The organism is Desulfoconvexum algidum (genome assembly GCF_055382125.1).
In genome coordinates this window covers 3,976,030-4,033,700 of sequence record NZ_AP042394.1, presented here as the reverse complement: position 1 = coordinate 4,033,700, position 57,671 = coordinate 3,976,030, and the positions used below count along the sequence as shown (strand labels likewise).

Here is a 57,671-nt window from a genome sequence, read left to right as displayed (position 1 = left end):
CGGCCAATCGGCGCTGTTTTTGTTCCAGCCAGGAAGAATAATTTCCCTTCCAGGGAATTCCTTCCCCCCGGTCCAGTTCGAGTATCCAGCCGGCCACATTGTCCAAAAAATACCGGTCATGGGTCACGGCAATGACCGTGCCTTCAAATCGGCTTAAATGCTGTTCCAGCCATCCGACCGATTCTGCATCCAAATGGTTGGTGGGCTCATCTAAAAGCAGGATGTCGGGTTTGGAAAGGAGCAGGCGGCACAGGGCCACCCGTCTTTTTTCACCGCCGGAGATGATGTTTACCCGGGTATCGCTTGGCGGGCAGCGCAGGGCATCCATGGCCATCTGCAGCTGGGCATCCAGATCCCATGCATCCAGATGATCCAGTTTGTCCTGGATTTTGCCCTGACGTTCAATGAGCTTGTCCATCTCTTCGGGGGACATTTCATTGGCAAAGGCTTCGGAAATTTGTTCATATTCTTTCAAGAGGTCCACGGTTTCCTGGACCCCTTCTTCCACCACCTCTTTGACGGTTTTATCATTGTCCACCAGGGGTTCTTGCTCCAGGTAGCCCACGGTAAGTCCCTTGGATAAAATGGTTTCCCCGACAAATTCATTGTCAATGCCGGCCATGATTTTTAAAAGCGTACTTTTACCCGACCCGTTAAGCCCTAAAACCCCTATTTTTGCTCCGTAAAAATAGGACAGGGAAATATCTTTTAATACCTGGCGTTTGCCATGGAATTTGGCCACATTCATCATGGTATAGATGACTTTTTTCGTATCTTCAGACATGTTTTATTCTCCTTGATCCAGGGCTGCAATACATTCAATTTCAACCAGGGCATCCTTGGGCAGCCTGGCCACTTCAAAGGCGGATCTGGCAGGCTTGTGACCATTAAGGGCGGCCTCATAGACCTGGTTCATGCCGGCAAAATCCGCCATGGAAGAAAGAAAAATGGTGGCCTTGATGATTTTGTCAAGGCTTGTGCCGGCAGCTTCCAAAACAAGTTTGACATTTTTCATGACCTGCTGCGTCTGGGTTTCAATGGTATCGCCCACCATTTCCATGGTGGCAGGATCAAGGGGGATCTGGCCCGAACAAAAAACGATGCCATTGTGTACAATGGCGTGGCTATAGGGGCCGATGGCGGCCGGTGCCTTTGCGGCTGTGATAATTTCCATGGGAGTCTCCTTCAACGCTTTGTATATTTTTTTATAATGTTTGAATTTAATTGTACAGGGTCACTAATTATAAAGGGTCACTAATTATACAAGGTGACTAATTATAAAGGGTTACAACGGGTTCCTTTAATATCAATTCAATGGCTTCCTTGGCGGTCTTGGCAATCTCGGGGAAGGTGTCGGAAAGTTTTGTGATTTGTCGCAGGTTTTCCGCTGTTCTCAGGATCAACCGGGCAAAATCCCCCTCGGCAAAAACAGAGCCCACCATTAAATCATCCCAATCCTCGCCATGGGCCCAGGAATAGAGGAGGGCGGCCGGTTGAATATAGAGGTTGGGGGCGGGAAATCCTTTTTTGAGCAATTGAATGGCAAAGGGTTTCAATCCGTATCGCAGGTCCAGAAAAACCCCCTTGAGCAGTTTGGGGAGGGCGGACTGGTGAAGGGGATCATCGGGGAACTCCTTCTCATTGACAAAGGTGCCGATGATGGCTGCCAGAAGCGCAGGATCTGTAATGGGTAACAGGTTCTTGCGAATGCTCTGGGCCACGAGAAGGGGGGAATCAATCCTTAGTTTAGAGGCCCATAACCCGTCCTGGGTAAGCGCCCCTTCAGGGGTCACATATTCTTCGAGGGTCAACAAGGCCATGTGGTCCTGGAAATTCAGCCACAGGTGTTCCATGTCGTTTCCGAATTTTTTCCGGGCAATCTTGCTGCCTTTTTTGTTCCCGGCAATGAGATAGGAAGCAAAGGATTTGTCCAAAAGGGTTTGTATCTCACTGGGCGAATGGGAGAGCAGCAGGTTGAGCACCATTGAAAAATCTATTTTGATTTGGCTGTCCACATCCAGAGGCGGGGCATCCACAAGCCGTGCCACATATTTTAAATTCATGAATCTGCCCGGCAGCATCAGGCCGAACCCCACATTGTCCATGCCGCGTCTTCCGGCTCTACCTGTCATTTGCTGGAATTCACTGGGGGTAAGAGACATGAAGTCCACCCCGTTGAACCGGTCTGAGTTTAAGACCACCACGGACCTTGCCGGAAAATTCACCCCGGCCGCCACTGTGGAGGTGGCAAACATGGCATTTAACAGCCCGCCGGCCATAAGGGTTTCCACCACCACTTTCCAGGCCGGTAAATGGCCGCTGTGATGTCCTGCCGTACCGGTCTGTTCCAGATATTTCCTCTGGGGGTGGCTCTGCAGATGGGTATTGTTCTTTGTCAGTTCGTCTATTTTGTCGATCAGGGCCTGCTTTTTTTCCGGGGTTTTGTCGAGGAGCTCCCCATTGCACAGCCGGACCGCCTGGTCGCATTCAGCTCGTGATTTAAGGAAGAAAATGGCCGGGAGCAGGTCATAATGGTCCATGACCTTTAAAATTTGTGCAAAATTGGGCAGTTTGCCGCCAGCGGCCATGAGGGGTCGCTGCTTGTCATTGACAAACTGGGTGACCTTGTGGTGAAGTTCCGGCCTGGCCTTGGGGCTTTCCGGGGTCTTCATCAACGGGTAAAGGGTGCCGGAAGGGTGAAAGAAAATAGGGTGTAGCGGTACAGGCCGGTTGTGGTTTTCCACCACCTTACAGTCCTTTCCCCGAATGGAAGACAGCCATCCGGCAATCTGATCCGGGTTGCCAATGGTGGCGGACAAGAGCAGCAAAGGAATCCTGACGGGCAGGTAGATCATGATCTCTTCCCAGACCACTCCGCGTTCCACATCTCCTAGGAAATGGGCTTCATCCAGGATAATTAAATCACAGTCTAAATTTTTGCCTGTGTACATGGAATCATAGAGCTGGTTTCTTAAAATTTCCGTGGTGCCGATGACAATTGCGGCATCTGCATTTTCTTTGATGTCTCCTGTTAGAATGCCCACATTTTCCTTACCAAATAATTTGGAAAATTGGGCATGGATGGAGTTGGTCAAGGCTTTTAAGGGAGTGGCATACCAGGTTTTCCCATTGGTTTCCATGACCTTTTGGGCCACCTTTTCAGCAATCCAGGTCTTGCCGGCGCCTGTGGGGGCGGTGACCAGGCAGTCTGAGGTTTTGATGGCTTCAATGGCTTCCAGCTGGAAGGGGTCCGGTAGAAAGGGTTTAAGATCGGGGACGCCAATGTCTTCAAAAATGCGTTGGAGGCCTTCATCGGCACCCGGTATCATCGGCGGTAATTTGGGTTGTGGTTTTCTGTGGGTCTTGGACCGGTAAAATCGTTTTTTCATGCCCTATGATAAATCATATTGGGGAAATTAGCAATATCCCTTGGGCCTCTTTCATGGGAAAACAGGCGGCTGATTTTGGCTAAGAACCTTAAGATAGTGTTGAATGATTTTTTTGGGGGAAGACAATCCAAACAATTGTGTATCCAGTTCTGCCAGGTCCACAAAATAAAAATCATCTATGTCATCCCGGGCTTTAATGGTGGCAAAGGTTTTTACCTTACAAACAAATGCCATGTCTGTCACAGGGTAGACCACGGATTTATAGGGGTAGGTATTGGGCGCTGAACACAGGTATTCAAGGTGGGTAATTTCAAGGTCCAGTTCTTCTTTAATTTCCCGTATCAGGCTTTGTTCAATGGTTTCTCCTGGTTCGGCAAATCCGCCGGGAAGATCAAGGGTTCCCTTGAAGGGGTCCTTTCTTCTTCGGGTGACCAGCAGTTGATTCTTTTCATTTAAAATAAGCGCCACGGTGGCAGCTGCGCAGTTTAAATAAAAGACAAACTGGCAGGCAGTACAGGTGAGTGATTTTTTTGTGGCAGGTTCCAGGGTTGCCTCACCGCAACGGGGGCAGTGGATAAAAATTTTCTGATTGGATGTGTTCAATTGTTGGCTCCTAAATTTTTTAGCAAGAAGGCACCTGTCCGAATCAGATTCATCAATATCATAATATCTGGGATAAAAATAATTTGGTTCTATCGTGTTCAGGCGCGGTGAAAAAGTGTTCGGGCGTGCCGGTTTCAATGATCTTGCCTTTATCCATAAAAATCACTTTATCGGCAACTTCCTTTGCAAACCCCATTTCATGGGTGACACAGACCATGGTCATCCCCTCTTTGGCAAGATTTACCATAACCTCCAATACTTCACCGATCATTTCCGGATCAAGGGCAGAGGTGGGTTCATCAAAGAGCATGATTTTAGGATTCATTGCCAGGGCCCTGGCAATGGCCACCCGCTGCTGCTGCCCGCCGGATAACATTTTGGGATATACATGTGCTTTTTCACTGATACCCACTTTATTCAGCAGGTCCATGGCAATCTCATGGGCTTCATTTTTTGAGAGTTTCTTGAGTTTCATGGGGGCCATAATAAGATTTCCCAGCACTGTTTTATGAGGAAAGAGGTTAAAGCTTTGAAAGACCATTCCCAATTCCTGGCGAATGACATTGATGTCGTTGTGCTTGTCATGTATATCTTGACCATCAATGATAATTTGTCCCTCGTCGATTTCTTCCAGGCGGTTAATAGACCTCAGCATGGTTGATTTTCCGGATCCGGAAGGCCCTATTACAACCACTCGTTCGCCTGGGTTTATTTCAAGGTTGATTTTATTTAAGGCACATAATCTGCCAAAATATTTATAAACATTTTTTACTTGAATAATGGCATTAGATTTGGTCATAATAATTTAATCTCTCTTCCATTTTACTTACGGCTTTGGATAACATAAGCGTGATCACAAGATAGACCAGCGCAACCATGGTATAGGCTTCAAAATAACTGAAGGTCACACTGGCAAATTCTCGTCCGCGCCTTAATATATCGGCAACGGCCAGTATGGAAACCAGGGAACTGTCTTTTAAAAGGGCAATAAATTCATTGCCCACAGGCGGGAGAATGGTTTTCCATGACTGGGGCAAGATAACCATAAACATGGTTTGTGTTTTGTTAAACCCAAGAGAACGGGCTGCTTCGCCCTGACCTTTGTCAATGGACATAATGCCTGCTCTGAAAACTTCTCCCATGTAAGCACCATAACAAACTCCCATGGCAATGATGGCAGATGGCAGTTCTGAAATTTGCAGGTACTTAAATCTTCCCAAAGCGTAATAGATATAAAAAAGTTGCACCAGCAAAGGGATGCCGCGAACAACCTCAACATAGGTGGATGCAATGGTGTTTATTATTTTGTTGTCGGAAATACGTCCCAGTCCTGTGAACAGGCCTATGAATAAGGACAAAAAAATGGAGGCGATGGTGACCTGGAAGGTGACCAGGATGCCATCCGGCAGGAATTTTAAAACTTCCCAATACATGTCCGGGTCGCTCAGGCACAGATAAATAATACAGCCGACAGCGCCGACAAAGGATATAGACCATGCATTTACAAGGCCCTTGTCTTTTTTTACAGGAATGGCGGCACCGTCTCCGACTGCCATATTAATGGGGTGTTTCTTGTCTGCCATCTTGTCTGCTCCAATACCATAAAATCAGGATCAAATTTTCTTGTTCAATAAAATTAAAATTCCCGGCAGGGCTTACCTTGGCCGGGAATTTTAAAAACCTCAATAGATTAGAACCATTTGCTAAAAATTCTATCGTATTCACCCGATGCTTTTACTTTTTTAAGGGCTTCATTAACCAGTTTTAGTTTGTCCGGAGAATTGCCTTTTTTGAAAGCAAAACCCAGATATTCGGGCTTGTCAGACTTGAGAAGGAAGGCCAGGGTCAAGTCCTTTGAATATTGTTTGTTTGTAAGCGCATAATCAGCTGCAACGGCATCATCACATACAACGGCATCAATACGTCCGTTATATAAATCCTCCACAGCAAGGCCGATTTCGTCGTAGGATTTCATGGTTACACCCTCAATCTTTCGTGTCACCAAAAAGCCTGTGGTACCGATTTGAGCACCGGCTTTTTTGCCCTTTAAATCAGCTTTAGATTTGATGCCTGCTGTTTTGTTTGTGATAACCCCTTGTTTAACTTCAAAATAAGGATCACTGAAATCCATGACTTTTTTACGGGGGTCTGTAATGGAAACAGAGGATGCAATCATATCAAATTTGCCGGAAGCAAGACCTGCAAATATGCCATCCCAAGCCGTGTTCTTGAGATTAAATTTAATGTCACCTGTTTTTTCCATGGCAGCCAATAGTTCAGGTGTAAACCCTGAGATGGACTTGTCTCTATCAACATATTCCATTGGGGGCCATGTGGCGTCAGAGGCGACGGTGATAATTGTTTGGGAAAATGCACAGGGTGCGAGCATGATCAGGGTCAGCGTAATCAACAAACTTTTTTTCAACATAATACAACAATCTCCTATAATTTAAAAATATTCTTTAATCTATGTTTTGGTGCCGTCTAAACCTTTTGCCTTTATACGAAACTCCGGCCAAGGTATTGCAACAGGTATTGCAACAGGTATTGCAATTATAGAGTTTCATTTTTCGTTGTGGCCAGGGGCAAATACCATGTGTTCCGGCCATTCCTATTATACAACGAGGTGTGTAATATCATATTTTTCATTAAAATAAAAAGAAATTTCATCTGCCCCGGTCAGGGGGGCGGGAAATGACCCGCCCGTAAATGGCCAGGGATCATGGTGGCGCTGATCCGGTCAATGTGGTATGGTGATTCAATTAATAATCAATGAATTTTAATGGTCATAAAAGGAGAAAGACAGCAAATGTCAGAGATCAGCAAGGAATATGGGTGGGATGCATCAATGGAGATTCCCCTCTATGATAAGATCCGCCAGGATATGAAGAGTGCCATGATAAAAAAGGAAACTGTTGTTCGGGATACCATGAGGCTCATCATGGGGTCTTTTCCCAGCCTCACGATTTCAATTACCCTGGAGAGCGGAAAAAAGACCACCCGGGTCAAGACACCCGAGGAAATAACCGATGAGGACCTTCTTAATATCATTCGCAAATTTGTTAAATCGGAAAAAACCGTGCTGGAGATTAAAAAGGAAACCACCTCGGACTATCTGGAATTATTAAATTTATATCTGCCCCGGATGGCAACCTCCCAGGAGATTGAGCAATGGGTCCGGGATAATGTGGTGCTTTCCAAATTTAAAAGCCCTGTCCAGGCCATGGGCGTTGTCATGAAGCACTTTGGCAAGCTTGCCGACGGCAACCAGGTAAAAGAGGTGCTAAAAAACATGGGGCCTTCCTGATTTCATGGGAGAGCAACAAGCCAATAATCCCCTCCACGGTGTGAGTCTGGAACAGATGGTGAACTCTCTGGTTGAGCACTATGGGTGGGATGAGTTGGGGAACCGCATCAAAATCCGATGTTTTATCAGTGACCCTTCGGTGAAATCCAGTCTTAAGTTTCTGAGAAAGACGTCCTGGGCAAGGAAGAAAGTGGAGAATTTATACCTTGCCATGGAAACGAGTATTTGGAAAATCTCAAAATGATGGGGGCCTGCTTTTTTACCGGGATTTAAAATCGGTCTTGTCGAGTCCCAGTCTTTTCATTTTTCCGTAGAGCCCCCTTGGGTGGATTCCGGCAATGTCTGCCGCCTCGCCGACCCGCCCCCGGGTTTGTTCAAGGACCATCTCAAGGTAGCGTTTTTCCACAAGGTGGAGTACCTGTTTTTTGACCTGTGCAAGGGGTTTGCCCTTCCAGGAATTTATCCCAAGGTCATTTAACAGGGGCAAACCCTTGGAGGCGGACCCCCTTCCCTGGAAGGTGCCGGGAAGATTATCAATGGAGATGGTGTCGGACCGGCATAAAAGGACAGCCCGTTCAATGACGTTCATCAGTTCCCGGATATTGCCGGGCCAGGGGTATTGACAAAGGGCTTCCATGGTCACCGGTGAAAAACGGCTGATTTCCCGGCCGATTTTCATATTGTGCATATTTAAGAACTGATTGGCCAGGGCAGGGATATCCTGTTTGCGTTTTCTCAAAGGGGGAATGGTCAGGGTGATAACCCCCAGCCGATAATATAAATCCTGGCGGAAATTGCCTCGTTGGACCTCTTCTTCCAAATCCTTGTTGGTGGCGGCGATGACCCTCACATCCACCCAGACAGGGGTTTCACCTCCCACCGGCGTAAATTCAAGGTCCTGAAGAACCCGAAGCAGTTTGGACTGCATCTGAAGGGACATCTCACCGATTTCATCCAGAAAAATAGTGCCGCTGTGGGCCAGTTCAAAGGCCCCCCGACGGGAGCGCACTGCACCGGTAAAGGCCCCTTGTTCATGGCCGAAGAGTTCACTCTCCATGAGCTGTTCGGGTATGGCCGCCATATTGATGGGAATAAAAGGGCCCTGGGACCTGTGGCCTTCCGCATGGATGGCCTTTGAGAGATGTTCCTTGCCCACACCGGTTTCACCCAGCAGCAACAGGCTGGAATCACTGGCAACCACCTGTTGAACCTCTTCAAGGAATCGCTGCATTTCTTCAGCGTTTGAAACAAAATCATTCAACCTGGGCTTGATTCTGCCCCGCTGGTCCAGCCGGTCAACATAATAAAACTGCCGCCTGGAATCCAGGGTGCTTTCTATGGCCTCCATCAGGCTGTCCTGGGAAATACCGGTATACAACACCACATCGGCACCCGATGCCAGAAGGTTTGCGTGTTTTTCCGAGGACTCCCGGTCATCCAAGATAATGATGGTCGGTTTTTCGGGCAGGTTATTGAGCAGGGTTACACTGGATTCAATGGGCCGGGGGACCAGGGATTTGCTTACGACAAATACATCTGCGCAGCTTCGGACTAACTCCTGCCATTGGGCTTTGTCCTTTTTTAACATTTTTAATTGAACATCAAAATTGGATAACCTTTGTTCAAGATCCGTGTGAAGCTTTTTTCCTTTGATGGCACAGACAACCCGTATGAGCATAATGGTGATTCCTGTTATCAGTAAATAATTACCATTTTAATTCCCGTCGCCGGCTGATTATACCTGAAAACATCGTAAAGTCCATGGAAAAGAGGAAAAATATTATGCCTTTGAATTTTTATACTTCTGTTTTACACGGGAAAACAGAAGTATATCGGATAAAAATTACCTGTTTTATAGTTATCGGTAATTGAATACTTAAAAATGAGCAATTTTAAAAGGCATCACTTTTGTTAACTATCTAATTTAATGTGTTATTTTATTTTATTTTTAAAAATTTTTTCAATGGCACGGCCTATGCTATGGGAGACCATGAAAGGTGATAGGACCCATTTTTTATTTTAAAATTCAATTTTTATGGGGAAAAAGATGAACACAGAGAAAAATCAGCGAACAAGGCATAAGAACCCGAAATTCAAAGATTCAGATGATGAAAATTTCAGTAACGATGATGTGATTGAAATGCAGCAGCGTCGAAAGAAACTGGGCAAAAGATCCCAGTGGAAAAACACTGACAAAGAAAAATGGTAGCTTTGCTCGGCACAATGGAACATAAAAAAAAAGGCCAAAATTTCATCAAGCCCTTGCCCCGGGTTGTTAAAATTTAATCTCTTTTAAAATAACAAAACTCTTGGAAATTCTGTGATGACATCCATATTAAAATCGTTCATGGCCCTCTATGCAGCTGTGTTGATCCTGGCAATGGGATTGGGGTTGCTGGCAACCTTTTTGAGTGTAAAATTAACCCTTCAAGGCTTTTCAACCCAGGTAACCGGTTTGATTTTAACGGCTTATTTTATGGGGTCTGTTGTGGGGGCTTTTTATTGCCGTCACCTGATACAACGCATCGGGCACATTCGTTCCTTTAGCGCCTTTGCCGTCCTTGCCACGGCCATGGTCATGCTCCATGCGGCAACGGATTCAGCCCTGGCATGGGCTTTGTTAAGATTTTTCACCGGCCTTTCAACCATCGGACTGTTCATGGTCATCGAAAGCTGGCTTAACGAAGGCGCATCCCCCCAGACACGGGGGCGGGTGTTTTCCCTGTACATGGTGATTTATTATCTGGGCAGCAGTGGGGGACAGCAATTGCTTAACTTTGGAAATGTGACCGGACAAACCTTGTTTTTTGTTGTTGGGCTGTTATTGCTTTCTTGTATGATACCGGTTGCATTGACACGGGTTCGGCATGTCAGTTTGCCGGATGTGGCGCCAATGGGATTGAAACACATTATTAAACGGGCGCCCCTGGGGCTGATCGGATGTTTTACCGCTGGCTTAATCTCCAGCGCTTTTTACACCATGGGGCCGGTCTTTTGCCAGAAAATGAATCTAAGTGTCGCCCAATTATCCTCTTTTATGACCATTACCGTATTGGGAGGACTTGTATTCCAATGGCCGGTGGGCAGCATTTCAGATCGTTTTGACAGGTCAATCGTGATTCCCTTGCTGGGAGTGCTTTTTGCCATTGTCAGTTTTGTAATGATCCTGGCCGCTCAAAATTCTTTTGGTTTTTTTATGGCCATTGCCAGTCTTTTTGGCGGCCTTATGTTCAGCATTTATCCGGTGGCTGTGGCAAGGACCCATGATATGTTTGAGCCCAAGGATGTGGTAACGGTTAGTTCCGCGCTGTTGCTGTTCCAGGGTATCGGTTCTGTGATCGGCCCCATGGCCTCAGCTGCCGTCATTGAATCCTTGGACAGCCCCCAGGGGTTTTTTGTTTATTTTTTAATCATTTCTGTCGTTTCGGCAGGCATCTGTTTCTTTTTAAGGCAAAAAGAAATTGCCCAGATCATACCGGTGGAAGATCAGGGGGATTTCATGGTGATGAATCACATCTCGCCTGTCGCCCTGCAAATTGATTTGCGCCGGGAAGATCCAGAGACTGTTGTAGAAAACCTTTCTCATCAACCAGGTCCAGCCCATCATCACCCGGGGCAGGGACATATTTGAAATAAGTGTGTTAGCTTATCACCAGGTTGATGTCATTATTGGTCATGATTTCCATGAGTTGTTTCGGGGGTGCCTTGTCTGTTATCAGTGTGTCAATCTCTGTGATGCTGCCCAGTTTTACCATGGCATTTCTGCCAAACTTTGAGTGATCCGCAACAAGGTACACTTTTCTCGAATTTTCAATAATGGTTCTTGCCACATGGACTTCCCTGAAATCAAAATCAAGCAGGGTGCCGTCAAGGTCAATCCCGCTGATTCCGATGATGCCGACATCAACCTTGAACTGACGGATAAAATTTACGGTGGCTTCTCCAGTAATACCGCAATCCTTGCTGCGAACAATGCCCCCGGTGACAATCACCTCAAAATCTTCTTGTTTGCTCATTATGGCGGCGACATTCAGGTTGTTGGTGATGATTCTCAGTTTTTTATTGTGATTTACCAATTCCTTTGCAACATGCTCTGTGGTGGTACCGATATTGATAAAAAGGGAGGTGTTGTCCTCTATCATTGATGCAGCCGTTCTGGCAATTTTCTTTTTTTCATTGAGAAGAAGTTCTTTTCGATGCCGGTATGCCACGTTTTCTGTGCTGACGGAAAGGCCGGCACCCCCATGGTATCTGGAAATAGATCCCTGGCTGTCAAGGAAGTTGATGTCTCTTCTGATGGTTTGCGGGGTTACCTTGAATGTGTTTGCCATTTCTTCCACCGTAACAAATCCGCTGGTTTTAATTAACGCAATGATTTGTCCATGGCGGCTGTTGATGGCTTTTCTTTTTTTCGTCATAAGTTTATATCCACTCTGTACTGTCTCCAATAAACCGTTTGTGTCAAGGTTACCCTACCAGTTAATAGTTAGATTTTAAATATAAAAAATCAGATGTCTTTTTCGTTTTATTCACAATAGGACATTTTTAGGAGAACTTATTTTCTTTTTCGAAATTAATTTTACAATCCGGTTAAAGGTATTATTATTTATAGACAACAACCCACAACAGAGGAGAAGCGAAGTCGTCATGGATATTAAATATTATTGCCAGAACAGCCAGTGCAAAACAGTTCAGAAAAAAACCTATGTGTTAAAACTAAATCTGGATGATGTGATGGATGAAAAAAATATAGCCCAGATGTATTGTCCCCATTGCAAAACTGAATTAAAAAAGGAACGCCCAACCACTGATTAAAATTAAAGGGTGTTGTTTTTTAGGGGCTGATATTAAAGCCTTGACTGCAATATTTGGGATAATTTTTTTTCTGAAAGTTGAATCGGATTATTTTTTTGTCCTGTGGCGCCGACGATAGAGTCGATATCCTTAAATGCTACGCCATATGCACCTAAGCCCGGCATGTTCAGTTGATCTGTCCATTGGGTCAGAAGTTTAATCAGATGCCGGGAACTTTCCACGGGGCTTTCTAAACCTTTTGAGGGGTGCAATCGTCGGAAAGCCCCGGCATATTTGTCCAGGGCAGGACCATTGGGGTCCATTGAAATTAAGGATTCGATGGTGTGGCGGGTGACTTCAGCAAGAAGGGTCCCGCAGATGACCCCATGGGGGATGTTAAATGTTCCGCCAATAACCGAAGCAAACCCGTGTACCACTCCCAGGCCCGCATTTGCCAGGGTCAAACCGGAAATATAGGATGCGTAGCTTATGTTCGTGCGGGCAACTATGTCATGGGGGTGTCGTGTGGTTGCGGTGATTAAGGCCTCCCCCAGTATTTCCAGGGCACCAAAGGCAAGGGAATCTGTCATGGGGGAGCTTTGGGTTGAAACAAGGGATTCTAAAAGCTGGGTTAAGGCGTCCATTCCGCAGGCAGCTGTTATTTCGGGGGGGCAGTCCAGGGTCAGCTCCGGATCAACAACGGCAATATCCGGAACAAAATTGTCATGGCGAAGGGATTTTTTAAATCCATCCGCCCCCAATTGACTGATTACGGCATTTTTTGTGGCCTCACTGCCGGTGCCGGCAGTTGTGGGCACTGCAATAAAGGGGGTTTTTTCCCCATCATGGGGTCTGTTCCCAACACCTTCCAGGTATTCCATGATGGATTCTTTTTTTGTCATCATGGCTGAAACCGCCTTGCCGGCATCCATAACACTTCCGCCCCCAATGGCAGCAATGACATCTATGTTTTGATCCCTATATTTTAGGACAATCTCATCAATCATGGAAGGCGAGGGCTCGGTTTCTACGACTGCCTGGTAAACCCGGATGGATTTTTTTTCCAATGCCTCTAAAAGTCTTGGCCAGTGATTACTTTTCTGGAGTGATTGGGCACCGGTAATCAGCAGCAGGGTATTCCCATGGGGGGATACCAATTCAGGGAGGCGGTTGATGGTGCCGGGTCCAAAATGAAGATGGGGATTTGCAATAAAATGAAACGCCATGGGAAAACCTCCTTTTAATTTAAACCTAGGCCGTTTTAAATCATTTTAATATAAGCCCAGGGTCTTTTCAATAAAAATGGACACAATGCCGGATAATTGTGTTTCAACCTTATTTTTTTCACTTGCGAAACATTTTTCTCCATGATATTTTCTTTTTCGAATATAAAAAATAAAATTTATAAAAGAAATAAAATTAAGGCCATGAAAAAAACATTAGACATTCAAGCGCTTATTATCGGCGGGGGGGTCACTGGTACGGGGATCGCCCGGGATCTTTCCCTCAGGGGTATTTCAGCTCTTGTCATTGAAATGGGGAATATCAATGACGGGGCCTCTGGGAGAAATCACGGTTTGCTCCACAGTGGTGCCCGTTATGTGGGATCTGATCCTGAATCTGCCGCAGAATGCGCCAGGGAAGCTCAAATTTTGAAAGAAATTGCGCCCCACTGCATTGAAGATACCGGAGGCCTTTATGTGGCGGTTAAAGGCGATGATGAATCCTATGTGGCCGACTTCCCCAATCTTTGCAAAGGGGCAGGTGTTTTTTGCCAAAATCTTTCCGTGGCAGAAGCCCTTGAACTTGAGCCCGAACTTTCCAAAGATGCCATTGCCGCCTTTAAAGTCAAAGATGCCTCTGTGGATCCCTTTCATCTTTCCCTTGAGAATATGAACCAGGCCATTGAACACGGTGCCAAATATTATAGCAATTGCCAGGCCATTGGCTTTTCCCTTGATAGAACAACTTCTGGAAAAAAGAGCATTCAACGAGTAAAGGTCCGGAATAATCTGACAGGGGATTGTTTTTATATTACCCCACAGGTGGTTATTAATGCCGCCGGTGCCTGGGCTGGCATGGTAACAGAGTTTGCTGGGATCCATCTTGATATGATTTATTCAAAGGGTTCTTTACTGGTTACCCATAACCGGCTGAGCACCCATGTGATCAACCGGTTAAGACCGGCAGCCGATGGAGATATCTTGGTGCCGGGCCGTACGGTTTCCATTTTTGGTACCACCTCGGTTCGCCTTGACAACCTGGACGTTATCCAACCGGACTTTAATGAAATCGATTTTCTTGTGGGCCAGGGAGCCCAGATGATTCCCGGACTTGAAACCACAAGATATATAAGGGCCTATGCCGGTGTCAGACCCCTTGTGAACAGCCAAAATGAGCCCACAGGAGATGACAGGGCGGTTTCAAGGGGGTTTTATTTATTTGACCATTCAAGGGATGATGTGGAGAATCTTTTAACCATCACCGGCGGTAAGGTGACCACTTATCGTCTCATGGCAGAAAAAACAGCAGATCTGGCCGCCAAAAAATTAAAGGTGACATCTGTTTGCACCACTGCTCAAACCCCCTTGATGTCCAAGGCTCCCAGCAAGCTTATAGAAGCTGGCATGTCGGTCAAGCTCTGGGCCAAGGAGCCTGTCCCCGGGGACAGTATGATGTGTGAGTGTGAAATGATACCCAAAAGCCACTTTAAGGAGCTGATTCTCTGGTTGAAGCAGAATCGGGAAACAGCCGATTTAAATTCTCTTCGTATTCATTCCCGCCTGGGAAAGGGGGCCTGCCAGGGCACTTTTTGCAGCATGAGGGTAACCGGTTTCATGTATGACGAAGACTATATTAAAGGAAGCCAGGGCCTGGACAATATTAGATTTTTACTCACGGAACGGTTTAAGGGCCAGAAGCCGGTTCTCTGGGGCAGCCAGCTGGCCCAGGCAGAGTTGAACGAAGCCATGTTCTGTTCCTTTTACGGCTTGGATATGGAATCGGATATGGAATCAGATATGGCAGAGGACAAGAAAGGACAAAAAAATGGAAGATAAACAAGATATCCACACAGATATTGTGATCATCGGCGCTGGTATGGCAGGCATGGCGGCGGCTGTGTTTGCGGCAAACCGCGGTCTATCCGGGGTGGTGGTGGGGGGAGCGGGTGCCTTTGAATATTCCAGCGGCCTGCTGGATCTTTGGGGATTGACCTCTCCTGAAACAGGGCTTTGCAAAGATCCCTGGCAGGGCCTTGCCCGGATTCCAAAATATTTTCCTTCCCATCCTTTTCTGAAGATCTTAGAATCGGATATTCAAGCGGCCTTTGACGAGCTGACACAGGGGCTGACTCAGAGTGGATTGGGCTATGGGGGGCAGCCCCGGGTGAACAGTTCGATTATGACGGCATTCGGGACAGCAAAGCCCACCTACAGATTTCCTTTGACCATGGCCAATAATGTCACAGCCCTTGCTGAAAAAAAACCGCTGCTGCTCCTGGATTTCAAGGGGTTGCGTGAATTTCGGGCCAAATTTGTTCAGCAGGTTTTAAAATCCTCCTGGGGGAAGATCAACATCGGGACCGTTGATTTTCCGCAAATGTCCCAGCGGTCCGAGCTCTTTACCCCCCTCATGGCCCAAGCCATGGAAACTGAACAGGTTCAAGACAAACTTGTGGCGGCAATCAAACCCTTGATCAAGGATGAATATTTTTTGGGCATACCCGCCATCCTGGGAATCAACCGTTCTGAAAATATTTTGAATCGTCTTGAAGAGAGTTTGGGAATAAAAATATTTGAAATTCCCACATCCCCTATATCGGTTCCGGGAATTCGCCTCAAGGAAACCTTTCAAAAAATGCTTGCCAATACCAGTGTTACCAGGCTGCCGGACCAGCGTGTTCTTTTGGCCGCCCATTCCCCTGACCAGGGGTTTGTTCTGGAGACGGGAACCCCATCGAACCCCCGTACAACAAGGATTCAGGCCAAAACCTGTCTCCTTGCCACGGGCCGTTTTTTAGCAAAGGGATTGGTTGCGGATCGGAAAGGGGTGACAGAACCTGTATTTAACCTGCCGGTTGATCAACCATCGGACCGGAAAAACTGGCATGGCAAAACCTATTTTGATCCCAGGGGCCATGCCATAAACCTTGCAGGGCTTGTCACGGATGAAAATTTTCGTCCCCTTGGCCGAGACAACACCCCTGTCCATGGGAATCTTTATGCAGCAGGATCCATTCTGGCAGGCCAGGACTGGATGAAAACCCGTTCTGGAGCCGGCATCTCCATTGCAACCGCTTTTAAGGCCATGGGGCATATCGTTTCCAATCACGTCAAAACATCTTCTTGATCCTGTTTTATCGTTTCTACCCCTTTCTTTTTGTGTTCAAATTTTCCATAATAAATTAAACCTACAAAAGGAGAGGGTATGACCGGAAAATCCCACCCGCATTCCATTGCAACTGGATATTTGTTCGCCCTGGGCGCCACTGCCATCTGGTCAGGAAATTTTATAGTGGCAAGGGGGTTAAGTGATAGCATCCCGCCCGTGAGTCTGGCCTTTTTCCGCTGGATGACCGCAGTGCTCGTCTTTGCACCCTTTGCCATCAGGGGTCTGATCATAGAATGGCCGGTAATCCGGCAGCACCTGGTTTATTTTTGTATCACCTCTTTTATCGGGATCACCTGTTTTAATACCTTTATTTACATTGCCGGCCATACCACCACGGCCATGAACCTGTCCCTGATTGCCATCACCTTTCCCATTTTTATTATGATTTTCTCAAGAATTTTGTACCAGGAAGTCCTTTCCATCAAAAAAGGGATCGGTGTTTTTCTGGTTTTCACAGGGGTAGTGTTTCTTGTCACCAAGGGGGCCTTGTCCACCATCATGAATATTTCTTTTGCCATTGGGGATCTGTGGATGCTGGCCGCCTCTATCCTTTTTGCTGTTTACAGCCTTTTGCTGAAACGTAAACCCTTAGGAATCTCTGTGTATACCCTTCAATTTACCTGTTTTCTAATGGGGCTTTTTTTCTTATTACCTTTCTTTGTATGGGAACAGGGTCAGCTATCGGCCCAGGGGAATTATCTGAACCATACCACCATCCCTGCCATCCTCTATGTGGGGATTTTTGCTTCCCTGTGTGCCTTTGTCCTCTGGAATCAGGCCATTGTTACCCTGGGGCCGTCCAGGGCCGGGATGGTCTATTATACCTTGCCGCTGTTCAGCGGGTTTCTCGGATATTTGTTTTTGAATGAAACCATTGGATTTGTTCATTTTTTCAGCATGGGGTTGATTTTTTCCGGCATTGTGATCACCAACCAAACGGGCAGACCCGCCCAGAGAGAAGAGGGGCGGGTGTTAAAATGAGTTTTTCTGGATTTTTAATTTTTTTTGGGTTTTAAATAGGAGGGAAGAAGGTCGTAAACCTCCCGTGGGGTCTTGATACTTCTTCTGTTGTCAATTTGTAAAACATTATCTGATCCAACCTCACTTAGATCCAGGGGATTCGCGTTGTCTGACAGGGTTTTTTCCTGGGTATCTGTAAAGGGTATGATCAGAGGGCCGGCACTTTCAAGCACATACCCCATCTGTCCATTTCTCAGATAAACAATACTTCCCGCAGGGTAAATCCCAATACTTTTTACAAAGGAGTGGAGGATATATTGCATGATATTATCTTTTTTGGCATAGTTTCTGAAAATGTCAGTGACCACATTAATCTGGTTAAACGCTTCTTTATAGCAGCGCTTTGAGGTCATGGCATCGTATATGTCGGAAAGCTGGCATATTTTGACATAGGCGGGAAGCTCATTGGGTGCCCTGTCCAGGGGATACCCTCTTTCCTGGCCTCTAAAGAGGGGAGCATGATGGTATTGAACCGTATTTGTTAAAAACGGATTGTTTAATTTATTCTTTTCTAAAATTTTTATACCATAATCATAGGAGTGCCGTTTTATTTCATCAAATTCAGCGGGCGTTATTTTTCCGGGTTTGTTGAGTATTTCATCCTTGACCATTACTTTTCCAATGTCATGGAGGAAAAACCCAGTGCAGATATGCTCAATTTCATCTTTCTGAAAACATTTGTATGCTTCTTCCGGTTTTTTATCTGTAGTGCTGACGGCAGAATAATTCAGTTCTTGTTTTGTGTTAAGATGGCTGTTTATAAACGAACTGAAAGTGGTGTTAAAGCTGTTGACTATTGCTGTTCCAATGGCGCATACGTTTATGGAATGGTTGTAAAGATAATCATCATAGGAAAAAATTTCTTTTGTGAGATAGGAAAAAGGATTGTCCTCAATTGTCAGAAACGCGACAAGATCACGGACATCTGAATACACTTCATTATAATCAAAATCTCCCCCGGTTTCTTTGATTTCCCCTAGGACCTTTTTAATGCTGTCCTTGGCATTGCTGTATTTTTCCGTGGAGATTTTTTTAAGTTCCTGTATTTCAGAAACCCGTTTTTCGATTCCGCTCAAGGCAGGGTGCTTTTTTTGTTCTATGGTTTTAAAGGAACCGTCTTTATCAAAAATAATAGAATTTCCGTTTACATCCCAAACACCGCTGTTAGTATTTGAGCTGAAAGGGATGGAGACGATCCCGTTTTCTTTTATGACCTCCAAGGGTTTTATTATATTGACAACCACATTTTTATCAAGCAGCAGTATTCCCTGCTCGTTATAGACATCTATTCCTGTGGTGACTTTTCCGCCATCTTCGATAATTTTTATGAGGACATCAATTGCAATTGTATTTTTTACCATGTCATCTCCGTCATACCGCTACTAAAAAAAAATAATCACAATTTTTTATGATTTCATCACAAGTTTGTTTGAGCAAAATTAACTATACATCTAAAAATAATAAAACTTCAATGGAAAAATGATAAGTTGCTGTTTGACCGTTATTACCAGATTTCATAAATTATAATTGTATTTACCATGTCGGCAATTATCGGTTTTCTTGGGGCGTTAACAGATTTATCTTATAAATTAAGAGGTTCGATTTATGTAGAAGTGACCTGGGATTCTTTTATTGCCAGTCAAAACGATTGAATATCTGTTTTGGTTTTGTTAATTATAGGTTTTAAATGATTTTTTAAAGGAAGAAACCATGGTTATTAAATTTTTGAAAAGAAGTTTTTTCCAACGATTGCTGGGGTTATCAGCGACCACCAAACCCGGAATAGATGGCTGTTGGAATTATGCAGATGGGAAGCTGACCATATCGTTAGATAAGGTTTTGGAACTGAATACTCCCGGTGGTGCAATACGGTTCGAAGGTAAAAACCTTCCCAAACGGGTGCTCGTTGTTTGCACAGAGGACGGAGAGTATCGGGCGTTTCACAATCGGTGTACTCATCTGGGTCATCGCCGATTGGATCCGGTTCCAGGGACCGACACGGTTCAGTGCTGCAGTCTTAATAAATCCACCTACGATTCAGGTGGGAATAAAATATTCGGTCCTGCACCCCATCCGATCACCCTTTATCCTGTAAAAAAAGAGCAGGGAAATCTGATCATATCCGTGAACTGAAATTTTTTTAAATATAGTAAAAATATGAAAAATGTTGCGTTTTATCAGAGAACAAACCATACCGTCACCCGGCATCAGCTCGTCCGTCAATGTCAGGGGTTGGTATCAATGTCACCCTATTGATATGGCAAAATTTAACACCACCATGCGCTGTAAAGTACCACGACAAATAAGCCGTTCCGGGGTGGATGCCCATTGGGATACGTCTCCATGGAAAGAGATCCCCTCCCAGCGGCTCCAAAATTATATGGGGGAAAAACCCGGCCATTTTCCAAGGACGCAGGTGAAAATAGCCTATGATCAGATCTCGATACATCTGATGTTTCAGGTTGCAGACAGATACGTACGGGCCGTTGCCGCTGCGCATCAGGACAATGTCTGGGAGGACAGTTGTGTTGAGTTTTTCTTTACACCCAATTTTGATGTGTCCACGGGCTACTTCAACCTTGAAATGAATTGCGGCGGCATTCTGCTGTTTCATTTCCAGCCCGGTTCAGGGCAAGACAGGATCGTCATCCCCAAAAAAGACTGCAACAAGATAAAGGTTGTTCATTCCCTGCCCCGGATAGTGGATCCTGAAATTAAAGAACCTGTTACCTGGCGGGTGGCGTATTCAATTCCCATGGCCTTGCTGAAAAGATATTGTCCGGTGAGGTTGCCCGGGCCGGGAAGGCAGTGGCGGGCAAATTTTTACAAGTGCGGTGATAAAACATCCCATCCCCATTGGCTGACATGGTCGAAGGTTGATTCTCCCAGGCCCAATTTTCATCTACCCCAATCATTTGGCATATTGGAATTCCAATGAGGGTCAGGTTTTGTCCTTGACTATCAATCACCTGTAATCAGGGGATTTAGAAAAATAAAAAAAGGGTGCGGATTTTTCCGCACCCTTTTTTATGCAAGCAATTCTTTACTGAAGTTCCTGGCCGTTTTTATCCATAACTTTAATGTCAATCATCTTACCGCCATCCAGACGGTACGGGCGTTTTTTATCATCCAGCACTTTAATCCCTTTTGTTTTGATCGTGACCAAAGATTTCAAATATAAATCAGTGGTGGTCAAATTCCTGTGTCGCAAAATCTTACTGATTTCCCCCAGGCTTAAATGGTATGATAGCAAGTCGGCTATATGGTGCCGGATACAATGCAGGGTAAAATGCTTTATTGGCTTATCATTTACCTTTGCAACAGATGTCAACCTGGGCATAATATCATTTACCCATGACTTTTTGAGTTTGGCACCACCCATACTTAAAACATATTCCTTGTGAGTCTTTTTTTTAGACAGGTCAGACAATATCATTAAAAGATTAGCCAAATTTTTTTATTGATAAAAAGGGAAAAATATTGATTACCTGTTAATATTTTTATATATTACATTATACCGTTTTTTAAAAATCAGTGATTGAGAGGCAAAATGACACAAATTTTTTCAGACTCGGGAAATACTCTGCATGAACTCATCAAAGAAAAAATAGAAGATCCTGAACTTAATTTTCAACAGGCAAAGGATGCAGCAAAAAAAATTGCACTGACAAAATGCAAAAGTTTTATGATACTTTCCTGGAAAAATGGCAAAACAGGTGAGTTTTATCCAAACCGGGAGTGCGGAACACAAAACAAGCCAGCCTGGATTTATTATGCCGAAGCAAGGGGTGCTAACCTGACTATTGATATTAATGATAGTGACTATATTTTTATGATCCTGAAAATTGAAGATTTCTGACAACTAAGTTTATTTAGACCCGTAGCAGTTAAAATATCCAATAGTATCTTTAATAATTTTGGCTTTTGAATACTCCAGACAGGGATAATTATCATTGACCTCAAAAAATACTTCCATATGATATAAAAAAGTTGTTTAACGGTATCCAAAATATCGAAGAGGATCAAATAGGAACATGGCATATCCGATCGATATAGTGCGCTGGGGGGCAAAATGAACAATTGGAACAACCTGACTACCAATATGATTCTATATTGCGGAAAATGGGAGAAGACTGTCCGTTTTTACAAAGAGGGTCTATCTCTTCCCGTGATTTTTAATACCAATTGGTTCGTTGAATTTAGCTTGAATGAGACGTCAAGGATTAGCATTGCAGATGAACATAAATCGTCTATAAAAAGTTCAGAAAAAAAGGGAATTACGATATCCTTGCAGGTTAAAGATATCGATACTGTTCGGGAAAATATTATTGAAAAAGAACTCGAACCAACAAAAATTAAATGTCATCCATGGAATGCGAAAGTTTTTTATCTTTATGATCCTGAAGGGCACCGAATCGAAATATGGCAATCTGTTGCACCTTTGAGAAAATAAGCAAATTTAAATCATATCGAGTGACTACAGATAGAGCACCAGGGAAAAGACAAGCAATGTTTTTTGTTTTCTTTTTGGCCATCCTATTCCTGTTCGATTCAATCAGTTTTTTAAAAAAAATGTATAAAGCAAATTTAAATCTCGAAGTCATAAATTCTTAAAATTTAGCGTTACCAATGGAAGGCCATGCCCTTTGTGTCCAAAATTTGGCATACTGGCATAACTCATAAATAGCCGGGCTGGGTCGTACAGGGTTCAAGCCGGCTTAAATCAGTTAACAATTGATTTGATATCTTTGAGAATTCAAGTCCCTGAATACTCCACCTTCGGATACTTATCCTTGAGTCTGATAAACCTGCCCACTAACGTCTATATATTAACCGTAATATGGAAGAGTAGTTTATTACACTGGCCTTGGTCCATATAATTTAATATAAAGTAACAAAAGAATATTCAATCCAACCGCAAAATATGGGATTATTCCTGTTCCAAAAGTTCCAAAAAACAGTGTGTTGTTTATCTAAAATGTTTCGTATAGCCGCTGGAATAATTATTTCCTGCCCTATGGTACATTCGGGCTTAAAATATCTGCCGGAGAGAAAATATTCGGGTTTTCAGGGGGACACTAAAGTTGATGAAACAATCAATAGAATTTTTAACCGGGATGAACTTTTCCAGAAATGGTTTTCATCATGCGACCTTGTTTTCCACGGAATCATTTTTGACAATCCCGGCAGTGTCCACACCCACAGAAAACAGGTTCAAAAACTTCAGCAAGCCATACTTGGCCAAGTTTTTTTAGGATATCGCAGCTCTTATTCTACAAATGCACCCTTCCCCCTTTTTCAGGAGGGGAAATCCTACTATTTGTAAAGAAGCTTTCCTCTATTTGGGCAGCCGCATAACAAAGGGAATCGATCCTAATGAGACAACAGCAGATATCATATAGGTAGTTTCAAGGCCCTTAAGATCACCAAGAATTCCTATCAGCATCATGGTTGCAGCGCTTATGGAAAAATTAAGGGTCATATAGATACCGTTGATAAACGCAGGCCTGTCTGTTTTCATGTCATTGAGCTGGGCAAGCATGACAGGTCCTGTTGCAAAAAGAAAAAATCCCAGCATAAAAAGCAGGGGAAAAATAAGTATCGAATTGCTGCTGATAAAGGCCCACATCAAAACAGGTGAGGCCGTGCAGATAATAAGCATCATATTCTTTCTTCCGATTTTATCCGAGAGGGTTCCGGAAAACATGGCTCCAAAGGCCCCCGCCCCCTCAAGAATGGAAAGGGAGATGCCTGCCATCCAGAGGGACTCACCCTTCATATGGAGATATGTAGGCAAAAACGTCGTTAGAGCACCTTTCATAAATGCACTGAAAAACGTTATCCCCCCCATGGTAGTAAAAAGGGGTCGGAATTGTATAAACATCTCCTTTGCACCGGTATTTTTTCTGTCTTTTTTAAACTTATCCGATATTTTAATGTTTTTCACACGGGTATATAAAATTAAAGACGCTACAAGCCCAAAGGGTATGAGTTTCCAGGTACCCTCAAGTCCCCACAGGGAAACAGCTCCGAGAATAATCAAAGGCCCAATGGTTCGGGCAAGTTCACCCCCAAGCATATAAAAACTCATTCCCCGTCCGATCTTATCTCCTGAAGTTTCTTTTATCATAACAGGGGCTGGCACATGAAAAAGGGTGGAGGCGATTCCCATGACAAACAGTAAAATGGCAAGAACTGTATAGGATGGTGCAACACCCATTAGACTCATGCTCACAGCGGTTATGGAAGGTGCAAAAATGATGAAATATCTAACGCTAAGCTTATCTGCCATAAGCCCGATAAAGGGATTGAGAAGCGACGGGGCCCGCTGGATGACAGAAAGCAGCCCAACCTGTGAATAGGAAAGTCCAAGTTTTTCAATCAAAAGCGGTAAAATGGGTGCCAAAAATGCTGAATAGGTATCATGCACCATGTGTGCAAAAGAAACGGTTAAAACATTACCTGTCTGAAAATTTTTTTTCATTATATTTTTAGCCTGCTATATCTGTTTATATATTTTATAAAAACCACTTCGGTCCGGCATCTGATTCAAGAGTTCTGTAACAATATTTCAGAAACCAGAAAAGATATATAATAAATCAACTTTTGTGAAAATATAATTTATTCAAAAAGAATCTATCAGAATGTTCTTTAATTGGGGATAAACCTTAATATGAAAAATCAACAATTCTTGCATCAGGATTAATCCAATGCTCGACCATACAGGTTTTTGCATTGTTTTGGTATCAGTAGTCTTTCGGCCTCTGAAGACTTATGCAAAGGATAATCAATTGTGTCATTCAAACAACCAACTGTATTCCAATCCTGGCCCAACACATTTCCAACCATCATCAAGCAATGAGAGGCCTGTCGATTTGAAACTAATGTCAGTTTGACGACCAACGATATTAACATTTTCATTCTGATCTAATTGAAAGGCGACAGCTTTTCCATTTTTGTGCAATAGCAAAAAATTATTGACACCTTTTTGAAAGAGCCTTTGCAAGCCCGCTTTTGAATAATTATCCTTCATGATATCCTTACTTTCGTGGTAAAATACAGATGGAATTTCCTTATGCCACAGCCATGCCTTTTTGAACCTTCAAAAGATACCCGGACTATCCCTTTCAGTCCACACTTTATTTGTAATCATTCAAAATACAACATAGAGGTTCTTTTCGAATCTCAAGAGTCAAGTATCCTTGCATCAGCATTCACCAGAATCTCGATCAAATAAAGTTTTGAATTGTATCGGTATCCTTAAGAATTCGGGGTTTAAAATACTCCACCTTAGGATATTAATTGTTGATTTTGAATATTGAGAAAATGGATTAGGAATATGACAGACTATCCTGAAAAGCGCGGAACAAGAAGGATTGGATCCAAAAGATCCCAGTCAATTATTTCCAAAAAAATCATTAAATTTGCAAGACTTTCACGGTAACAATTTGAAAGTAATTAATATATGCTTAAGCATTTGAGTACCATGATGGTATTTTTTATACTGATTTCAACATTTATCGGCACTACGAATTTGATAAATTTAAACAATCAATATAAACACTGAATGATTGTAGCAGCAATGTTACTGACGGCCGTATGGGCTTGGAAAAGTATTTCGTATACAACCGCTTACAGGGAATCTGTAAGCCCGGCCGATAAAACGGACGTTGTTATCATTCAATCAATATTTTTTCTCCCAGCCCGTCAAATACTTCCCCGATCTGAGCTGCGTCACTGATTCCGGCATTCTTTAGTGCTGAAAGCAATTGAGATGCCTGGGACGCCTTCACACTGATCAACAGTCCGCCCGAGGTTTGGGGATCCACCAGAACAGCCTGGAGAGATTGGTCCACATTTTCGGAAAACTGGATCATTTTTTCCCGGAATTCTCTGTTTTTATAAGCACCGGCCGGGATCAGCCCCATGGAAGCAAATGCCAGGGCATCCTGGATTACAGGTACATTTTTTGAAAACAGGCGGACAGTCATGCCCGATCCCAGAATCATTTCAGCCAGGTGTCCGATCAGTCCGAATCCGGTCACATCCGTGCAGGCGGTGACATCAAAATCGGACATGATATCGGCAGCCTGTCGATTGAGTGTGGCCATCAGCTGGGTGACCGTATCCGTGACTGCCTGAGAAGCCATTCCCGCTTTTATGGCGGTGTTGATAATTCCTGTTCCCAGCGGTTTGGTAAGAATTAGCTGGTTTCCCGGATTCAGGTTTCCTTTAATCAGCACCTTTTGGGGGTGTACAAAACCGGTAATGGACAGCCCGTATTTCAATTCCTTGTCCTCGACGCTGTGACCGCCGAGTAGCACCACATCGGCCTCGACCAGTTTATCGGTTCCCCCCTGGATGATCTGGCGCAGCACCGATATATCCATTTCTTTGATTGGAAATGCTACCAGGTTCATGGCGGTTTTCGGAGTGCCGCCCATGGCATAGACATCGCTGAGCGCATTAGCGGCTGCAATCTGTCCGAACCAGTATGGGTCATCCACAATGGGTGTAAAAAAGTCAACGGTCTGGATCAGGGCCAGATCATCGGATACTTTATAGACACCGGCATCATCGGCTTTTTCAAGCCCGACCATGACATGTTCATTTGTCGGGAATACCATCCCGCACAATGCTTTATCCAGGTCCCCCGGAGAAAGTTTGGACGCTCAACCAGCACCAGCAACAGACTCGGTGAGCCGTATTTTTTTAGAGTTTTTCATTAAAAATATTCCTTTCAATTTTCATTGACTTACTCTGTTCTGATTGATTTTGCAACCGGGTGATCACTTTTTTTTCAAGGTAGCGGATGATAAAAACATAATTACGCCTTTATGTTCTCAATGTTGCAATCAACCGTTCCGGAGTCTGGAAAAATCCGAAAACCTCAAGGATATCCCTGATAACCAAGTCTACCGCCATCAGGGAAGATGTCGCAAGTCCTTCCTCCTGCAACATGGCAATGCCGATGCACGCCTGCTCAAGCATCATTCGGTCATTGGCTCCATTTTCCACACACAGGGTCTGTTCCGGCCCAATCTGCCGTATATAATCACGCTTGCTGACAGCCTGGTCCTTTTCAGGGCTGATGGTTAAAGTGCAATTCCTAAAACATTGAGGAGGGCATCATGGGCTTCAAGATTCAAACCCAAGTCTTCCCGCATGGTTATACATAGTCATTAGAGCCTCTTGCAGAAACTAAGAGAATTCACAGCAAATAGTTTATGAGGGGCCCATCTTTATGTTATTTTAATTTTTTTTGCCAAAAGAATGCTAAAATACAGCTATTAAGACATAGTTATCCCTCCGCAGTTATTTCCGCCAGCATTATTATCATATTATTTCAATAAATTTCAAATCTAAGTGACAAATCGCATAAGCTGATCCGCTGTTAATACTATTATGCCAAACATAAGATGAGTCATGACTTTCGCATGACCGCGAACTCTAACCATCTTTCCTCCAAATTCATCTTTTAGCCGACCATTGACCCTTTCTACATTGGATCTTTCATTGTAGCGGATATCAGTCGGGTTTATAAAATTTAAAAATTTACAACGTTTCTTTTCGGCTTTGAGTTCTTGTTTCCTTTTTTTATTGCCACGAGGATTCATGTCGATGATTGGAACATGCCCCAGAGATCGGCTATGTTGTTTTATAATTGGTGAATCATATGCCGAATCCATCAAATCATATAAATTGCTTACCTTATGACTGGTAAGTTCAGCCAGGGGAAGTGCTACCTGACTGTCGTGTACCGAAGCTGATGTCAAAATACAGCTTATGGGGATATGGCCATCCGCTGCATCAATATGCAACTTGTATCCGGCCCAGGATTTTTTATAGCCCTTGCTGTTCATCTTGGTTCCCACATCGCACGCCTTGGGCAAGTCTTCGAGCATTTCGTTGGCTACCATGGATTGTTGACGTTCCAATCGAGTTGGTTTCTTTATTCGTAATTCACCTTTTTTGGGACGACCTCTTTTTTTCTTTTGTTTCACAGCTTTGATCTTTTTCATCGGTTTTTCTCGGGCATCAACAGAAGTGGAATCCCTTGATATATGGCCGGTAATTTTTTTCCCCATATGGCCTTTGATGATACTATCATGAACGATTTGAGCCAAACCTGATTTTGAAAATTCTTGAAATGCACGGGAAAATGATGACTCATGAGGTACTTCGCAGGCTTTTTCCCAACCACAAATTCTACGCAAAGGCGGGCTGGTCTTCAACCTGTCAATTAGTGCCCTGGTCGTATCTATATTATAACTCGCCTTTGCTATAAAGGCTCTTGCTATCTGTTTCCTGTTTTTGGGGGATTGACCTTTCCAGTATTTTGGAACTCGAACCATTTCTTCTATTCGTATAAGCTCCAAGGTGGTTACCAACTTTTTTAGTTTTTCTGTAAGTGGTTCTTCTATCTCTTTTTCAATCAATGGAAAAAGAACCTCTTGTACCTCAAACCATATCTGTGATAATTTTCTCATAAAGTCGTTTCTCTGGTTCAGTTGTTTTTTGTGATGATTGAACTACTGAAATATACCAGAGAAGCGGCTTTTCAACAATTAAAAGTGATATTTTGATTTAAAAAATTATATTCTTTTCTATCTCTGCAAGAGGCTCATTATTCATTTTATTTTTCCTATGGGAAATAATCTGCAACAATAATTAGCTTAAGCATGGAAAGTGATACTTACTGGTTCACTCGAAGTATTTGGTAATTGATTATATTACCTATTTTTAAAAAGGTTTGACAGAATTTTTTAGGGAGATTATTTGAAGAAGATATAGTTGGTACCAATGTGGAGACCGTTGTCCTTTTTAATACCGGTGCTCACGAGGAAAGCTTGTATTGATCTTATCTATGGAAGTCGATCCCTATATCTTAATTATCAATTGGATCTTTCAAAAACCATATGAAAATCATTAGCAGCAGAATAATCATATTTTTAAAGGGATGAGATAAAATGGTTAAAAACTTTTTTGCTGGCCGATGGGGTATTATCTTTGTTGGCGCGGCTGATCGCAGATGCCGGGTATATGTACGCAGCCACGATGAGCTGTCAGGTGCAATCTTATGACCTTTTTACACCGGATGTGGGAGAGCTTTCGTTTCTTACTGATAAAATCGCACCCCATCCCTTTTATACCCGGGGATTTATTCTCCACCAGGACAACCAGGTTCTGGATCTCATTGCCAGGGCCTGTAAGCATCAAAACAGCGCCAGGCACCTTTTGGTCAAGGGAAGTTGCAACTATGTGGTCTGTGATGGCAAAATCACAGACCGGGTGGATCAGCCGTCTTTTGAGGCCATGGAAGCTGTGGGCGGGATCGGTGATACCCTTACCGGCCTTGTCTCCGCTTTGGTGGAAATCGGCAGATCCATCCAGGATTCCATACGGATCGCTGCCCTGGCCAACCGCCTGGCAGGCGCCTTGGTTAGCCCCTCCTCGGCCTCTCAGGTGGCTGACATCATCTGATATATCCCCCCAGACCTTGTCCCGGGCCATTGAAAATGAAAAGGATACCTGAAAATGACTGATTCTGACCCTTGTGGTCCAGGCCTGATCCGGCCGGATATGACGGTGCTGGATATTGTTTCAACATTCAAAGCCACCCAAGCCGTGTTCAAAAAGTGGGATGAAAAAGCCGGGGAATGCATCTGCTGCAATGCCCTGTTTGAGCCCCTTGAAACGGCTGCTGCAAAATACAGCCTTGATCTTGACGCCCTTGTAAGGGATCTGGAAAACGCTGCAATTCATGTCAGCAGTCCCAAAACGACCACCAAGGCTCAGGGATGACACCCTCTGCTGTCAAAATTCTGGAGGAACAGATCTATGATACATCCGGTTTATCTTGATTATAACGGCACCACCCCCAATGATCCCAGGGTCATTGAGGCCATGCGCCCGTTTATTGACACCCTATTCGGCAATCCCTCCAGTTCACACTGGTACGGGATCCAACCCAAGCGGGCTGTGGAAGCCGCCCGCAGACAGGTGGCTGATTTTCTGAATTGCAAGCCCCATGAAATTTTTTTCACCTCAGGCGGCACTGAATCCAACAACCATGCCATCAAAGGCATGGCCCGGGCATTAAAAGAAAAAGGCCGGCATATCATCACCACCACCATAGAGCACCCGGCCGTATTGGAAGTCTGCCGCTATCTTGAAACCGAGGGGTTTGAAACAACCTATGTCGGGGTGGACCCAACCGGCCGAGTTCAAGTCGATGACATTTGCGCTGCCATCCGGCCGGACACCATCATGATCTCAGTGATGCATGCCAATAACGAGGTGGGTACGATCCAGCCGGTCCGGGAGATTGCAGGCCTGGCCCATGAAAAAGGCATTCTGATGCACACGGATGCCGCACAGAGCACAGGAAAGATCTCCACAAATGTTCAGGACCTGGGAGTTGACCTGCTCAGCATGGCAGGACACAAACTGTATGCCCCCAAAGGCATTGGGGCTTTGTTTATCAAAGAGGGCTTTTTGCCGGAAAAATTCTGCCACGGGGCAGGCCAGGAAATGGGATGGCGGGCAGGCACAGAAAACGTCCCCTGGATTGTGGGATTGGGCCAGGCCTGTGAACTTGCCGGTCAAAGCCTGCCCCAGGCCCAGACGCACTTAAAACAGATGCGGGATCGGCTGCATCAGGGGGTAGTCGACCAATTGGATAACGTCCAGCTGAACGGCGATCCCAAAGACCGGCTTCCCAACACCCTGAGCCTGTCATTCAAATATCTTGAAGCCAACCGGATTTTAGAAGAGATCGGCCTTGAGGTGGCTGCCTCAGCCGGTGCGGCCTGTCATGCCAATACGGTCTCCTTGTCCCATGTGCTTGAGGCCATGCAGATTCCTGAGCAGTGGGCCAAGGGCACACTTAGGTTTTCCACCGGGCGCATGACCACCAGTGACCACATTGATCAGGCCGTAACTGTTGTGGTCCAGGCGGTGAAGCGCCTGCAAACGGATTAGGGGCTGCCGGAAACAAAAAGGCCTGTCCCCCTCAGAATCAGAATAAAAGGTCCAGGCGGTTATGGGGGTGTCAGTGAATCTCATCCACGAATAACGTGAATTTAGACAATGCTTCACACCGGTCCTTGTAGAGAACAATGGGGTTTTCATACCGGACCCCGATTTTTTCTTCAGGACAGGCATACTGCATGGCGCAGATCAGCACCTCATTATTTACTGGACAGTCTTATCAACTTGGTGTCTATTATTATGGGGTAGTGGAATTTGATTTTGCCCCTATGAATTAATTTTCCAGTGCTCACTATTAGGATCACCTAACAGTTAACATAACTTGCATGAATATTGAGTCTTCCAAGGTTCAACAATTCAAACAGTATCATTGACTTTATGAACAAATCAAAACACCATTAATTAAAAGGGAAATTTAAATTCAACTGAGTGATCTTTGAACTATAATCCAGGGAACATTCATTAAACGTGCAGATTTCTTTTTATAAACACTTTTCCGCAATACCAGATATTGCGGTAGAAGGGTGGGGCCAACTCTCGTATCTGAGAAAAGGGTCAATCATTGACCCATAAGAATATAAAAAGGGTGCAGATTTCTCCGTACCCCTTAAGAGTTGTAAACGCTTTGTTATTAAATCTCTTGGCCGTTTTTATCCATAACTTTAATGTCAATCATTTTACCGCCATCCAGGCGGTACGGGCGTTTTTTAGCATCCAGCAACCACGCGCCAAACCGCTTTGTTTAAGGGAATCTTGAAAATCGTTTTTGCACTGGTTTATAAATTTTTGCATTGTTTTACAATAAAGTTCCCCTCGGAGGGGAGCCTATTTTTCCCTTTTGTTGATCGCATCCTGGAAACTGATGACCTCTGCCTTCTCAATTTTCTGAATATCATCCAGCACTTTAATCCCTTTTGTTTTGATCGTGACCAAAGATTTCAAATATAAATCAGTGGTGGTCAAATTCCTGTGTCGCAAAATCTTACTGATTTCCCCCAGGCTTAAATGGTATGATAGCAAGGCGGCTATATGGTGCCGGATACAATGCAGGGTAAAATGCTTTATTGGCTTATCACTTACCTTTGCAACAGATGTCAACCTGGGCATAATATCATTTACCCATGACTTTTTGAGTTTGGCACCACCCATACTTAAAACATATTCCTTGTGAGTCTTTTTTTTAGACAGGTCAGACAATATCATTAAAAGATTAGCCAAATTTCTTTTGGTATCTATGACAATTTAGGCGGCTGAATACTCCACCTTCGGATAATTAGTCATGACTGCTATACCACTGCCCTCCTAACGATTGCATCTGCCAATTGGACTTGGCATCCTGGGCGTCTTTCAATCGAGCCTTGAGAGTATCACAGAGGGCCATGAGCTTATCGACCTTGACGACTATGCGGTGTTGTTCGGCGAGGGGGCGGATCTTCATTTTCAGTGTTTACCCACATAATTATCACAAAATTTCCCCTCATTGTTTTGCTATTATGAAATTGGTGTAGGAAACAGAAAGAACCGGTTACATTATTTTTAATCATTATTAAATAAGAGATCATTATGCTTAAAATACACACATCTTTAATTTTGGAAATGCAGAAGGTCTTTGATATTGGCATTACCGGGTTTTCTTTTATCACCACCTATTGTATCAAACAAAATCTGTTGCCAAAAGGACTGAACAATTTATCCACAGGCCAGAATTGTCACAAAGATTATGGCGAATAATGATGTAAAATTAATTAGTTATACAAAAAAATGCAGATGAAATAAGTTGAACAAGAATAGCGTCGAATTTTGGTTTGTCTACAAGGCGCATTAAAGATTCAATAGCAGGTCTATTGAACCTTTAATGCAATGCGGTAGATGGGGCAGAAGCCTCTCTATTTCGTTTACGTTATAAAATTTGCGGTCCTAAAGCACAACAAATTTTCCCCCATTGAAATGGATCTATGTTTTCAGGATGGGGGAGTCAACTTCGAGAGTATTGTATCATGGGCCTAAAAATAGATAAATTTGATCAAACCGAGCAGAGAAGCCATACCGGACTGCAAGACCGCCGAAGAAATCATGACCGGCGTAACATTGATGACCGCCGAGCCAAAATGGAAAGACGTCGTGATTTTCGGGAAAATCCAAATGGCCAACCCAAATCTTTCCGCATCTGGCTGCGTTCCTTGATAAACCCACGACTGGGCCTTGACAGACGAAAAAGATATAGAAGACAGGACGACAGGAGACGGTCACAATACAACGATGTTCTTACCCCGGAAGAAATTTCAGAACTTCTTTCTCTGTAACGTTTTTTGATTGCCAAGGCGGTTCGTATTCCGGTGATCGGAATATCCTGATCACGGGTCCAAGGTGCTGGAATCATATTTTGACCAACCCCAGATACAAACCATTGGCTTTTGGATTTAATTAAATTTGCCCATGCTCGGGTCCGATTTTGCCGACGGCAATAAATCCTGATACCCGACCACGTTCAAGACCTTTTTAGCCGCCTTGCCTTAAATGAGGGCTTCAGCCCCATTTAGCCGCTCCAGACATTGCATAGAATTATTTTATCAAGGGTGTTGCCTGTACTATTCGCCATAGGGGACCAAATATATAAATAGGTGCCTTGTTTATTATATATAGATGTGGGTACAGAAGAATTGCCGGGGATGATATCCACCCTGAAATGTTTTTTTGCTTTGTGACTTCAAATCACGGCTTACAAATCCTACATGGAGAATACCCGGCCTTAAGTGCTTCGTGCCGATTCAGAAAAACTTTTGTGCAATTCTTGCAATTGAAATACCGGCACCCGGGTCCATGGAATTTCAGATTTTTAACGTTCCCCCCGACCAACTTGCATGATAGATCCTCACTGCCGATATCAACTACCTTCCCGGCCCATATATTCAACCCCTGTAAACTTGTCAGAGCACATCAGTATAATGGGCATGAAAGTTATTCAAGTCTATCAACTTTTAGTTCCTGATAAATTTTGGGGTCATAATTCAGAAGATTATACGTCAAAAATAAAAGGAGAAACTCCAAAACATGCAAGTTGCAGGGATATACGCAAGAGTCTCTTCGGATATGCGTTTGAGAGCAGTTGCTTCAGCCAGTGCCATCAAATCTTCCTCTTGGAGGAAATCATCAAAACTACTTCCAATATATTTATCTTTCATCCTTAATCCTCCTGATATTGTTTCAACCTTGAAAGAGCTGTTTTAAGCTCATTCTTGGGAATTTTCTGCGATTTTTTAATAAAACCGGCAATAGAATCATGATATTTCCGTCAACAGTGAATAAAATTCTTGCAATTCCAACCCGTCCCAAATCGCTTTTACTGCCTCTTTTTCAAGATAATGGTAAAACATATTTAGCCTTGACATCTTTTCCTTGAACTATTAGAAAAGCCATCTTGTTGCTTTTCTAATATAAGGAAAAATCATGAAGGAAGTTGATCAATCGGTTTCATTGAGTCTTTGTGCCGACATTGCCTGGGTCCCCCTGGTGCAGTCCCTGGTGGAGCAGGGAGCCCCCGTTTTCGGGCTGGATCAGAACAAAACCCTGCGCCTGGTGATGGCGGTTGAAGAGATTGTGGCCCATCTGGCCAATACCGCACCGGGCACCCGGATACAGTTAAATCTGAAACCTGGCGGCTGGCATGTGCTGGCCGATTTTGCTTTTACGGCAGATCCTTCGGAACTCTGGGCTATGACTATTGCAGCCAGATCCGATACCTTCGTCCCCGAAGGGATGGATCATCTGGGCCTGCTCCTGGCCTCGTGCATGGTGGATGGTTTTACCGTGCACCTGGAAGGAGAAGTCGTACACCTGGCCCTGCGCCAGGATCTCACTTATCTCCCGGCATCACCTGGAAAGGCAAAACCTGTCCGGCAGAGAGGAGAACTTGCCATTGACAGTTCCCCGGAACCCGCCCTGATCAAGCTTGCCTGCCTCCGTTCCCTGGAATTTTATCCTTCCTTTAAATTACACCAGGCCTTTTCCATGCCCGGCAAAGCGGCGGACATGGTGGCAAAAGGCGATCTTTCAATGGCTGTGGCCCTGGATGGGGTAGGTGCTCTGATGGGTATGATCTGCTGGCATGTCTCCTCCGACCAGAGCATTGGTTTTTTTGGCCCCTACGTGTTTGCAGGGGGAGAAAAGACCGCTTCTGGACTCACCGACCACCTTATTCATTGCATTGCACGTACCCGGGCCATGGGGCTGTTTAGTGAGCTTGCCACCGACGATTTGCCCATGGGTGCGTTTGAGTCCTTGGGGCATTTTGATCTCATCCAGCCAAAGGGCAAAAAATTATGCCGGGAGGTTTGGTACCGCCATCTGGGTGAAGACATGGGCGCATCGGTATGGGCCCATCCCTCAATGGTGAATTTTCTTGAAAAATGCTACGATCAACAGGTGCTCATGCGGGATATTCGACAGACCGACGGCCTGGGTGAGCGCCTGCCCCGACGTTCGGTGTTTTCTGCCATTCTCAGGCCGGAAGCAGGAGAGGTGACCCTTTTGCCCATGGTTACGGGAGAGGATGCAAAAGAGTGCGTGGCACTCCATGTGGAGACCCTGAACCGGAAAAATTTTTCCAACATTTTTTTCAAGCTTGACCTTGCCCATGGCTGGCAGGCGTCCCTGGGTGGGGTACTTATGGAGACCGGGTTTAAGCCAAGACTGGTGCTGCCCTATGGCGGTAAATCAGATGTGGTGGTGTTCCAGCATGTTTGACTTTGATCTCAAACACCTTGTGCCGTCCCATATCCAGGCCTTTGAGACCTATTATCCAAGCAAACCAGATCGGGAACTCATGCGCCTCTATGGCGTGGACCACCTCCACCGTCTGAACAACAACGAAAATGCCCTGGGGCCCCCCCCCGAGGTGTTTGACGTTGTGCAAAGATTCTCTGCCGGGAACGTGCCCGTATATCCCAACGGCGATTGCTTTGACCTGCGCCAGAAACTTGCCGAAAAGTTTGGAAAGGATGCGGATCAATTTTTGGTGGGCAACGGCTCCTGCGAGGTGATTTCCTCTGTCATCAAAGCGTTCTGTGCAGAGGGGGACAACATCATCACGGCGGACAAAACCTTTGCCGTGTATGAATGGGTGGCCGAATTTTCAGGATTTGAGGCCCGTCTGATTCCCCTGAAAGATGACGCCTTTGATCCAGAGGCCATGCTTGACGTCATGGACAGGCATACCAAGATTCTCTTTGTGTGCAATCCCAATAATCCCACGGGCACCTACTGGGACAGTTCCACCATGACAGATTTTCTGGACCGGGTGGACAATCGCGCCATGGTGGTCATTGACGAAGCCTATTGCGAATATGTGGAAAAAGAGGACTTCCCCGACGGCATGGCACTGCTTGAACGTTATCCCAATCTAATTGTTTTTCGCACCTTTTCCAAAATGTACGCCCTTGCTTCACTTCGCATCGGGTATCTGTGCGGTACCAGGGAAGCTGTGGACATGGTGCGCCGCACCCACATTGTTTATTCGGTGAACACACTGGCCCAGCGTTCGGCAGTTGCTGCCTTGTCCAATGACGGTTCTTTTATTAAACAGACCCGCCAAATGGTGGGGAACGCAAAGAGACTGCTCTGTGAGATGCTTGACAAGCTTGGCATGACCTACATCAGCAATGAAGGTAATTATATGATGGTGCTGCTGCCCATATCCGATACCCTCATGTATCGAAAACTAATGAAAGAAGGCGTCATGGTCCGCACCATGACAGGGTTTCGTTTTCCCAACTGGATACGAATCAGCCTTGTCCAATTGCCGGTGATGGAAGCCTTTTGCAAGGCTTTTTTAAATGTCTTAAAGAAAACCACATGAAACCTGAAAGGTGATTTTTTGAATCAGATAATTGTAACGCAGGAGGTGCCCCTTGATTAGGGAAAGAGGATATTCTTGGCCATGAACACTAAACCATTAAACATGGGAGAAGGTAAAGTGTTGACGGTGCTGTTGGGGCTTGCTGCTCCTGCCATGGTCTCCATGTTTTTCCAGAATCTTTACGCCCTGGTGGACACGGTTTTTGTTTCCTGGCTTGGTACCGTTGAACTTGCTGCCCTGTCCCTGTCGGTGCCCATGCTTTATCTTGCCATGGCCGTTGCAAAGGGGGTGGCTGTGGGCTCAACCTCTCTCATGAGTCACGCAAGGGGGGCCAATGACAACGACAGAGCTGACACCATCACCAGATCCTCCCTGCCCCTGGCCCTGATTTTTTTGCTTCCCTTTTGCCTGCTGGCTTTCCCCGGGGTAAACGAATCCATTTTCGGGTGGTTCAATGTGGACAATGGGGTGCTTGAAGAGGTTAAAAAATTCATGTTCTGGCTGGGATGGACCTTTCCGGCCATGGGCTTTGCCATGGTGTGCGAAAGTGTTTTTTTGAGCCATGGAGATGCCAAAACCCCCATGAAGGCGATGATTCTTGGAAATATTGTCAACATGGCCTTGGACCCCTTGCTCATATTTTCTTTTAAAATGGGCATTGCCGGTGCCTCGCTGTCATCCCTTATCGGGTGGACCGTTTCCGGGTGGTTTATGTGGCGTACCCTCAAAGGCCAGGGAAGACAGATGCCCCGATTGTTTTGCAGCCGCGCGGAGGCCAGGACCTGGAAGGAGATAGGGATTTTGGGAATTCCTGTGGCCATTGCCATGCTGGTCATGCCCATATCCATGATCGGTTTAAACTATGTGCTGGCACCCTTTGGTCCTGCCTATGTGGGGGCCTGGACACTTTCCGCACGCATGGAGATGATGCTTATCCTGCCTCTTTATGGTTTGTCCTGTTCGCTGATCCCCTTTGCCGGGTTCAACCTGGGAGCCGGGAATTCACATCGTATTCGCGAAGCGGTGAAGGTTTCGCTCATGGTCTGCTATGGCCTGCTTTTGCCCCTGGGGGTGCTGCTCTGGTTCAATGCCCCTCTAGTGATTGGTCTGTTCCGGCCCGGCAGGGAAGTTCTTGAATTGTCTTCCTATGCATTCAGGGTCTCCCTGCTGGGATATTGGCTGGTGCCGGTGGAGCTGATTGTCACCGGCCTTGCCCAGGGGATGAAACGTCCCCGGTATACCCTGATTATCAATGTGGCCCGGGTGCTGCTTTTGAGGCTGCCCCTGGCCTTTATGCTCGGGGCTGTCTGGGGTGGCAAGGGGGCCTATATCAGCCACACCATTGCCATGATGATCACCGGTACGGTGAGCATTTTTATCCTGCGCCATCTGCTCTTCCTCGCGGACAGCTCATGCACCCGTGACCCGGTGGCGGGTGGGGTGTTAAAAAATATGAATTTTTAAAGGATTGAAATATGATTTATTTTGTTATTTTTATTATCATACTGGTTCTGGGCGAGGTTAAGGCCCGCAAGCACTACTACGAGACCCATGGTTTGCCCTACGTACATAAAAAAATTGAAGAGTACCTCTATAATGAATTCATTGAGGAGTGCGGCCCGCCGCTGCACTGGAAGTTAAAACCCGGCTATGGCAAGGGGCAGATGCACATCAACAGTCTGGGGCTGCGTTCCCCGGAGCCCGAACCCGGGAAAAAACGCATCTGGGTGGTGGGGGAATCTGATTTTTTCGGACCCAAACTGGTTCGGGAAGAGGCCTGCTGGTTCAAGGTACTCCAACAGCATCTGGACAGCTCCGGCTATGAGTATCAGGTGATGAACGCATCCATAATCGGCTACAACATGGCCCAGAGCGCTGAACTTGTGACATCTCTTCCCATTCAAAGGGGCGATATTGTGCTGCTCCGGCCCAATACCAATGATGTTTCCATTGCCTATATAAAGGGCAGTGCCTGGAAAGAAGACGATGCCTGGTCCCTTGATTTTATTCACAAGCTGCAAAGGCACAAGGTTTGGTATCTTAAGCAACTGGACAGAACCTGCCTTGGCATGTTTTTAAGACGAAAAATTTCAAAAACCGAGGACAGGGGCAGTGCTTTTAAACCTGCACCCGGGTTTCAATGGGAGCGATTGCTGGATTACGAAGAGAAAAAACTTTTATCCATGGTTGAGTATGCAAAGGGCCATGGTGCAGATGTGGCCTTGTTTGATATTGCAACAAGCTATGGGCCGGAGGTTAAACCTGAGGATGAGCCCAAACTTTCAGCCATCCAGGCCAATTGGGAGGGTCTGGTGAAGGGCTGGAGTCAATATCAGTTTGGCATTATAGATGAAGGGGTTAAAAGGGTGGCAGAACCCATGGGATTGCCTGTATTGAAAATTTCCCCTTACATCTGGAATCATCCCAAACGGTATCTGCTTTTTCTTGATCTGGTTCATTTTAATGAAACGGGCCATGGGGTTATTGCCCAGGGCCTGTATGAAACGCTTGTGGAAAGTAAACTACTCACTCATGGAGAAAAATGATGGCATTGGTTCAATTGATCAAACGCCTTGGGGCGGCAAAAAGGATGATTGATCCGGATCAGGATACGGTGGTGGGACTTTTCTGTGATGAAGATGCCCTGGGGATATCCCTTCTCTATTATGAGATTTACGGTGATTCCTTTCCGGTTGAACATGTCTATGACCCGGAGGAGGTGAAGCAACGTAATCACACCGATGACCAGCATACCCTGGTGGCCCGCACCTCCGGAGGAGACATCGTGGGTATGGCTGGCCTGTTCTGCCATGCCCCCAACCGGAATGTGTATGAGGCAGGACAGCTCATGCTGCTCAAATCCTATCGTCACACCCGGGTATCCACAGATATTAACCGGTCGATCCTTGGAGAGTTGCCAGAAACCTTGGACCTGTCTGCGATTTTTGTGGAAGCGGTGTGTAACCATCCAGTGTCCCAGGCAATGGCCCATAAGCAGGGATTGCGTGCCACAGGGCTTGAACTTGAATGCATGCCCGCCGGTGTTTACTCAAAAGAAGGTGGGGTTGTCAGAAATGTCTCTTTGCTCTTGATGTTCAAGGTTCGAAAGCACAATGCCATGCCGGTGTATATGCCTGAACCCTATGCTGAGTTTATGGGCAGGCTTTACGGGCAACTGGGGTTGGAACGAAGGAATGTGCCCGGGGATGTTCTTACCGGAATCACAGAATTCGAGGAGTTCCTGCTGCCCGATGCCGGGATTGCCCGGATCACGGTGAACAAAGCCGGAACCGACTTTGGCCGGGTTCTCCATGATCTGGAAATAAGGGTCGGCAAAGAAACCCTTGTCCAGATATATCTCAACCTCGGGGACAGGGCATGTCCAAAGGCCGTGGGCCTGCTGCGGGAACAGGGATATTTTTTTGGCGGACTGCTCCCCCTCTGGTTTGAAAGTGATGGCCTGATCATGCAAAAGCTTCCAAGGGAACCTGACTGGGAGGAGGTGCACCTCCATGACGCAGATGCAAAAGCCATGATGGCCTACCTGCGCCAGGATTATGGGAGTGTCACCTGCCTATAGGGCGGCCAGGCGAAGCAGAAGATTGCCTGTCACCTTACGGCGATAATCGGCGCTTGCCCTGACATCACTGATGGGGCTCACGACTGACCGGGCCAGGGTGGCGGCATGCTCCAGGCTGGCCAGGGTGAGCTCTTTGCCCTCCAGGGCCGCTTCCGCTTTTCGGCTTCTGACAATGGTGGGTCCCACACTGCCCCAGGCAAGCCTTGCCTCTTTTACAATGCCCTTGTGAATATTTAAAAGGGCTGCAAGGCTGACCACGGATATGGCCAGGGCCTTTCGCTGACCCACTTTTTCGAAATGGTGAATATTGAACGGGGCAGGACGGGGGATGATGATTGAACTGAGAATTTCATTGTCTGCCAGGACTGTCTTACCTGGGCCTTTAATAAAGTTTTGAAGGGGCAGGACGCGGTTGCCTCTGGCTGATTGAAGCGCCATCCGGGCATCCAGGAGATAAAGGGCTGGCAGGGTATCTCCGGCCGGAGATGCCGTGCAGATGTTGCCGCCCAGTGTTCCCATGTTACGAATAAGGGGGGAGCCCAGGGTGGATATGGATTTGTGCAGTATGGGCAAATGTTCTTGGATGAGATGATTGTGGAGAAGTTCCGTAAGGGTGACTCCGGGTCCAATGCGGATCTCATCTTTTGTTTTTTCAAGGGTGTTCAGAGCACCAATCTTTTCCAGGCAGACCACGGCGGGTGGTTGTTTGCCCCCGGCCCCCAGGCGGACCAGGAGATCCGTGCCCCCGGACATGATTTTGTACTCCGGCTGATGGTGGAGGATTTTCCACAGGTCTTCAAGGGATTCCGGCAAAAAGGGAATCATGATTTTATCTCCTTCATGATTGCGGCAGCGTCTTCCACCGCGTCCACGATTTTATGGTAGCCTGTACAGCGGCAGATGTTGCCGGATATGGCTTTGCGGATCATTTCACGGTCCGGCATTTTTTCATTTTTCAGCAGCTCCGCCGCCGTCATGATCATACCCGGTGTGCAATAACCGCACTGGACAGCACCCTTTTCGGCAAAGGATTGCTGCAAGGGATGGGGAACGTTATCCGTGGCAAGGCCTTCGATGGTGGTGACCTTCCGGCCATGGAGTTGGGCTGCCAGCATGAGGCAGGAGAGCTTGGTCACACCGTCTATCCAAACGGCACAGGCCCCGCATTCTCCCGATCCGCACCCTTCTTTGGGGCCGGTTATGCCACAGTTTTCCCGTAGCAGATCCAAAGCGCACATGGAGCCGTCCGCAGAGAGCTTGACCGGTTGGCCGTTGAGTTCAAATTCTATATTCATGATGTATCCTTTTGGTGTCTATCCAGTGCTGCAAGTACCCGTTCCGGAGTGAACGGGGCATGATTCATGGGTAACCCGGCATGGGCCATGGCCGATGCCACCGCTGGCAGGGGAGCGTTCATACCCACTTCCCCGATTCCTTTCATGCCAAATGGGCCGGAGTGTTCAATGGTTTCCACGGCATGGGATTCAATGTCGGGAAGATCCAGTGATGTGGGCAGTATATAGGTGGAGAAATCCTTGGTGACAAGCATGGCTTCATGGGTTTTGACCTCTTCAAAAAGGGCATAGCCCAGTCCCTGGGCAACTGCGCCCTGGACCTGTTGCTCAAAAACCTGGGGATTGAGCACCCGGCCGCCGTCGGTGAAGGCCAGGTAGTCATGGACAATGATCTCTCCTGTGAGTTCATCCACCTCCACCCGGGCACAATGGGCTGCAAAGGGATAGATGAGGTGGGGAAAACCGAGTTTGAACGTTTCGCCCCCTTTGGGCATTTCAGGTGTGGTGGGCATGAGGTATTCGGCCATGGAAATTCGGTCATCTGGCATCATCATGCCTGCAAGATCAGCCAGGGAGAGATCCCGACCCGAGGGCAGGTGGCGAACGCCCCCGGGAATCATGGCAAAACCGGAACCATCGTCAACAAGAAGCATGAGGGCTGCCCGGTTAAACAGCTTGTCCCGCATGGCTTCACATGCTTTAATCAGGGCCTTGCCATAGGTGTAGGTGGTGCGCCCGGCCGTTGCCGATCCCGAGGGGTGGGTGCGATCCGTGTCCGGCTGGATCAGCTCCATTGTCTCCCGGCGCTGGCACAGGATTTCGCCTGCAATCTGCACAAAGGTAGATGCATTGCCCTGGCCCATGTCGCTCACCCCATTGTAAACCCGGATAAGGCCCGATGGGGTTAGTTTTACCTTGGCAATGGCATAATCGGCCAATCCCCGGCCATAGCCCATGCCATTGAAAACAGCGGATATGCCCACGCAGCGGCGTTTGAATGGCGGGGCAGCGGCAATCCATTTCTTCCGGGTTTTCCATAGGGAATGATCGGAAAGTCGTAACAGGCATTCCTCCATGCCCGTTGAATGGGTCATGGTTACGCCTGCACAGTTTCTGTCACCGCGAACCAGAGCGTTTTTTAGCCTTAACATAAGGGGGTCCATGGCAAGTTTGGCGGCCAGTCGATCCATCATGCCCTCAAAGGCAAAGCAGACCTGGGCCACGCCAAAGCCCCGGAAGGCACCGGCGATGGGATTGTTGGTGTATATACAACGCCCTTTGGATTCCATGTTGGCAATCCGGTAGGGCCCCCCGGCATGTTCCAGGCCTAAGGCCATGATCTCCACTCCCAGGTGGGCATAGGCACCGGTATCGTAATCGAGCTGACATTGAAGGGCCACAAGGGTGCCGTCTTTCTGGGCTCCCAGTTTGTAGTGCATGCGGGCACCATGGCGTTTATAACCGGCAAGCATGCTCTCTTTTCTGTCCCACCACATTTTTATGGAACGTCCCTTTACATGCATGGCGGCCAGGGCCAGGAGGCATTGAACTGTGGCACCGTCCTTGCCGCCGAAAGCGCCCCCCAGATAGGGATTTATGATATGAATTTTGTTGTGATCAAGGCCCAGGGCCCGGGCGATCTCAAAACGATCCCGGAAGGGTGCCTGGGTGGAAACCGTGAGGTGGAGTATCCCCTCCTTGTCAAGCCGGGCCACCCCGTTTTCGGTCTCAATATAGGCGTGTTCCTGGACAGGGGAGAAAAAGGTCTCTTCAAGGATGATATCACAATGGGGCATGGCCTCACCCGGATCACCCTTGGTGATGGTAGCAGATTTGAGTACGTTGCCTGTTTCAAGGCCGTGGACCTGGGGGGCCTTCTCTTCAAGAGCTGCATCCATGGAGTCAACAATGGGGAGCGGGGTGATATCCACCTCAATGAGTTCCAGAGCACTGGCAAGGATCTGCCGGTTTTCGGCAACCACCAAGGCAATGGCATCTCCGGCATGGCGCACCTTGGTGCCGCAGAGTACAGGCATGTCCCAATATACAAAGCCCTGGCGGTTTGAGCCGGGCACATCCTTGCGGGTGAGCACGCAATGGACGCCTTTCAGGGCCTCGGCCCGGGCCGTGTTCACGGATCTGATTTTGCCGTGGGGAATTCCTGATCGAAGGGCACCGGCCCACAGCATCTCCTCTGTGTAAAGATCCGAAGCAAATTTTTCTTTTCCCAGAGCCTTGTCAAGGGCATCAAAGCGGGGGGAACGGCGGCCTATCTCCTGTATGGATGATGAAGTATTCATGCAAGGGTTTATGAACCGGGCATTGACCTTTGTCAAGATTAAATCTCGTATGATTCTGCCTTTTATAAATTAACATTTTTTTAGGAGAACGGTTGAGTTCAGGAGCTGCTGACCGAAAGGGAGGAAAGGAAGCGGATCCCTTTCGGGCTGCTGCAACGACTTGTTCAGTGTGATTCTAATTGACTAATTAAGCTGGTATTGCTATTGGTTTTATTTCTGAAATGGCCTGCCATAGGTCATAGATATATTCTAAGTCTTTTATTGTATCCGGCATCAAATAGACTTTATATGTTCTCATCAGACTTCTTTCTTTGCCCGTTGTTGGTGTAGCTCCTCGATGGTTTTAAAAGCTATATTAAGCGGAACGAGTTCACCACTCTGCTTTGAATGTGCCAGACGTTCACGGATTAAAGAAATCCTTGCCTTGTGTTCTTCTTCTCTTTTCTGCCACATTCTCATGGCTTCCCTTATTAGTTCACTCGTTGTGTGCCGTGTACGGCACACGTTCTTAAGGGTGAGCCTATGATTTTCAGAAATGGAAGTCAAGGCAAGTCCCAAGCCCAGCGATATGGAGGCGAAGGGCATAGTGTTATCACAACGGGGTACCGGTGACGGTACTTCGGAAGACAGTGGCTCTGCTGAGGCAGAGTAACACAAAAGCACGGGGCGACGAACAGAAATCGAGTTAGGCGTGCATTTGCGGGACCAGCCTGCAACACAAGGTTAAGTCCTCTATCCATTATAGGCAATGCCCGTACACTCGGCGCTTACGTGCTGAAAGACGTGTGTTTACCCCGGGAGGTCTCTCATGTGCCACCAGATGCCGCTGGCAGAAAATGGCTGAGGGCAGGGTGACCTGCTTTGACCGCATGAGAGAAGTCAGCAGAGGGCATAGTAGCCGAAGGAAAACGAGCCGTGGTAATAAGGGGGCACCTGGTATTGATAACATGACTGTTGATCAGTTGCCGGGATACCTCAAACGACACTGGCTGAAAATCAGGGAAGCCCTTTTAAACGGCAGCTATAAACCATTCCCGGTTAAACGCAAAGAGATCCCAAAACCGGAGGGCGGTGTAAGGTTGCTTGGAATTCCCACAGTTCTGGATGAACTGGATAAGGAGTTGGAGAAAAGAGGGCTGCATTTTGTCAGGTAAGCAGATGACTTTGTCATATATCTCAAAAGTCAGAAAGCTGCTGAAAGGATTATGGAAAGTATTACACGTTTCATAGTCATAAAACTAAAACTCAAGGTTAATGAAGAGGGTCGAAGACGCGGAGCCAAAGTCCCATCGGGAATCCCAGGCGGAGCAAGTTCTTAGGGTTCTCCTTTTACAGCAGAGATGGCCAACCCAAGGTCCGGATTCATAAGAAGACGATTAAGCGCTTCAAACAACGAGTCCGGGAATTGACTGGTCGAGGCTGCGGTAAAAGTCTGGCACAGGTCATTTATAAATTGAATCAGTACCTGAGAGGCTGGTGGAATTATTACCGGCTCTCTGAAGCCCGAAGTATCTTTAAATCCTTGAACGGTTGGATAATCAGACGGTTAAGATGTCTCCTTTGGACACAATGGAAGAATCCCAGAACTAAAGTCCGTAATCTACTCAAACTCGGGATATCCCGTAAACATGCCTTCTTGTCCGGAAATGCGCACAAGAAAATGTGGCGTATGAGCAAGATTAAATGGGTGATTATCGCTTTGCCAAATAGATATTTTCTTGAACGGTTTAATTCTTTTGGCACAACAAGTTCATAATCAATTTGATCAGAGTGTCTTTTAATTTTTTCTTAAGCTCAATAAGGGATGCCAAGGCCTCTTCCGGTGTTGCCAGTCTGCCGCCGGATTGCCCTTCCGGTTCGATAAGCAAACCCTCGTCATACTGCTGCAACCAGAGAAAGGTCTGCGTATAGCGACTGAGAATATCCACCAGACCCCGTCCCATATCTGTTTCCATGGAGGGAGATTGTGCCGCTTTTTGAATCAAGGCGATTGCCTGCTGAAGCTCGACAGCATTCTGCTCAAAGCGGTGTTGATTTATGCTGTATCCTTGGACAAGGTATTCTTTCAGCCGCTGGGTGGCCCACATCCGGAATCGGGTTCCTTTTTTTGAATTCACCCTGTACCCAACTGAAATGATGGCATCCAGATTGTAGAATTTAATTTTCCTGTTGACTTGACGCTTGCCTTCCTGGCGAACTACCGAGGATTCCTCGGTAGTTGCGGATTTTTCCAGTTCACCGGATTTATAAATATTTCTTAAATGCAAACCAATAGTGTCTGAGTCCTTGTCAAAAAGTTCGGCCATCTGAGCCTGAGATAGCCAGATGGTATCTTTTTCAAGGTAAACCTGAATCTGTATTTGTCCGTCTTCAGATTGATAAATTTCAATTTGTTTGTTTTCAATCATGGTTTCTTTACCCATTTATATTCTACTGTCATGGATATTATAATCAAATAGCATAAAAAGACAAAAATTTATTATTAGAAATGTTTCGTTCATTTTTATCTCTATTGAGAATTCCCCGGCGGAATGCAACGCATTCGCTGAAAACGTTGAGTTAAGTTGCCGCATATCCGCCGTGAAGATCAGCAATTGTATTTAGTGTGTTACACGCTTATTGGTAAAGTTTTCCACCATGATTCAACCAGCCATTCTCATTCTGATTATTGGGATCATGGTGTGTCCAGTGAATAACTCCCCCCTGAGGGTTCCATTCATATTCACCATAAAAATTGATGTGATCACCGTTTTTTAGATTACTGATTCTTGGGGTAAGGTTAACACCCCAAATAAGCGGTTTATCGCCGGGTAGCCGGGGGCTGTTGCCAGCCCCAAGCCCCCTAAGAACCGGACATGAGACTTTCACCTCATCCGGCTCAAGCATTGATAAGGCGTGTGGCCACACCCGACAATTGTTTTCGTTTCCAACGAGCTTTGAGATAGTCCTCCCATACAGGATCATATGGATTGACCTGCGCCTTAACCTTTATATGCCTGATGAGCCAGGTCGGGCCTAATAAAATCAGGGGTTCAGGATTACCTTTTTCCATGAATCGCCAGTCTCGACCTTTGATCCTTCGGTAATATTTACCTTTAACCCATCCTTTGTACTTATTTGGATGCCTTCTCCTGGACCATTTCCATGTCATTTGCCAAAATGCATGGTCAAGATCCCCGAATACTTTTCGGCTGACAACGTGTTTGTGATAATTTGCCCAACCGCGTATGATGGTATTCAGTTTGGCAATTACAACGTCGGTTCGCCTGGTTTTATTGACATTCAGATAGTCTCTGACTTTTGCTTTGATACTTTTAATGCTGGATTTTGACGGCTTTATCAGCAGTTTACCTTTGTATTTCCTGACATTAAAGCCAAGAAAATCAAAGCCATCATCAATATGTGTGATCATGGTTTTCTCTTCTGACAATTCAAGGCCCCTTATTTTAAGGAACCCTTCAATCAAAGGTTTGACACAATGTTCAAGCAGTTCCGGGGAACGGCCCGTTATAATAAAATCATCCGCGTACCTGACAAAATGAATCTTGTCAGTTTTTCTGAAGTTATCTGCAAGGAGGTTCTGAATACCGTCAAGTGCCATATTGGCAAGCGTCGGTGAAATTATCCCGCCCTGGGGAGTTCCTTCATTGGTTGGATTAAATGTACGCTTCTCAAGGTAACCACACTTGAGCCATTGTTGCAATTTCTTCTTGTTCATGGGGATGTTCTCATCCAGCCATCTATGATCAATATGATCAAAACAGCCTTTGATGTCCGCTTCCAAAATCCAGTCAGCACTACCTTTCCGTCTCAACGCATTATAAATAGCTCCCATTGCATCCTGAGCCGAGCGTACTTTCCGGTCATGCATGGCTGGTATGCCTAATGGTCGCTTCTTCCCATTCTTTTTCGGGATATAAATGCGTTTCAGCGGTTTTGCCTTATATTTGGGAAGATTAAGATTCTTGAGCGTTTCCCATCGCTTTTGGGGGGTATCAATTAATATATTGTCCACACCCGGGGTTCGTTTTCCACTATTGGATATTACCCGCTTGATGGCGATAAGCTTTGCTGCAAGCGAGTTGGACAGCAACCGTTGAAGGCCGCGTACCGTTTGTTTTAATCCATTCTTAACTGCCTTCACGATACGCGCTTGTATACGGGATACTCTCTGTATGTGTTTGCCCCCATCAAGGAGATCCCACACATTCTTCAAGCCCATACGGCCGTCAACATCATAAAATGATATCATCTATCCACACCAATACGGTTATTCCGTTCAAATCGTTTCACGTGATCCAACACCATGCCGGAAGTCTGCACATTTTCATGACCGGGCAAATTTGGAACCCGTATCTGATCCATTACAGATCAGCCTTCGCTTTTTCCAGCTTTCCTCTACCCGCATCCCCATAGGCCAGCCTTGCAGCCAGCTTTCCTTCCGAAGAAGGAAAGATACGGGCTTACCAAGTTCCACTTTCAATACACAATGGGTTAGCGTCTGTCTGTCCGCCGGAGGGATCATAGATTACGTGAAGTGAAAAACGAGCACTCCAACCATACCTCTTGCCGTTTTGGCCCAGGCCTGTCAGCATCTTTGGCCTGTCTCAAATAACGACGTTTATTAACAGTTCACATATGTTACGCATACCATCGTTCATTATGGGGTGGTGACATTTGGTTTTGCCGTTATGATTTAATCTTCCAGTACTCAGCATTAGGACAACCCAACAGTCAATGATACTTGCATCAGCATTCACCAGAATCTCGATCAAATAAAGTTTTGATTTGTATCGGTATCCTTAATTATTCCAGCTATTGAATACTCCAGTTTTGGATACTAATTGTTGAGTCGAAAAAATCGGAAAAACTCAATTTTTTAATTTAATTACCTTCTTTTGCAGGAACCCTTTCCAGGGCGTTTATTAATTTATAAAATTGACTTTTCAATAGAAACGGCCAACCACAAGATATCGTGCTTGAGGTTAAATTTACAATCTGAGCCCTCATACCATTACACCTTGGAATTACTCATTTGTCTCATAGATATCGTTCGAAAACATTAACACTTTGAACATCCAGATTAATGCAAAAAGTCTTGAGTTTCATGGTTTTCATATGCCGAGTGACACTCAGGGTCATTGTTGCTCGTAATACCCTCCAAAGGATAACGCAATATACCGGTCGTACCGCCCGTTCTGGCGTAATTTTTCTAATCCCCGGTTAAACAGGGACAAATACCGTTGGTTCTCCTCCATTTTTTTAGAAAATATTAATCTGTAATAATCCATCTTGGTTGGTTTGGGGTGATGGGTTATCATATCTATCTGTTCATTTGTAAACTCTTTGTTCAGGAGTACGTAGCCCGCACTCAAGGTCATGGGAAATGCATCAATGCGCTTTAGCAGCAGCATCGAAAAAAGTTGTTTGTCCTCAACAACCCGATGGATTTTTATGTCTCCATTACGAACCGCCGTATCAATTTCAACGCCATATCGATATCCGATAACTCCTCCGAGCCTGTATTGTTTAAGGTCTTCAACACTGTTCCAGGCAAGGGGGAGGGAGTTTAGATGAAACAATACAGACTTTCCCTGAATAAACGTATCGCTGAAAAGAAAATCTCTCTCCCTTTTCTCACTCTTTGTCCACAAAAATGCTCCGTGACAATTCCCTTTTTTAACTTCTTCAAGTCCCCTTTTCCACGGAAGAAAATTATATACGACGTTGATGCCGGAATAGGCAAACGCCTCTGTAACAATGTGTGATGCAACTCCACCATGTTTCAATGCCTTGGACTGATATGGCGGCCATTCTCCGTTTGCTATGCAAATTGTTTCTCCGGCTGCAGCATTGCCTGGAATGAAAAAATTCAACAGAACTATCATTGTGAATAATCTTATAAATTTTATGTCCATTTTTCCTTCTTTAAGGCGATGGATTAACAATTCAAAATCAGGGTAGAACCCATTTTTTTATACTGATTTTATTTCTATTATGGTCATGTGTCAATAATATAGCGCCAGTAAAGCATTGCTGTCAGGAAGTGATCCTCCCCCAATAAATTGGAGACAGGGTTAAGCAAATTTTGGCAAAGCTTTATGAAATTAAAAAGCGAGCTTTGTGTTTATTATCTTTCGCTTTCTCCCAAATTCATCGACCACAACATATTGTATTGGACCTTTTTTTTCAAATTTTGAACTGACTGTCAAGATTATTTGAGAAAAATACTCCCAGTCGGGATTTGTCCATAGGAAGTTTAGTTCAATAAATTTAATCTATCATCACTAAAACCGAGGTTCCAGAAGGTTTTCTCATGGATCTCAAGGCGAGGTTTCTATAACATCTTTCGTAATTGATGAAAGATAAAATTCTATACACAAAATGTAATTTGAAGAATGTTTTCTGATGCTGGTTCTGGCTCATATAATTGAATAAAAGATACTATGCACCACCAACAAAAAATCCCGGCAAAATATGCTCGGGTTTTCTGCTCTTTACATTACATAGAATAGTTTTTAACTATAATCAAAGTTTCTGCTGTAAATGAGTACTTTTATTTTGAAAATTAAGGTTTTCCCTGATTTACAAAAGATATTTGCAGGAGTATTTTTATATTATGAAATAAAAGGATATTTTTTGGAGAAACCCCATTGCTACTGCATCATCTCTCACACAATAGTCAATTTAATCGGTCGGGTTTGCTGTTTTACACTCTTTCTGGTAACAAGCCAGGGAGGGGGTTGCTTTAGGTTTAGTAATTTATAAAATCTACCGCCAACAAAAAAATATCCAAAATACGACCGGACTTTTTACTAATGATATTGCATAGAATCTTCTGAATTTGAAACAAATGGTTCAAGGGGATAAGCATGAAACAAAACCAATTTAGTGTATTATTATCATTTTTGGTTTTTGTAGTTATTTTATGGATACCAAGCGTTGGAATCACTGGTAAGGAACAAACCGAATGCCATTCCTTCAAGAATTTTTTTTCCATGACCCTAAAGGCGAATGAAGTGGGGTTTATGTTCTTTGGTCCTTGTTCAAATGTTATTGTTCGAATAGCTGATAAGACAATTCTTTTCGATCCATCGTGCTTGTGTAAAAGTGTGCTGGAAATTCTTAATAAAGAGGGCATAGATCTTATTATTTGTACGCATTCGCACTGGGAACATTTTTCTAAGCAAACTGTTTTGGAGTTGTTTAAGGGATCACAACCCCATATCGCAATTGATCCGAACATGGTTTTAGAACTTAAAAAAGATATTCCTCGTGAAAAACTTATCACCCCAGCACCGGGAAGAATTTATAATGCCGAAAATATTGTAATAGACGCCCTTGAAGGAATGCATATCGGTTCGGAAATGCTCTTCAGGATCACTATTAACGGAATTAAAATATTTCATGGAGGGGATTCCGCCTATGTGCCGCTTCAAACAATGGTGTCAAATCTTGCATTTGTTCCAACAGGTAACCCTTCTCCCACCTGCAATCCAGAATATGCGTATCAGATGATTCACGATATGAAACCGCAAATTGCTGTTCCCATGAATGGGAATGACATTCAGCATGTCACTTTTATGAAATTAATAGAAAAAAACCTTCCGGGTGTAAAAGTTATTATTCCAGAACGATATACTTCGCAAAAAGTATTAATTCAGAAGTAACTCATACAGATACTAAATTCCATTATATGAATTGAAACTGTATGAAAATTGATTAGCATTGTTTACGATAACTGTAAAGGAATTTGAAATCCATCACAGCTAATCTTATAAAGTTGAGGGATTGATATTTATTCTCTCCCTTATCGGTCCCAAGCACATTGCAGTACTGTCTGAAAAACTGGCTTCTTCCACTGGTCACTATGGTTAGTTTGAATTTTTTTGACAAAAAGAGGGACGGTAGAGCAAAGTCATGCAAGCCGTAATTAAAATATTTTTCCCAGATTCCATTACATTCCCAAAATAGTCAGAGTCAAGAATTATTCCATGATTGGCATCAACATTAATACAGATTTTCGGTGATGTATTGTTTTGGTATCCATGATAATTTCGGCGGTTGAATAGTCCACCTTAGGATACTAATCCTTGAGCTTGAATATTCAAAAAAAAAAGAGATCAATTGATCTGCCAGTCATTCCTGAAAACAATTAAGAAATTCTGAGCTTATAATACCATTAAAGCTCATCCCCTCATTCATTCTCATAGATACTGCTGTTTGATAAATTAATTTCTTATCATATGTTTCATAACATGATATAAATTTAGAAAAAAATAATATTTGAAAGGCTACATTTTTATTGATTACTATGGGGAAAGTTTAAGGTGTATCATCGAATATTAAATATTTTGATTGCAACACAGAATTATCAGCTTGAAACGTTTCTTCGAGGTGTCCCACCGGTTGAAAGATTCTCATATGATTTTTTTTGTCATCCGGATGTCGATGAAGTCGACCTGAAAGGGTATGGGGTCATCGTTCTCGATTTCGAAAACGTCAAACCGATATCCCTGGAAAAAATTTTTGCAGCTAAAGATGAGCAGGCCTTTGTTGTCGGTTGTTTTTCAGCCGATAGCTTTCCAGCTCTGGCAGAAAATTATCAGCTTTTCGACCAGATTTGGATCAAACCATTTGTTGAAGATAAGGTTCGGTCCTCTTTCACCGGGATACTGAAGCGTCTAAAAGAGCAGGAGGATTCGGTTCTAACCCAAAAATGTCTGGATACGATGATAGACAGCCTGCCTGACTTGATTTGGTTCAAGGATGCAAAGGGGGCTCATTTAAAAGTCAATAACAGCTTCTGCCGGGTTGTAAATAAATCAAAGGACCAGATTGAAGGCCGTGGACATAACTATATCTGGGACTTTGAACCGGATGAATATGCCCAAGGGGAATATGTTTGCCTGGAATCAGAAGAGATTGTTCTCAACAAAAAGGAGACCTGCCTTTTCGACGAAACCGTGAAATGCGGTGATGAACTCCGCAAGTTCAAAACCTACAAGTCACCCATTTTCGACACCGATGGCAGCGTTATTGGCACTGTCGGATTTGCCCGTGATGTGACCGACCTGCAGAATCTGCTTATTGAATTGAACATCCTTATTGAGAGCCTGCCGTTTGCCGTTATGATCACGGACAAGGACAGAACGATTACCAGCGTTAATCAGAGATTTCTGGATATTTTTATTCTGGACCAGGCAGAGGTAATCGGTAAACCGATTGATACTCTCTTGGATGAAACCAAGACCTTCACCCGAAACAAAAGATGGCTTTTTGAGCGGGAAAAGGAACGCATCCTGCTCCTTTCTGAAAACCGGGTCCTGAAAATTCACGAAGAAAAGCTTCTGGATATATTCGGCATACTGGCTGGCTATATCCAACTTTTTATGGACAACACCCTCGAGTATCGGCTGCTTGAAGAAAAAAAGAAGCTCGAAAAGGCGATTGGAGAAATAACGAAGTTGAGCGGGTTGCTCCCCATTTGCGCTTCCTGTAAAAAAATTCGGGATGATAAGGGATACTGGAAACAGATCGAATCCTACATCAGCGATCACTCGGAAGCGAAATTCAGCCATGGGATGTGCCCTGAATGTTCGGAAAAATTATACGGAGACGAAAACTGGTATAAAAAAATGAAAAACAAAAAAAGAAGTAACCCAGATTAATTAATGCGTCTATGTGTGCAAATCACACAAATAACTTTTATGTCATGGTTTTATCTGTTTGTAAATATGCCATGTGAACATGAAAATATAATCTATTTGAACTATGATTTTTCGTCCTAAAGTTATTATTTTCCAAAAAAAATATTAGGTTTTCCAGGCCCCAGACTTTGTCTATAAATTATGGGGTTTCAACATTCGATTAAAATCCCATTATTTCATCTTCCAGTACTCAGTGTTTGCCCCACTAACAGTCAAGGATTCTTGCATCAGCATTCACCAGAATCTCAATCAAATAAAGTTTTGATTTGTATCTGTATCCTTGAGAATTTTGGTTTCTGAATACTCCATATTGGGATACTAATACGTGAGTACCCCTCAAAGATATTGGAAGTCAGCCCCGCCAGTTTTTTTCGCCTTGATTTGTACCACGTTGTGATATACATTGAAGTTCATTGTTCAGAGCCGATCTGATTAAAAAGCCAGACTAAGAGAGATGTATATCATATCGTTTGGGTTTCCAAATACAGGTATCTGTCTTTTCTTTGCGACTAAGAAAGGGAAATAACAAAAAAGATAACAGACAAGATATTTTCCCATAACAAAAGGAAAAATCATGGGAACAAACGCCAACACATTCTTTACCAAAGCAATTCCCATTGCCTGGGCCATGGGCATAATGCTCTCTCCTGATACCCTGGCTCTGCTGGGAAATCTTGTGGGTAAAACTGGCTGGACAGGGATGGGCCTGATACTGGGGTCCATGGTTGTTTTCTTCATCCATGCTGCAAATTACCAAATCCTGAACCAAAAAGTTGGAGAAACCGATTTTCTTATGTCACGTTTAGGGCAGCTTGCGGTCTATCTGCCATGGACAATAAGGGGGTTTGCCGCCATTTTTCTGTCCACTGGAATTCTGGTCTCATCCGGGTTTGCCTTTAATGAAGTCTTTTTACATTGGTTACCCAATTTTGGATTCGCATTTTTACTCCTTAGTATACTCCTGGGGATACATTTGACGGGCCTATCAATCGGCTTTAAGGCCCAGGTAATTTTTGTTTCCCTGACCGTGGCAGGGCTTTTGATATTGATTTTGACAGGCATCTTCACCCAGGGAACACAGGTCGTTTCTCCTGGGCTTCTGATTCCAGATAGGTCCATTCTTTTTCTTGCACTGGTCTTGTGGGTAGGATTTGACCTGGGTGCCTTTGCCCTGGATCAAAACGGAGGCCGGGCAGATAAAATAAAAATGACGGGTCCCCTGGTATGGACCATTTGTGGTACAGGGGTTTTATTCCTGCTCTGGGCAATGGTTTCCATCCAACATGTTCCCTTGGTAAAATTGGCCTCAACCAGTCTTCCCCATTTAAAAACTGCCCGGTATCTGCTTGGGCATATAGGCCGTTGGATAATGGGGGGGATTATTATCTTTGGGACCCTGGGGGCTGTCAACGGATTATTTCTGGCCTGCCGGGTCAATACCGGTGAGATGGCTGGCCATGGGCTGCTTCCCCAATGGATCAAGAAACAAGGGGTGGTACCCATATTCCTGGCCCTGGTCATTGGGCTGATGATGACCAAAGGAATGGCAGGCAGTGACAAACTGGAAATCTGGATACGGGCAATCTTTCTTGCCTGGCTGTTTTCCTACGGGTTGATTTCTCTGGGGTTTTTAACCCGGCAAGTTTCCTTGCCAAACCTCACGACATCCGTAATTACCCTGACCGGTGTTTGTTTTCTTCTCCTGTTCGGAGAAGATCGGTCTTTACAACTCATATATTTTAGTTTGCCCCTGGGAGCAGGTCTTCTCCCAGGATTAATACTCACATGGAAATCATCAAGACAAGAAGGTGAATCCAATCATGACAATTAAACCAAGGAGTTCATTATGAAAAAATTTATATTTTTGCTTATTCCATTTGCTGCCATTCTGGTTTTCTCTTCGTATTCAGGGGGGGCTTCTGTATCTGTCATCACCAAGGAGACCCTGAAGAACTGGATGGATAAGGGGGAGCTCACCATTCTGGATGCCCGCACGGGAAGGGACTGGGGATCTTCTGAATTTAAAATCAAGGATGCCCATCGAGCAGATCCTGGGCAGTTCTTGGCTTGGAAAGATAAATACCCCAAAAACCAAAAACTGGTCTTATACTGCGCCTGACCGAATGAAGCCACCAGTGCCAGTCTGGCACAAAAACTCATGACTGAGGGGTACACGGATGTTCATGCCCTAAAGGGCGGATGGCGGGAATGGTTCCGGGCCAAATACCCAGTGGATGAAAAATAAGTATTCCAGGTAAAGACAACACACCCTGATTTCCTTTTTGTAATTAGGGTGTGTTGTCTTTTTATCTACTATAACTTGCATAAATTTTGATTTTTCGAATGTTCAATAATTCAAACGGTATCATTAAGATTTTCAAGGAGTAATTTTTCGAGTGCCACTCAGGAGAGAACTATAACGTGAACTGAATTATACCCTTCTCATGGCCATTCGAACTTAAATACACGCCAAATATTCTTCTAAACTTAATAAGATTTTTGTTAAGAGTCCCCGAATAAGATCAGGCCTTTATCTTTCCCACACGACCGATTTTTTCTCATTATACCACCTGTCGGCGAGGGGGCCATAAGCTTTTTCGATAGTGGCCCGCTTAATTTTCATGGTCGGTGTCAAAAAACCGTTTTCCGGCAGCCATTCGTCCTTAACTATGGCCATGAACGCCAAACGCTCATAGGCCGCAAGATGGCTGTTAATAAAATTAAAGTGCTCTGTGAGTTCTCTTTCGATGGCTGATTTTTCTCCCTGTTTAAACGCCCCCCGTGCCTCATCTGATAACATCACTACCCCGTAAGGTTGTGGATAGCCCGACCCGGATACATTACAGGCTTCGACCAACGGGTGGGTCGAGATCAGATTTTCTATTGGAGCAGGTGCAACGTATTTACCTTTTGAGGTTTTAAAAAGCTCTTTTGCACGGCCGGTGATCTTGCAGCGTCCTCTCTCATCAATCTTTCCAAGATCTCCTGTTCTGAGAAAACCGTCCTCTGTGAAAGCTTCTTTAGTCTTCTCCGGCATCTTAAAGTAACCCATCATATTGCAGGGACTTTTAACGAGAACCTCCCCGTCTTTAGAGAGTCTTTGCTCCACGTCAGGATATGGGGAACCCACGTAGCCTGGACGGACCTCACCTGGTTTGGTGCAGTGCGAATAGCCTGAGTTCTCGGTCATACCGTAAGCTTCAAGCAGTTCCAACCCTATGTTTCGATACCACTCGATGATCTCTTTTGGAATCGGTGCCGACCCAGTAGCGGCAAATCGAACTTGATTCAGCCCCATCTCTTTGAGAATCTTCATTTTTATGATGTTTTTCAGAATCGGGATCTTGAGCAGTTGATTAAGTTTCTTTTGCGGTATTTTTTGAAAAACACCGAGCTGAAATTTGAGCCACAGCCGGGGTACTGAAATAAAAAGGGTGGGCTTTGCCCGACGCAGATCTTGGAGAAAGGTGTCGATGTTCTCGGTAAAAAATAGTGGAAAACTCACGTAAATAGAGTGGGACTCGACTGCCCAACGCTCTATGACATGTGGCAGCGGAAGGTACGACAACATCCGGTCGTCTGCATGAGTTTTCAGGTAATTCGTAATGCCTTTAGCGCCTTGAAGCATCGCACCAAAGCTGATCATGGCTCCTTTGGGGATGCCAGTGCTTCCGGACGTGTAAATGATGGTTGCCATCTCATCTGGTGAACGCTCTGCCGGGTCAGTGATCGGCTCGTACTTTGTGATGATATCATCCCACTGTTCATGATCGTTTGGGGGAGCAAGAGGGAAAGTTACCATGGGCAGATCTGTGGGAACTCCCTTCTTCATCTCATCCCAGACAGGATCAAGTTTTCCTACAAAAAGAAGCTTTGATTCTGAATGCTCAAGCAAGTATCGGACTATATCAGCCGTCAGAACCGGATAAATCGGGATACTGACATGTCCTGCCATCCATATGGCTAAATCCGCCATGATCCAATGGGCGCAATTCTTTGAACACAGAGCAATGTGACTGCGATCAGGCAAATCAAGACTCTTGAGGTAGGTCGCCATCCGCCGGGCCTCACCAATCGCCTCTTTCCAGGTCCACGTTTTGACATTGGCATCACCTCCACCCATCGGCTGTGTAAAGTACACCCGATCTGGAGTTTTCTTTTCCCAGTAGTAGACACATTCAAGTAAGTTTTTACTGTCAGTCATTGGTTCCATAGCTATACTCCCTGTGCCCTTAGCACATCGTTTGGTGTGAAGAATCCTATCCCAAATGACCTGATCTTCTATGCTTGAATTTAATTAAAAACCATAGCGACCCTATGGCAACCCGGCATAAAAAACATATATATATAATCCCGTAATACCTATTTAACTTGAGGTTTTTCTCTATTGGGAGAGATCCTGAATAAAAATTTAATGACAAACAGGACAAGATT

Annotated in this window: 56 protein-coding genes (1 of these 56 running past the window's edge); 28 read left to right on the top strand and 28 right to left on the bottom strand. The window is 45.1% G+C overall.

Going from position 1 to position 57,671, the window contains the following annotated elements:
- The 7 genes from ettA to ACZ45G_RS18330 form a co-directional block, all read right to left on the bottom strand.
- On the bottom strand, nt 1-784 hold the 5' portion of the coding sequence (gene ettA / locus ACZ45G_RS18360; protein WP_464171943.1) for an energy-dependent translational throttle protein EttA. It extends 899 nt beyond the left edge of the window; only the first 784 of its 1,683 coding nucleotides appear in the window; it begins with the start codon at nt 782-784; its stop codon lies off the left edge, out of view.
- Between the two features lie 3 nt (nt 785-787).
- Nucleotides 788-1,174 carry a RidA family protein gene (locus ACZ45G_RS18355; protein WP_464171942.1) on the bottom strand — a complete coding sequence of 129 codons (387 nt, stop codon included), beginning with the start codon at nt 1,172-1,174 and terminating at the stop codon, nt 788-790.
- Between the two features lie 97 nt (nt 1,175-1,271).
- Entirely contained in the window at nt 1,272-3,389 is a 2,118-nt protein-coding gene (locus ACZ45G_RS18350; RefSeq protein WP_464171941.1) for a DEAD/DEAH box helicase, read from the bottom strand.
- A 51-nt stretch (nt 3,390-3,440) separates the two neighbouring features.
- Entirely contained in the window at nt 3,441-3,992 is a 552-nt protein-coding gene (locus ACZ45G_RS18345) for an NUDIX hydrolase (protein ID WP_464171940.1), read from the bottom strand.
- Nucleotides 3,993-4,050: 58 nt separating this feature from the next.
- On the bottom strand, nt 4,051-4,791 hold the full coding sequence (locus ACZ45G_RS18340) for an amino acid ABC transporter ATP-binding protein (protein WP_464171939.1): 741 nt from the start codon (nt 4,789-4,791) through the stop codon (nt 4,051-4,053).
- Complete coding sequence (locus ACZ45G_RS18335) at nt 4,778-5,575, bottom strand: amino acid ABC transporter permease (RefSeq protein ID WP_464171938.1); 798 nt, start codon at nt 5,573-5,575, stop codon at nt 4,778-4,780. The genes ACZ45G_RS18340 and ACZ45G_RS18335 overlap by 14 nt, the downstream gene beginning before the upstream one ends.
- A 107-nt stretch (nt 5,576-5,682) precedes the next feature.
- Nucleotides 5,683-6,420 (bottom strand): basic amino acid ABC transporter substrate-binding protein, encoded by a 738-nt coding sequence (locus ACZ45G_RS18330; protein ID WP_464171937.1) that lies wholly within the window; start codon nt 6,418-6,420, stop codon nt 5,683-5,685.
- 381 nt (nt 6,421-6,801) lie between these two features.
- Between ACZ45G_RS18330 and ACZ45G_RS18325 the strand changes: the two genes are divergently transcribed.
- Together ACZ45G_RS18325 and ACZ45G_RS18320 are read left to right on the top strand one after the other, a co-directional pair.
- On the top strand, nt 6,802-7,299 hold the full coding sequence (locus ACZ45G_RS18325; protein WP_464171936.1) for a GatB/YqeY domain-containing protein: 498 nt from the start codon (nt 6,802-6,804) through the stop codon (nt 7,297-7,299).
- 4 nt (nt 7,300-7,303) lie between these two features.
- Complete coding sequence (locus ACZ45G_RS18320; protein WP_464171935.1) at nt 7,304-7,543, top strand: VF530 family protein; 240 nt, start codon at nt 7,304-7,306, stop codon at nt 7,541-7,543.
- A 15-nt stretch (nt 7,544-7,558) separates the two neighbouring features.
- Here the strand turns inward: ACZ45G_RS18320 and ACZ45G_RS18315 are convergent, their stop codons facing one another.
- Nucleotides 7,559-8,977, bottom strand: coding sequence for a sigma-54 interaction domain-containing protein (locus tag ACZ45G_RS18315; RefSeq protein WP_464171934.1), 1,419 nt, complete (start codon nt 8,975-8,977; stop codon nt 7,559-7,561).
- Between the two features lie 369 nt (nt 8,978-9,346).
- Here ACZ45G_RS18315 and ACZ45G_RS18310 point away from each other — a divergent pair, with 369 nt between their 5' ends.
- Together ACZ45G_RS18310 and ACZ45G_RS18305 are read left to right on the top strand one after the other, a co-directional pair.
- Nucleotides 9,347-9,508: a hypothetical protein gene (locus ACZ45G_RS18310; RefSeq protein WP_464171933.1), complete on the top strand. Its 162-nt coding sequence runs from the start codon at nt 9,347-9,349 to the stop codon at nt 9,506-9,508.
- Nucleotides 9,509-9,622: 114 nt separating this feature from the next.
- Nucleotides 9,623-10,930, top strand: coding sequence for an MFS transporter (locus tag ACZ45G_RS18305; protein WP_464171932.1), 1,308 nt, complete (start codon nt 9,623-9,625; stop codon nt 10,928-10,930).
- A gap of 10 nt (nt 10,931-10,940) precedes the next feature.
- Here the strand turns inward: ACZ45G_RS18305 and ACZ45G_RS18300 are convergent, their stop codons facing one another.
- Nucleotides 10,941-11,717: a DeoR/GlpR family DNA-binding transcription regulator gene (locus ACZ45G_RS18300; protein WP_464171931.1), complete on the bottom strand. Its 777-nt coding sequence runs from the start codon at nt 11,715-11,717 to the stop codon at nt 10,941-10,943.
- 229 nt (nt 11,718-11,946) lie between these two features.
- On the opposite strand from ACZ45G_RS18300, the gene ACZ45G_RS18295 reads away from it, so the two are divergent.
- Complete coding sequence (locus ACZ45G_RS18295; RefSeq protein ID WP_464171930.1) at nt 11,947-12,114, top strand: hypothetical protein; 168 nt, start codon at nt 11,947-11,949, stop codon at nt 12,112-12,114.
- A 32-nt stretch (nt 12,115-12,146) separates the two neighbouring features.
- Here ACZ45G_RS18295 and ACZ45G_RS18290 read toward each other — a convergent pair whose 3' ends face one another.
- The gene (locus ACZ45G_RS18290; RefSeq protein ID WP_464171929.1) at nt 12,147-13,319 is read right to left on the bottom strand and encodes an iron-containing alcohol dehydrogenase; all 1,173 of its coding nucleotides are present in this window, start codon (nt 13,317-13,319) and stop codon (nt 12,147-12,149) included.
- Between the two features lie 201 nt (nt 13,320-13,520).
- Here ACZ45G_RS18290 and glpA point away from each other — a divergent pair, with 201 nt between their 5' ends.
- The 3 genes from glpA to ACZ45G_RS18275 all read left to right on the top strand — a co-directional run bounded on the left by glpA (nt 13,521) and on the right by ACZ45G_RS18275 (nt 17,466).
- Nucleotides 13,521-15,152 (top strand): anaerobic glycerol-3-phosphate dehydrogenase subunit GlpA, encoded by a 1,632-nt coding sequence (gene glpA, locus ACZ45G_RS18285; protein ID WP_464171928.1) that lies wholly within the window; start codon nt 13,521-13,523, stop codon nt 15,150-15,152.
- Nucleotides 15,142-16,443 carry a glycerol-3-phosphate dehydrogenase subunit GlpB gene (gene glpB / locus ACZ45G_RS18280; protein WP_464171927.1) on the top strand — a complete coding sequence of 434 codons (1,302 nt, stop codon included), beginning with the start codon at nt 15,142-15,144 and terminating at the stop codon, nt 16,441-16,443. The genes glpA and glpB overlap by 11 nt, the downstream gene beginning before the upstream one ends.
- A 78-nt stretch (nt 16,444-16,521) precedes the next feature.
- Nucleotides 16,522-17,466, top strand: a complete 945-nt coding sequence (locus ACZ45G_RS18275) for a DMT family transporter (RefSeq protein ID WP_464171926.1) — start codon at nt 16,522-16,524, stop codon at nt 17,464-17,466.
- A 14-nt stretch (nt 17,467-17,480) separates the two neighbouring features.
- Here ACZ45G_RS18275 and ACZ45G_RS18270 read toward each other — a convergent pair whose 3' ends face one another.
- Nucleotides 17,481-18,866, bottom strand: coding sequence for an HD-GYP domain-containing protein (locus ACZ45G_RS18270; RefSeq protein ID WP_464171925.1), 1,386 nt, complete (start codon nt 18,864-18,866; stop codon nt 17,481-17,483).
- A gap of 349 nt (nt 18,867-19,215) precedes the next feature.
- Between ACZ45G_RS18270 and ACZ45G_RS18265 the strand changes: the two genes are divergently transcribed.
- Together ACZ45G_RS18265 and ACZ45G_RS18260 are read left to right on the top strand one after the other, a co-directional pair.
- Complete coding sequence (locus ACZ45G_RS18265) at nt 19,216-19,638, top strand: QcrA and Rieske domain-containing protein (RefSeq protein WP_464171924.1); 423 nt, start codon at nt 19,216-19,218, stop codon at nt 19,636-19,638.
- 31 nt (nt 19,639-19,669) lie between these two features.
- Nucleotides 19,670-20,443, top strand: coding sequence for a carbohydrate-binding family 9-like protein (locus ACZ45G_RS18260; protein ID WP_464171923.1), 774 nt, complete (start codon nt 19,670-19,672; stop codon nt 20,441-20,443).
- Between the two features lie 105 nt (nt 20,444-20,548).
- On the opposite strand, the gene ACZ45G_RS18255 is transcribed toward ACZ45G_RS18260, so the two are convergent.
- The gene (locus ACZ45G_RS18255; protein ID WP_464171922.1) at nt 20,549-20,887 is read right to left on the bottom strand and encodes a hypothetical protein; all 339 of its coding nucleotides are present in this window, start codon (nt 20,885-20,887) and stop codon (nt 20,549-20,551) included.
- Nucleotides 20,888-21,055: 168 nt separating this feature from the next.
- On the opposite strand from ACZ45G_RS18255, the gene ACZ45G_RS18250 reads away from it, so the two are divergent.
- Together ACZ45G_RS18250 and ACZ45G_RS18245 are read left to right on the top strand one after the other, a co-directional pair.
- Nucleotides 21,056-21,364 (top strand): AF1514 family protein, encoded by a 309-nt coding sequence (locus tag ACZ45G_RS18250; protein WP_464171921.1) that lies wholly within the window; start codon nt 21,056-21,058, stop codon nt 21,362-21,364.
- 213 nt (nt 21,365-21,577) lie between these two features.
- Entirely contained in the window at nt 21,578-21,958 is a 381-nt protein-coding gene (locus ACZ45G_RS18245; RefSeq protein WP_464171919.1) for a VOC family protein, read from the top strand.
- 885 nt (nt 21,959-22,843) lie between these two features.
- Here ACZ45G_RS18245 and ACZ45G_RS18240 read toward each other — a convergent pair.
- The 5 genes from ACZ45G_RS18240 to ACZ45G_RS18220 form a co-directional block, all read right to left on the bottom strand.
- Complete coding sequence (locus ACZ45G_RS18240; protein WP_464171918.1) at nt 22,844-23,989, bottom strand: MFS transporter; 1,146 nt, start codon at nt 23,987-23,989, stop codon at nt 22,844-22,846.
- A gap of 312 nt (nt 23,990-24,301) precedes the next feature.
- On the bottom strand, nt 24,302-24,538 hold the full coding sequence (locus ACZ45G_RS18235) for a hypothetical protein (protein WP_464171917.1): 237 nt from the start codon (nt 24,536-24,538) through the stop codon (nt 24,302-24,304).
- Nucleotides 24,539-25,181: 643 nt separating this feature from the next.
- Nucleotides 25,182-26,231, bottom strand: coding sequence for a selenide, water dikinase SelD (gene selD / locus ACZ45G_RS18230; protein ID WP_464171916.1), 1,050 nt, complete (start codon nt 26,229-26,231; stop codon nt 25,182-25,184).
- A gap of 109 nt (nt 26,232-26,340) precedes the next feature.
- On the bottom strand, nt 26,341-26,499 hold the full coding sequence (locus tag ACZ45G_RS18225) for a hypothetical protein (RefSeq protein WP_464171914.1): 159 nt from the start codon (nt 26,497-26,499) through the stop codon (nt 26,341-26,343).
- A gap of 368 nt (nt 26,500-26,867) precedes the next feature.
- Entirely contained in the window at nt 26,868-27,995 is a 1,128-nt protein-coding gene (locus ACZ45G_RS18220) for a transposase (RefSeq protein ID WP_464171913.1), read from the bottom strand.
- Nucleotides 27,996-28,491: 496 nt separating this feature from the next.
- Between ACZ45G_RS18220 and ACZ45G_RS18215 the strand changes: the two genes are divergently transcribed.
- From ACZ45G_RS18215 to ACZ45G_RS18205, 3 genes are read left to right on the top strand one after another with little or no spacing between them, the layout of a single operon-like run.
- The gene (locus ACZ45G_RS18215) at nt 28,492-28,989 is read left to right on the top strand and encodes an NAD(P)H-hydrate dehydratase (protein ID WP_464171912.1); all 498 of its coding nucleotides are present in this window, start codon (nt 28,492-28,494) and stop codon (nt 28,987-28,989) included.
- A gap of 54 nt (nt 28,990-29,043) precedes the next feature.
- Nucleotides 29,044-29,310: a hypothetical protein gene (locus tag ACZ45G_RS18210; protein WP_464171911.1), complete on the top strand. Its 267-nt coding sequence runs from the start codon at nt 29,044-29,046 to the stop codon at nt 29,308-29,310.
- 36 nt (nt 29,311-29,346) lie between these two features.
- Nucleotides 29,347-30,489, top strand: coding sequence for a cysteine desulfurase family protein (locus ACZ45G_RS18205; RefSeq protein WP_464171910.1), 1,143 nt, complete (start codon nt 29,347-29,349; stop codon nt 30,487-30,489).
- Between the two features lie 834 nt (nt 30,490-31,323).
- On the opposite strand, the gene ACZ45G_RS18200 is transcribed toward ACZ45G_RS18205, so the two are convergent.
- Nucleotides 31,324-31,647, bottom strand: coding sequence for a hypothetical protein (locus tag ACZ45G_RS18200; protein WP_464171909.1), 324 nt, complete (start codon nt 31,645-31,647; stop codon nt 31,324-31,326).
- 414 nt (nt 31,648-32,061) lie between these two features.
- On the opposite strand from ACZ45G_RS18200, the gene ACZ45G_RS18195 reads away from it, so the two are divergent.
- Together ACZ45G_RS18195 and ACZ45G_RS18190 are read left to right on the top strand one after the other, a co-directional pair.
- A complete protein-coding gene (locus ACZ45G_RS18195; protein ID WP_464171908.1) occupies nt 32,062-32,229 on the top strand; it encodes a hypothetical protein in 168 nt (55 codons plus the stop codon).
- 266 nt (nt 32,230-32,495) lie between these two features.
- Complete coding sequence (locus ACZ45G_RS18190; protein WP_464171907.1) at nt 32,496-32,801, top strand: hypothetical protein; 306 nt, start codon at nt 32,496-32,498, stop codon at nt 32,799-32,801.
- Nucleotides 32,802-33,521: 720 nt separating this feature from the next.
- On the opposite strand, the gene ACZ45G_RS18185 is transcribed toward ACZ45G_RS18190, so the two are convergent.
- Nucleotides 33,522-33,680: a hypothetical protein gene (locus ACZ45G_RS18185; protein WP_464171906.1), complete on the bottom strand. Its 159-nt coding sequence runs from the start codon at nt 33,678-33,680 to the stop codon at nt 33,522-33,524.
- Nucleotides 33,681-33,945: 265 nt separating this feature from the next.
- Here ACZ45G_RS18185 and ACZ45G_RS18180 point away from each other — a divergent pair, with 265 nt between their 5' ends.
- The 5 genes from ACZ45G_RS18180 to ACZ45G_RS18160 all read left to right on the top strand — a co-directional run bounded on the left by ACZ45G_RS18180 (nt 33,946) and on the right by ACZ45G_RS18160 (nt 39,932).
- A complete protein-coding gene (locus ACZ45G_RS18180; RefSeq protein WP_464171905.1) occupies nt 33,946-35,241 on the top strand; it encodes an ATP-binding protein in 1,296 nt (431 codons plus the stop codon).
- Nucleotides 35,234-36,352: a histidinol-phosphate transaminase gene (hisC, locus tag ACZ45G_RS18175; RefSeq protein WP_464171904.1), complete on the top strand. Its 1,119-nt coding sequence runs from the start codon at nt 35,234-35,236 to the stop codon at nt 36,350-36,352. Before ACZ45G_RS18180 ends, hisC begins: the two co-directional genes overlap by 8 nt.
- Before the next feature lie 81 nt (nt 36,353-36,433).
- The gene (locus ACZ45G_RS18170) at nt 36,434-37,816 is read left to right on the top strand and encodes an MATE family efflux transporter (protein ID WP_464171903.1); all 1,383 of its coding nucleotides are present in this window, start codon (nt 36,434-36,436) and stop codon (nt 37,814-37,816) included.
- 11 nt (nt 37,817-37,827) lie between these two features.
- Nucleotides 37,828-38,898 carry a hypothetical protein gene (locus ACZ45G_RS18165; RefSeq protein WP_464171902.1) on the top strand — a complete coding sequence of 357 codons (1,071 nt, stop codon included), beginning with the start codon at nt 37,828-37,830 and terminating at the stop codon, nt 38,896-38,898.
- A complete protein-coding gene (locus ACZ45G_RS18160) occupies nt 38,895-39,932 on the top strand; it encodes a GNAT family N-acetyltransferase (protein ID WP_464171901.1) in 1,038 nt (345 codons plus the stop codon). Before ACZ45G_RS18165 ends, ACZ45G_RS18160 begins: the two co-directional genes overlap by 4 nt.
- Here ACZ45G_RS18160 and ACZ45G_RS18155 read toward each other — a convergent pair.
- The 4 genes from ACZ45G_RS18155 to ACZ45G_RS18140 form a co-directional block, all read right to left on the bottom strand.
- On the bottom strand, nt 39,927-40,757 hold the full coding sequence (locus tag ACZ45G_RS18155) for an FAD binding domain-containing protein (protein ID WP_464171900.1): 831 nt from the start codon (nt 40,755-40,757) through the stop codon (nt 39,927-39,929). The genes ACZ45G_RS18160 and ACZ45G_RS18155 overlap by 6 nt on opposite strands.
- A complete protein-coding gene (locus tag ACZ45G_RS18150; RefSeq protein ID WP_464171899.1) occupies nt 40,754-41,227 on the bottom strand; it encodes a (2Fe-2S)-binding protein in 474 nt (157 codons plus the stop codon). Before ACZ45G_RS18150 ends, ACZ45G_RS18155 begins: the two co-directional genes overlap by 4 nt.
- Nucleotides 41,224-43,527: a xanthine dehydrogenase family protein molybdopterin-binding subunit gene (locus tag ACZ45G_RS18145; RefSeq protein ID WP_464171898.1), complete on the bottom strand. Its 2,304-nt coding sequence runs from the start codon at nt 43,525-43,527 to the stop codon at nt 41,224-41,226. Before ACZ45G_RS18145 ends, ACZ45G_RS18150 begins: the two co-directional genes overlap by 4 nt.
- A 297-nt stretch (nt 43,528-43,824) precedes the next feature.
- Nucleotides 43,825-43,980: a hypothetical protein gene (locus ACZ45G_RS18140; RefSeq protein WP_464171897.1), complete on the bottom strand. Its 156-nt coding sequence runs from the start codon at nt 43,978-43,980 to the stop codon at nt 43,825-43,827.
- A gap of 383 nt (nt 43,981-44,363) precedes the next feature.
- Between ACZ45G_RS18140 and ACZ45G_RS18135 the strand changes: the two genes are divergently transcribed.
- Together ACZ45G_RS18135 and ACZ45G_RS18130 are read left to right on the top strand one after the other, a co-directional pair.
- The gene (locus tag ACZ45G_RS18135) at nt 44,364-44,681 is read left to right on the top strand and encodes a hypothetical protein (protein WP_464171896.1); all 318 of its coding nucleotides are present in this window, start codon (nt 44,364-44,366) and stop codon (nt 44,679-44,681) included.
- A gap of 251 nt (nt 44,682-44,932) precedes the next feature.
- Nucleotides 44,933-45,283, top strand: coding sequence for a group II intron maturase-specific domain-containing protein (locus ACZ45G_RS18130; RefSeq protein ID WP_464171895.1), 351 nt, complete (start codon nt 44,933-44,935; stop codon nt 45,281-45,283).
- Here the strand turns inward: ACZ45G_RS18130 and ACZ45G_RS18125 are convergent.
- The 4 genes from ACZ45G_RS18125 to ACZ45G_RS18110 all read right to left on the bottom strand — a co-directional run bounded on the left by ACZ45G_RS18125 (nt 45,255) and on the right by ACZ45G_RS18110 (nt 49,415).
- On the bottom strand, nt 45,255-45,950 hold the full coding sequence (locus ACZ45G_RS18125) for a virulence RhuM family protein (RefSeq protein ID WP_464171894.1): 696 nt from the start codon (nt 45,948-45,950) through the stop codon (nt 45,255-45,257). The two genes, ACZ45G_RS18130 and ACZ45G_RS18125, sit on opposite strands and share 29 nt — an antisense overlap.
- Before the next feature lie 193 nt (nt 45,951-46,143).
- A complete protein-coding gene (locus ACZ45G_RS18120; protein WP_464171893.1) occupies nt 46,144-46,413 on the bottom strand; it encodes a DUF3465 domain-containing protein in 270 nt (89 codons plus the stop codon).
- Complete coding sequence (locus ACZ45G_RS18115) at nt 46,406-47,779, bottom strand: reverse transcriptase domain-containing protein (RefSeq protein WP_464171892.1); 1,374 nt, start codon at nt 47,777-47,779, stop codon at nt 46,406-46,408. Before ACZ45G_RS18115 ends, ACZ45G_RS18120 begins: the two co-directional genes overlap by 8 nt.
- A gap of 886 nt (nt 47,780-48,665) precedes the next feature.
- Nucleotides 48,666-49,415 (bottom strand): substrate-binding periplasmic protein, encoded by a 750-nt coding sequence (locus ACZ45G_RS18110; protein WP_464171891.1) that lies wholly within the window; start codon nt 49,413-49,415, stop codon nt 48,666-48,668.
- A 984-nt stretch (nt 49,416-50,399) separates the two neighbouring features.
- Between ACZ45G_RS18110 and ACZ45G_RS18105 the strand changes: the two genes are divergently transcribed.
- The 4 genes from ACZ45G_RS18105 (at nt 50,400) to ACZ45G_RS18090 (ending at nt 55,482) form a co-directional block, all read left to right on the top strand.
- Entirely contained in the window at nt 50,400-51,197 is a 798-nt protein-coding gene (locus tag ACZ45G_RS18105; RefSeq protein WP_464171890.1) for an MBL fold metallo-hydrolase, read from the top strand.
- A gap of 660 nt (nt 51,198-51,857) precedes the next feature.
- Nucleotides 51,858-53,198, top strand: coding sequence for a PAS domain-containing protein (locus tag ACZ45G_RS18100; protein WP_464171889.1), 1,341 nt, complete (start codon nt 51,858-51,860; stop codon nt 53,196-53,198).
- A gap of 613 nt (nt 53,199-53,811) precedes the next feature.
- On the top strand, nt 53,812-55,068 hold the full coding sequence (locus tag ACZ45G_RS18095) for an APC family permease (protein ID WP_464171888.1): 1,257 nt from the start codon (nt 53,812-53,814) through the stop codon (nt 55,066-55,068).
- A 15-nt stretch (nt 55,069-55,083) separates the two neighbouring features.
- A complete protein-coding gene (locus ACZ45G_RS18090) occupies nt 55,084-55,482 on the top strand; it encodes a rhodanese-related (seleno)protein (RefSeq protein ID WP_464171887.1) in 399 nt (132 codons plus the stop codon).
- A 285-nt stretch (nt 55,483-55,767) separates the two neighbouring features.
- On the opposite strand, the gene ACZ45G_RS18085 is transcribed toward ACZ45G_RS18090, so the two are convergent.
- Complete coding sequence (locus ACZ45G_RS18085) at nt 55,768-57,450, bottom strand: AMP-binding protein (protein ID WP_464171886.1); 1,683 nt, start codon at nt 57,448-57,450, stop codon at nt 55,768-55,770.
- Nucleotides 57,451-57,671: the final 221 nt, after the last annotated feature.

Coding starts and splice junctions, on each gene's coding strand:
- ACZ45G_RS18355 (WP_464171942.1), bottom strand. CDS start 1,174: ATGGAAATTATCACAGCCGCAAAGGCACCGGCCGCCATCGGCCCCTAT.
- ACZ45G_RS18350 (WP_464171941.1), bottom strand. CDS start 3,389: ATGAAAAAACGATTTTACCGGTCCAAGACCCACAGAAAACCACAACCC.
- ACZ45G_RS18340 (WP_464171939.1), bottom strand. CDS start 4,791: ATGACCAAATCTAATGCCATTATTCAAGTAAAAAATGTTTATAAATAT.
- ACZ45G_RS18335 (WP_464171938.1), bottom strand. CDS start 5,575: ATGGCAGACAAGAAACACCCCATTAATATGGCAGTCGGAGACGGTGCC.
- ACZ45G_RS18330 (WP_464171937.1), bottom strand. CDS start 6,420: ATGTTGAAAAAAAGTTTGTTGATTACGCTGACCCTGATCATGCTCGCA.
- ACZ45G_RS18325 (WP_464171936.1), top strand. CDS start 6,802: ATGTCAGAGATCAGCAAGGAATATGGGTGGGATGCATCAATGGAGATT.
- ACZ45G_RS18320 (WP_464171935.1), top strand. CDS start 7,304: ATGGGAGAGCAACAAGCCAATAATCCCCTCCACGGTGTGAGTCTGGAA.
- ACZ45G_RS18315 (WP_464171934.1), bottom strand. CDS start 8,977: ATGCTCATACGGGTTGTCTGTGCCATCAAAGGAAAAAAGCTTCACACG.
- ACZ45G_RS18310 (WP_464171933.1), top strand. CDS start 9,347: ATGAACACAGAGAAAAATCAGCGAACAAGGCATAAGAACCCGAAATTC.
- ACZ45G_RS18305 (WP_464171932.1), top strand. CDS start 9,623: ATGACATCCATATTAAAATCGTTCATGGCCCTCTATGCAGCTGTGTTG.
- ACZ45G_RS18300 (WP_464171931.1), bottom strand. CDS start 11,717: ATGACGAAAAAAAGAAAAGCCATCAACAGCCGCCATGGACAAATCATT.
- ACZ45G_RS18295 (WP_464171930.1), top strand. CDS start 11,947: ATGGATATTAAATATTATTGCCAGAACAGCCAGTGCAAAACAGTTCAG.
- ACZ45G_RS18290 (WP_464171929.1), bottom strand. CDS start 13,319: ATGGCGTTTCATTTTATTGCAAATCCCCATCTTCATTTTGGACCCGGC.
- glpA (WP_464171928.1), top strand. CDS start 13,521: ATGAAAAAAACATTAGACATTCAAGCGCTTATTATCGGCGGGGGGGTC.
- glpB (WP_464171927.1), top strand. CDS start 15,142: ATGGAAGATAAACAAGATATCCACACAGATATTGTGATCATCGGCGCT.
- ACZ45G_RS18275 (WP_464171926.1), top strand. CDS start 16,522: ATGACCGGAAAATCCCACCCGCATTCCATTGCAACTGGATATTTGTTC.
- ACZ45G_RS18270 (WP_464171925.1), bottom strand. CDS start 18,866: ATGGTAAAAAATACAATTGCAATTGATGTCCTCATAAAAATTATCGAA.
- ACZ45G_RS18265 (WP_464171924.1), top strand. CDS start 19,216: ATGGTTATTAAATTTTTGAAAAGAAGTTTTTTCCAACGATTGCTGGGG.
- ACZ45G_RS18260 (WP_464171923.1), top strand. CDS start 19,670: ATGTTGCGTTTTATCAGAGAACAAACCATACCGTCACCCGGCATCAGC.
- ACZ45G_RS18255 (WP_464171922.1), bottom strand. CDS start 20,887: ATGGGTGGTGCCAAACTCAAAAAGTCATGGGTAAATGATATTATGCCC.
- ACZ45G_RS18250 (WP_464171921.1), top strand. CDS start 21,056: ATGACACAAATTTTTTCAGACTCGGGAAATACTCTGCATGAACTCATC.
- ACZ45G_RS18245 (WP_464171919.1), top strand. CDS start 21,578: ATGAACAATTGGAACAACCTGACTACCAATATGATTCTATATTGCGGA.
- ACZ45G_RS18240 (WP_464171918.1), bottom strand. CDS start 23,989: ATGAAAAAAAATTTTCAGACAGGTAATGTTTTAACCGTTTCTTTTGCA.
- ACZ45G_RS18235 (WP_464171917.1), bottom strand. CDS start 24,538: ATGAAGGATAATTATTCAAAAGCGGGCTTGCAAAGGCTCTTTCAAAAA.
- ACZ45G_RS18225 (WP_464171914.1), bottom strand. CDS start 26,499: ATGATGCTTGAGCAGGCGTGCATCGGCATTGCCATGTTGCAGGAGGAA.
- ACZ45G_RS18220 (WP_464171913.1), bottom strand. CDS start 27,995: ATGAGAAAATTATCACAGATATGGTTTGAGGTACAAGAGGTTCTTTTT.
- ACZ45G_RS18210 (WP_464171911.1), top strand. CDS start 29,044: ATGACTGATTCTGACCCTTGTGGTCCAGGCCTGATCCGGCCGGATATG.
- ACZ45G_RS18205 (WP_464171910.1), top strand. CDS start 29,347: ATGATACATCCGGTTTATCTTGATTATAACGGCACCACCCCCAATGAT.
- ACZ45G_RS18200 (WP_464171909.1), bottom strand. CDS start 31,647: ATGGGTGGTGCCAAACTCAAAAAGTCATGGGTAAATGATATTATGCCC.
- ACZ45G_RS18195 (WP_464171908.1), top strand. CDS start 32,062: ATGCTTAAAATACACACATCTTTAATTTTGGAAATGCAGAAGGTCTTT.
- ACZ45G_RS18190 (WP_464171907.1), top strand. CDS start 32,496: ATGGGCCTAAAAATAGATAAATTTGATCAAACCGAGCAGAGAAGCCAT.
- ACZ45G_RS18185 (WP_464171906.1), bottom strand. CDS start 33,680: ATGAAAGATAAATATATTGGAAGTAGTTTTGATGATTTCCTCCAAGAG.
- ACZ45G_RS18180 (WP_464171905.1), top strand. CDS start 33,946: ATGAAGGAAGTTGATCAATCGGTTTCATTGAGTCTTTGTGCCGACATT.
- hisC (WP_464171904.1), top strand. CDS start 35,234: ATGTTTGACTTTGATCTCAAACACCTTGTGCCGTCCCATATCCAGGCC.
- ACZ45G_RS18170 (WP_464171903.1), top strand. CDS start 36,434: ATGAACACTAAACCATTAAACATGGGAGAAGGTAAAGTGTTGACGGTG.
- ACZ45G_RS18165 (WP_464171902.1), top strand. CDS start 37,828: ATGATTTATTTTGTTATTTTTATTATCATACTGGTTCTGGGCGAGGTT.
- ACZ45G_RS18160 (WP_464171901.1), top strand. CDS start 38,895: ATGATGGCATTGGTTCAATTGATCAAACGCCTTGGGGCGGCAAAAAGG.
- ACZ45G_RS18155 (WP_464171900.1), bottom strand. CDS start 40,757: ATGATTCCCTTTTTGCCGGAATCCCTTGAAGACCTGTGGAAAATCCTC.
- ACZ45G_RS18150 (WP_464171899.1), bottom strand. CDS start 41,227: ATGAATATAGAATTTGAACTCAACGGCCAACCGGTCAAGCTCTCTGCG.
- ACZ45G_RS18145 (WP_464171898.1), bottom strand. CDS start 43,527: ATGAATACTTCATCATCCATACAGGAGATAGGCCGCCGTTCCCCCCGC.
- ACZ45G_RS18140 (WP_464171897.1), bottom strand. CDS start 43,980: ATGTGGCAGAAAAGAGAAGAAGAACACAAGGCAAGGATTTCTTTAATC.
- ACZ45G_RS18135 (WP_464171896.1), top strand. CDS start 44,364: ATGGCTGAGGGCAGGGTGACCTGCTTTGACCGCATGAGAGAAGTCAGC.
- ACZ45G_RS18125 (WP_464171894.1), bottom strand. CDS start 45,950: ATGGGTAAAGAAACCATGATTGAAAACAAACAAATTGAAATTTATCAA.
- ACZ45G_RS18120 (WP_464171893.1), bottom strand. CDS start 46,413: ATGCTTGAGCCGGATGAGGTGAAAGTCTCATGTCCGGTTCTTAGGGGG.
- ACZ45G_RS18115 (WP_464171892.1), bottom strand. CDS start 47,779: ATGATATCATTTTATGATGTTGACGGCCGTATGGGCTTGAAGAATGTG.
- ACZ45G_RS18110 (WP_464171891.1), bottom strand. CDS start 49,415: ATGATAGTTCTGTTGAATTTTTTCATTCCAGGCAATGCTGCAGCCGGA.
- ACZ45G_RS18105 (WP_464171890.1), top strand. CDS start 50,400: ATGAAACAAAACCAATTTAGTGTATTATTATCATTTTTGGTTTTTGTA.
- ACZ45G_RS18095 (WP_464171888.1), top strand. CDS start 53,812: ATGGGAACAAACGCCAACACATTCTTTACCAAAGCAATTCCCATTGCC.
- ACZ45G_RS18085 (WP_464171886.1), bottom strand. CDS start 57,450: ATGGAACCAATGACTGACAGTAAAAACTTACTTGAATGTGTCTACTAC.